The sequence below is a fragment of the Haloarcula sp. CGMCC 1.2071 genome, from assembly GCF_037078445.1.
GTDB lineage: Archaea > Halobacteriota > Halobacteria > Halobacteriales > Haloarculaceae > Haloarcula > Haloarcula amylolytica.
Window position 1 is genome coordinate 390285 of sequence record NZ_JAYMGY010000003.1, and the last position, 54031, is coordinate 444315.

Sequence of the window (54031 nt, forward strand, 5' to 3'; positions counted from 1 at the left end):
TATCCAGTTCCCGGGCGCGCTCGTCATCGAGACAGAATCCGGTACAGAAGTCGTTTCAGCGGGAGATTGCGAACATCTCCGTCCGGTTACGGAGTGAGGGCGACGACAGGAGACACGTCACTGTGGGACGCCGGTAGGCTGTTCGTCCTCCGAGATATCTTGCAGCGTTGTCTCCACCGGAACGGTAACGACCGGGACGTGGGCCGACCGGACGACCCGTTCGGCGACGCTCCCCAGCAGCAGGCGGTCGATGCCGCCACGCCCGTGGGTTCCCATCACGATGAGGTCACAACCGTGCTGGTTCGCGTAGTCGACGATTTCCTGGCTCGGGCTTCCCTCGGCTGTGGCTCGCGTGACAGTCACGTCGTCGGCGACGAGACGCTCCACCATGTCCAGGGCCATCTCGCCCTCGCGGTGGAGCGAGTCGGTGACGCTCTCCCACGTCGGTTCGTGCGGGAGCGTCGAGAACCGGCCGGTGTCGACGACGTACAGCGCGTGAATCTCGCTGTCGTGGGTCGTCGCGAGTGTTTCAGCGTGTGTGAGTACCGCTTCCGACCCCGGCGAGCCGTCTGTCGGCACCAGTATCCTGTCGTACATGCCGTACTATTGTCTGGCTGAGGTGATATAGTTTGGTAACAGACAACATACAACAACCGAGCAGGATAGAGCTCAGTTCAGCTCTCGGTCCCGTTCGTACTCTGTTGCCCCGGAGCCATCCAGCGCCGGTTCGTCGAGGGCCTGTTCGAGCCGGCGTTCCAGTTCGGTTTCGGTTATCTCCCCGTTAGCGTAGCGTTCGGAGAGTCGTTCGACGGAGTCTGTCTCGTCGGCGCTGGTCACACCTGCCGTGTCGGTAGCCCGCGTCTCTGACACATCGGTGGTCGACGGCGTCGCCTCGTCCTGACCGGTGATGCTCGAAGCGAGCCAGTACACGGCGTAGCCGATAGCCGCCAGGACGCCGATGGTGGCAGCCAGAGCAACGATACCGAACAGGAGCCCGATAAGGCCCCACAGCAGTTCGAACACGAAACTCACGACGGTGAGGACGACGATCAGCGAGACGACGCCGAGCAGGCCGTACAGGAGTATCTTCGCCGGTGTGCTCAGGGCGCGGTCGGTGGTGGAGGGCATCGTCCAAGGATACTATTCCCGCAGTGATAAGAATTATTCAGTCTTGGGGTGGACGACCCGCCGAACGTCGGCCGTCTCCGCCCGGCGAACGACAGCCCGGACGGGATTTTGCGCCCCGGTGAGGTTATCCGAGTCACCGTCGAGAACGAGCAGGCGTGCTGGCTGCCCGGGCTTGACCAGACCGCCGCCAAGCCCAGCGATTTCGGCCCCATTGACCGTGGCCATCCGTAACACCTCTCGGGCGGAAATGTCGTACAGCTTCGCGGTGAACTCCATCTCGCGGAACATCGACGGGCTGTTGAGCATGACATTGTCCGTCCCGAGCGCGACTGTCGTCCGGTCGGCCAGTTCTTCGACCGGCGGACGGCCAACGTCGGTGACGATATTCGACCGGGGACAGACGACGACGGGGATCTCGCTGTCGGCGACCCGTTCGAGATGCAGCGACTCGGCGTGAACCATGTGGACGAGGAAGTCCGGGTCCAGATCGAGCGCGGGGTTGATGTCGGAGCTGTCGACCTCGCCCGCGTGGATGCCGAACAGCTTCCCGGCCTCCTGGGTCGTGCGCCGCTCCGCCCCGAACTCGCCGTCGTTGGCCCCGCTCGCGCCGAACCCGTCGGCCAGTTCCATCGCATCCGTCGTCTCGCGCCCGAGAATTACGCTGTCAAGGTCTGAACCCGCCAGCGCGTCCTGTATCGCGCGGACGCCCTCGACGCCGCCCTCCCGGAACTCGATGAACGCGCCAGTCCCGGACTGCTCCATGAACGACAGCGTCCGTGCCATCGCGGCCACCAGTTCGTCCCGGCTGGCATCGCGAAGCAACCGGTGTTTCAGACCGTCCGGCGGCGCGACCAGTTCTTCCAGCGAGAGTCCCTCCCCAGCCTCCTTGGCGATTGAATCGCCGATGTGGGTGTGAGCGTTGACGAACGACGGGACCACGATGTCGTCGCTGTCGACCGCGGTCTCCTCGACGGCGGCTATCTCCCCGTCTTCGACCACGACACGGCCCTCAACAGCCTCGAACGACCGTCCCGTCAGAATCGTCCCTTCGAGAATCATACTCTCCGTTCGCCTGTTCTCTCAGTTAAACTCATCGAGGGTGGCATGGATGCCCGTCCGCACGTCCCGGACTCTGGCCCCGTCGAGATCGAGTCCGAGTTCGCGGATCGCCGCCGCACCGACCCGCTCGCTCTCGTCCGCCGGCGCGTAGACGCCGAGCCGCCACTGGTCGCGCTGGGCGGCGCGGATGGCGTTGACCAGTGTCGACTGCTCGCCGAGCCGGCGGACGTCGCCGTTGACGAGGACGCGGCTGCTCGACTCGGTCATCGACGGTTCGGGCGGGATATCGAGCACAACAGCGTCGCTGTCGACGTTCGCTTCGTCGGCGATAGCCTGCTCCATCGCGCCGACCGCTTCGTGGTCGGCCGCCAGAACCTCGTCGGGCACGGCCCCCCACTCCGCCCAGACGGCGCGCTTGTACAGGTCCCGCTGGGTCAGCCGCCGCGCGTACGCCGCCGTCGCGTCACACTGCCGGAGCGCCACGAGCAGGTCGCTGTCGTCCCACCGGCGCAGCGTCTCGGCCGTCGCGTCCGTCGCGGCGAGCAGTTCCTCCGTCCCCCGGCGCAGCATCGACTTGGCGATTCGGGCGACGTGGTGCTGGTAGACGGTGGGGTTCATCAGCGCCCGCGCGAGCAGGAGCGACTCGGCTGTCTGGACGTTCCCCTCGTCCAGGACGAGTTCGCCGTCGACGAAACACAGCTCCCGGACCAGCCGCTCGTGGTCGATCGTCCCGTAGGGCACGCCCGTGTGGTGGGCGTCACGGACAAGGTAGTCCATTCGGTCGACGTCCAGTTCGCCGGAGACGAGCTGGCCGAGTTCGCCCTCGCCGGCGACCAGACCGGCCACGCGGTCGGGGTTGAGGCCGTGCTCCGAGAGAACCCGCGCGACCGGACCGTCGCCCAGCAGTTCGTCCACGTCGTCGTGGTACTTGCCTGTCCGACGGTGGATAAGCGCCTCGACGTTGTGGCTGTACGGCGAATGTCCCACGTCGTGGAGGAGCGCCGCCGCGCGGACCCGTTCGGCCTGCTGGCCCTCGATTCCGAGATGCGACAGCGCCCGGTCCGCGAGGTGGTACACCCCAAGCGAGTGCTCGAATCTGGTGTGGTTCGCCGAGGGGTAGACGAGCGTCACCGTGCCGAGCTGTGAGATATGCCGGAGCCGCTGGACCGGCGGCGTGTCGAGCAACGCCGCCGCGACGCCCTGAACCTCGATGTGGTCGTGGACGCTGTCCTTGATTGTGGTCATTGCCGTGGCCTACGACGGCGGCCGGCAAAATCGTTCGCCACCGAACGCGTGTAGTGTTTATTAAGCAAATCAGTGTGTGGACAGTCAGAAAGCCCCGGCTGGCTTCGGTCGAGGGCCTCGCTGTGCTCCTCACTGCGTTGCGGTGCTTACTTCGGCCGTCTTCCCGAAGCCAGCCGCCCCTTTCAGTCCCACCCGTAGCCGGTTGGTCAGCCGGTATGGGTAGGGTTGAAAGGGGGTCTTCTGGCTCTTTGCGTCCAGTCCTGCTAAACGAAACACAACTCGAACACGCGCCACGACTCCTGTTGCTACCGGGGAACCCAGCCGTAGATGTGGTTCAGCATGACGTAGGTGACGAGCCCGAGAAAGAGGCTCAGCCCCCAGGCGGAGACGGCGATGCGGCCCACGCGGGCGTGGACCGTCTCCCTGAGTTCCGCAGGGGAGTGTGTCAGCCCGAGGACGACGGCGTGAACGACGACGGGCACGGACACCGCGGACAGCAGGATATGGATGGCGAGCATCACGATGTACGCCGTCCAGACGAACCCTTCGGCGACGATTTCCTTCTCGAAGCCGCCGCCGACCTTGAGGATGTACAGGGCCAGAAACACCATGATGAGGGTGAAGGCGGTTAGCATCGCCGCGCGGTGTTTCTGTACTTGGTCGTTCTTGATGAAGTAGACGCCGGCGACGATTGCGAGCAAGGCGATACTGTTGACGACGGCGATTGCGTCACCCAGCAGGATGACGGTGTCGTTCGAGAACTCGGGGAGGGGTAATACGCCACCGAACGCGCCGAACACGAGCGCGTAGCCAACGACCGAGACGACAGCGGTGACGAGCCGCGGACGAGCGCGGGCACGCGACTGGAGTGTGTCTGCGACGGCCATAGCAACAGTTCAGGACCGGAGTGGTAACTGTGTTCTGAAACGGACGAGAACGACAGCGCGATTGCGGGCCGGAGCAGTGGCTGCTAACTCGGAAAACAGAAAAGAACTGCAATAGAAGCGTGGCCGAATCAGGCGAAGGTCCGGGAGACGTCCTCGTCGTCGGTCTCCTCCTGCTGGATCTTCTCCCAGGCGTTGTGGAAGTCCGCCATCGTGACCTCAGTGCGGTCGTCGCGGATGGCGAACATCCCGGCCTCGGTACAGATGGCCTTCACGTCAGCACCGGAGGCGTCCGTTATCTCCTCGGCCAGCGCCTCGAAGTCTACGTCGTCGGCGACGTTCATGCTTCGGGTGTGGATCTTGAAGATCTGCTCGCGGCCCTCGACGTCGGGGTTCGGGACTTCGATGAGGCGGTCGAAGCGGCCGGGGCGGAGGATGGCGCGGTCGAGCATATCGAAGCGGTTCGTCGCCGCGATGATGCGGATGTCGCCGCGGTCGTCGAAGCCGTCCATCTCCGAGAGCAGCTGCATCATCGTCCGCTGGACCTCGGCGTCGCCGGAGGTCTTTGACTCCGTTCGCTTGGCTGCGATGGCGTCGATTTCGTCGATGAAGACGACGGCGGGCTCCTCCTGACGGGCCAGTTCGAACAGGTCGCGGACGAGCTTCGCGCCCTCGCCGATGAACTTGTGTACCAGCTCGGAGCCGGCCATCTTGATGAACGTCGCGTCGGTCTCGTTGGCGACGGCCTTCGCCAGCATCGTCTTCCCGGTGCCGGGCGGGCCGTGCAGCAGGACGCCGCTCGGCGGGTCGATGCCGACGTCTTCGAACATCTCGGGGCTCTTCAGCGGCATCTCGACGGTCTCGCGGACCTCTTCCATCTGCTCTTCGATGCCGCCGATGTCGGCGAAGGTGACGTCCGGCGACTGGTCGACCTGCATGACGCGAGCGCGGACATCGGTCTCGTCGTCGAGCTGTTTGACGATAGAGAGGGAGTTGTTGACGGCGACGCGGTCGTCGGGTTCGAGGTCCTCGCGCATCTCGTCGGTGACCTCTGTCAGGGCCTCCTGATTGTTGCCGTGCTGTTTGATGATCACGCCGTCACTGGAGAGCTCCTGCACGGTCGCCACAAATAGCGGTGACTGCTTGAGCTTCTTGTTCTCGTGCGTGAGCCGTTCGAGCTTCTGCTGGTACTTGTTGTTCTCCGCGTTCGCGTCCAGCAGCTTGTCGCGCATCTCCTCGTTCTGGGATTCAAGCACCTCAAGCCGCTCCTGCAGCGCCTCGATCTTCTGTTGCTGAGACGCGTCATCGTCGTACGGCATATCGACCTCGTCGACGGTGTCGGTCATTACGACGCCTTTAGTGGGTGTATCGTTATGAGGCTTCGGGTAGTCTCAGAAACTGTATCGCCCGGCGTGTGCCCTGAGGAGACCGCTACTGGCCGCTTTCTGTCTATAGGTCTCAAACCGGCACGTTTGTTGGCCCCCACTGGGAACATCTGTCCATGCCAACCGACCGCGAAGAGGTCATCATCGTGGGCGGGGGCGTCGCCGGGCTCTCGGCGGCGATCTACACCGCTCGCGCCGACCTGTCGACTCGGATCATCTCGACCGGTGAGTCGATACTGAACCGCAATGCTCACCTGGAGAACTACCCCGGATTCCCGGCGGGAATCAACCCTCGGCTCCTGCTCGAACTCATGCGGGCACAGGCGCGTCGGGCCGGCGTCTGGTTCATCGACGGCGAGGCCGAGCAAGTGGCGGAAACCGAGGGGGGCTTCGAGGTGACCTGTGCCGACGGTGAGTCCTACGACGCGACGTACCTCATCGCCGCGTCCTGGTCGGACCCCTCGTATCTGGACGGACTGGAAATCGGGCTCATCGACCGCGGGTCGAAGCAGTTCATCTCAACCGACGACCAGGGGCGGACCGACATCGAGGGGCTGTACGCGGCCGGTCGGCTGGCCGAGCAGCACCACCAGACCATCGTCGCCGCGGGCCACGGCGCACAGGTCGGGCTCACGCTGCTGGAGGACGCAGACATCGACTTCTACCACGACTGGACCGCGCCGGAGGGGTATTTCACCGGCCGCGACCGCCCGGTTCCGCCGGGCTGTGAGGAGATCGACGAGGCAGAGCGCAAGCAACGCGAACAGGAGTCACTGGAGGTCATGCGGCGGTACTTCGAGGAGCCGATGCCGGGCGAGCCGACGATGCACCCGAGCGTCGACCAGGACGAGCTATCAGACTGACGCCGGAGAGACAGGGGCTTTTACCCCAGCACTGCGAACCGGCTGGTATGCTGACCGGAGTCAACGTCGTTCTGGGGGTGTCGGGCTCTATCGCGGCCGTCAAGACGGTGGAACTCGCACACGAACTCCGACGGCAGGGCGCGTCCGTCCGGGCGGTGATGACCGACAGCGCGACGGGCATCATCCACCCGTGGGCACTTGCGTTCGCGACGGACAACGACGTGGTGACGGAAATCACGGGCAGCGTCGAGCACGTCGACCTCTGCGGGCGCTCGGGCTGGGGGGACGTGCTCCTGCTCGCGCCGGCGACGGCAAACACCGTCGGGAAGGTCGCCGCCGCAATCGACGACACGCCGGTGACGACGTGTGCGACGACCGCCCTCGGCGCGGACGTGCCGGTTGTCGTCGCGCCGGCGATGCACGAGCCGATGTACGACCACCCCGGCGTACTGGACGCCATCGACCGCGTCGAGTCCTGGGGCGTCGAGTTCGTGGACCCGCGAATCGAGGAGGGGAAGGCCAAGATCGCGACTGAGGCGGCCATCGTCACGGCGACCGCACGGGCCGCGGATGACCGGCCGCTGGCGGGCGAACATGTTATTGTGACAGCGGGCGCAACTACGGAATCAGTCGACCCCGTGCGGACGCTCTCGAACCGCTCTTCAGGCCAGACCGGGCGTGCGGTCGCGCGGGCCTGCTACGTCTGTGGGGCCGACGTGACGCTGGTCCACGACGGGCCGGACGTGCCCTACGCGGCCGTCGAGCAGGTCGAATCCGCCACGGAGATGACCGAGGCCGTGTGTCAGGTCGCCGACTCGGCCGACGCGCTTGTTTCGGCAGCGGCTATCTCGGATTACACCGTCGAGCAGGCTCCCGAGAAGATCAAGAGCGGGCAGGAAGGGCTAACGCTGACGCTTTCGCCGACGCCGAAGCTCATCGACACCGTCCGGTCGGCCCACCCCGACCTCCCTATCGTCGGGTTCAAAGTCGAAACCGAGGGCGACGACGAGACGCTGATCGAGCGCGCCCGCGAGATACGCGAGCGGGCCGGGCTGACTTTCGTGGTCGCCAACGACGCGAGCGTGATGGGGGCCGACGAGACGCGCGCCCTGCTCGTCGACGCGGACACGGCCACGGAGTACGTCGGAGAAAAGGAAGGGCTGGGCGCTCGTGTCGCCGACGAACTCGGTGACCATCTGTCCAGTCGTGGCTGACCGCGTAACCGATTACGAAATAGTTTTGCGTGTTCCGTTGCTCCGGTCCGATAACGACAGTACTGCCCGACGAACCGCTATTCGGAGTTTCTAAACAGATACTGTGACTGTACCACCACCCCGTCGCCTGCTCGTGCCAGTAGCCGATTCGGTGACGGTCCGTAACACCGTCGCCTACGCCATTGAACAGGCCGAATCGGCGGCCAGTGAGGGACAGCAACAGGTATCCCTGCACCTCGTCGCCGTCGCAAGCACGCGCGCCGTCGACCCCGACGCCCAGACGGAACTCGGCCAGGCCAAAGACCTGCTCGACCGAATCGAGGTCTGGCTCGACGAAGATCTGGGTGCTGACCCGCCGTCGAACCTCGACGTGGAACTGGGCGTCATCGGTGCCGACCGCTACCTGTTCAGCCCCGGCGATTACGCCGACGTGATACTGGCCTACGCCGACGAACACAGCATCGAACGGGTCGTCCTCGATCCGGAGTTCAACCCGGGCGGCACGACGCCGATGCTCCGGCCGCTCGAAGTCGAACTCGTCCGGGGCGATATCGACGTCGAGACCGCACCCGTCGAGCGGCCGGCACGGTCGACCGCGCTCGCTCGCGCCGCGACACTCCCGAAGTATCTCACCATTTTCGGGGCGTCCTACCTGTTTTATCTGCTGTTGAGTTCGTACAAACCGCTGGATTTCCTCACTGGCGCGATAACGGCGACTATCGTCACTGCATTGCTTGCGCCGATCGCGTTCAGTCGCCAGCCGTCGCTGACACGGGTTCCGGGGCAGTTCGCCCGGATGGCCCTCTACATCCCGTACCTCCTCAAAGAGATCGCGGTTGCGAACCTCGAAATCGCCTACGTCGTCTTGCACCCGTCGCTGCCAATCGACCCCGAGATGGTCGAACTGGAGGCGGCCATCTGGGGAGACGGACCGGTGACGACGCTGGCAAACAGCATCACGCTGACGCCCGGGACGCTCACCGTCAGCGTCTCCGAACAGGCGTTCGATATCCACTCGCTCACAGGGAGTGCGCGCGAAGACCTGTTCGACGGCGGCCTCGAACGGGCCGTCCGGTTCGTCTTCTACGGCCGGGAGGCCGCAGCGATTCCCTCGCCGCGCGAACGGGGGCAGGGGGACGGCGACGGCACAATCGAGAGCGACATCGACGACCCGGAGGTGGCAGACGATGATTGAGTTCGAGGCGGCGCTGCTGGCGATCGCCAGCGCGTTCGTCCTGTTCGCTATCGTGTCGCTGTACCGCGTGTTCGCGGGGCCGACGGACCACGACAGAGTCATCGCGGTCAACGTGATGGGGACGAACACCGTCATCGCTATCGCGCTCGTCTCCGGCGCGCTCGATAAGCCGCTGTTCCTCGATATCGCGCTCGTGTACGCCCTGTTGAACTTCCTGCTCTCGATAGCGTTCTCGAAGTTCAACGTCGAACACGGGGGTGTGCTATGACGCCGCTGGAGTGGGGGATCGTTGTACTCGCACTGGTCGGTGCGTTCTTCGGTGGCGTCGCCTCGGTCGGCATCGTCAGACTGCCGGACGTGTACACTCGGACGCACGCGGCATCGAAGAGCGATACGCTGGGTGCCGTCCTCGCTATCGGGGCCGCCGCGCTCGCGATTCAGACCGACCTCGCGACGATCAAAGCCGTCTTCCTGCTGGTGTTTATGTTTCTGACGAACCCCACCGCCGCCCACGCCGTCGCCCGGGCGGCACAGGACCAGGGTATCGAGCCGTGGACTGCCGGCGATGAGGAGGGCGAGTCATGACGCTCTCACTTATCGAGGGAGTGTTACTGGTGTTCGTGCTGTGCTGTGCTATCGGCGCGGCCGTACTCCGTGACGTGCTGGCGTCGCTGATGGCGTTTGCCGCCTACAGCCTCGGCATCTCCATTATCTGGGTGATGCTCGAGGCCCCTGACGTGGGGCTGACCGAAGCGGCTGTCGGGGCCGGCATCATGACGATCCTGTTCATCCTGGCGCTGGCAAACACCGTTCGGCCACAGGAGAACGGCCTGTTCGAGTCGATCAGCGTCCCGACCGTCGTCCTGGTCGGTGCGTTCGTCGTCGTCATGATCGCGACGGTCCCGTCGCTGCCCGCCGTCGGGGCGGACGGCGCGGCAAACCCCGTCGTCAGCGGCGAAGTAACGCAGTACTACATAGACAACGCGTACGCGGATACGGAAGTCAAAAACGGTGTGACGGCCGTGCTCGCGGCCTACCGTGGATTCGACACGCTGGGTGAGGCGGTCGTAGTCTTTTCCGCCGGCGTGGCGGCACTGACCGTCCTCAGACAGGAGGTGTTCGCATGAGTAGCGACGAGCGAACCGGACTGTACGTCGAGAGCACGATCATCATGACGACGGTCCGCGTGGTGTCGCCGTTCGTCCTCACCTTCGCCCTGTTCGTGATGTTCCACGGCGCGAACTCCCCCGGCGGGGGATTCCAGGGCGGGGTCATCGCCGGGTCGGTTGTGATGATGCTCGCCTTCGCCTACGGCATCGACGCGGCCCGGGACTGGCTCGACGTCCGCGTCGTCGCCGCGCTCGCGTCCGGCGGCGTGCTCACGTTCGCGGCAATCGGCCTGGGAACGATGCTCCTGGGCGGGAACTTCCTCGAATACCACCTGTACGAACAGTTCATCTCGCATGTGGTCGCCTACGCCATCGAGCTCGTCGAACTGGCCATCGGTGGTATCGTCGCCAGCGTTGCCATCGGCCTCTTTTTCCTGCTCGCGGCCGGGTTCGGCCACGCCGTCGACTCACCGGAGGATGAGAGCTAATGTTTGAACTGCTGAACTCACACTACAACTACTTCGCGGTGATGCTCCTGCTGGGTATCGGCCTCTATATGCTCATCGAGTCCCAGAACCTCGTCAAGAAGGTCATCGGGATGAACATCTTCCAGACGGGCATCTTCCTGTTTTTCATCACGCTCGCGTTCCGGGCCGGCGGGAACCCCCCGATAATCAAGGAGGGCGGCGGCCCCTACGTGAGTCCGCTGCCACACGTCCTCATCCTGACCGCTATCGTCGTCGGGGTGAGCCTGACCGCCGTGGCGCTGGCGCTTATCATCCGCATCTACACCGAGTACGGAACGCTTGACGAAGACAAACTCAAACAGCTCTACTATGATTGAACAGCTCCCTGTGTTGCTGGTCGTCCTGCCGATCGTCGGCGGTTCGATACCGCTCGTCGCCAGCCTCGTCAGCGACCGGGCAGGGTGGCCAGTCGCGACGCTGACGCTCGTCGGCCAGGCCGGTCTGGCCGGGCTGCTCGCGTGGACTGTCAGCGCGAGCGGAACTGTTTCCTACGCGGTCGGTGGTTTCGCCGCCCCGTACGGCATCGAACTCGTCGTCGACGGGCTCTCGGGGGCCGTCGCCCTGCTCGTGGCCGTCGTGTCACTGGGCGTGCTCGCGTACGCTCGACAGGCCGGCCCGCACTCGAACGCCTTCTACGGCCTGTACCTGCTGCTGGTCGCCGGCCTGACGGGGATGACCGTCACCGGCGACGTGTTCAACCTCTACGTGTTCCTCGAAATCACGGGGCTCGCGGCGTACGGCCTCGTAGCCAGTGGCCGGGACGCCAGCGCCGCCGTCGCGGCGTTGAAGTACCTCATCATCGGGACCGTCGGGGCCTCGCTGTATCTGCTCGGCGTTGGCTACCTGCTCGCGGCGACAGGGACGCTCAACATGGCTGACCTGGCGAGCAAACTCGGGGAGATGGCGGCCTACGACTCGACGCTCGTCCTGACTGCGTTCGGGCTGATGATCGGCGGGCTGACGGTGAAAGTCGCCCTGTTCCCGCTGCACACCTGGCAGCCAGACGCGTACGCGAACGCGCCGGACACCGTGAGCGCGTTCATCTCGGCGCTCGTCTCGACGGTGTCGGCGTACGCGCTCGCCCGACTGCTGTTTTCCGTGTTCACCGTGGAGTTCCTGGCGGCCGTGCCCGTCGCTCGCTGGGCGCTGGTCGGACTGGCTTGCGTGAGTATTATCGCCGGGAGCGCGCTCGCCGTCTCGCAGGACAGCGTCCAGCGGATGCTCGCGTACTCCTCGGTGTCGCAGTTCGGCCTCGTCATCGCCGGATTCGCCATCGCGACCCCGCTGGCCGTCGTCGGCGCGACCGTCCACCTGCTCGGCCACGCAGTGATGAAAGGCGGGCTGTTCGCCGCGACGGGGGTCATCGAGCGTAAGACGGGCGCGACGACTGTGAACGGCTACGCCGGGATGGGAAGCCGCGTCCCGCTCTCGGCGTTTTCGTTCGCCGTGCTCTCGCTGGCGATGGTCGGCGTTCCGCCGGCGGTCGGGTTCGTCGGCAAGTGGTACATCGTCCTCGGCGCGGTCAACGCCGAGAACTGGCCCGTGGTGGCCGTGCTGCTCGCGAGTACCCTGTTGACGCTCGCGTACTTCGCCCGCCTCGTCGAGCGGCTCTACTTCGCCGAGGCGACCATCCATTCGGAGGAGACACCTGCCGAGGCTCCCGTGACGGACGGGAGCGGACAGGCGGTCTCGTTCGGAATGATCGCCGTCGTCGTCGTCGCGGCCGCGCTCGCGGTCGCGCTGACCGCAGCCGTACCGGCGTTCGAACAGGTGCTTCGAGACACGCTTCTACCCATTCTAAACCAATGACTGAATTACGACCCATCCTGGCAATACTCGTCTCGGCGGTGGCCATCCCTGCGATTCTCTCGCTCAAAGGCCGGCCGAACGTCCGGGAGGGAGTGACCCTGGCCGTCGCGTTCGCGAAGTTCGGGATCATTGCGAGTATGGTTCCCGGCGTTCTGAGCGGGACACGATACGGTTTCTCCTTCGGAGAGTTCGCAACCGGTATCGAACTGGCGTTCACCGTCGACCCGCTCGGGTTGCTGTTTGGCCTGCTCGCGAGCCTACTGTGGATCGTCACGAGCTTCTACAGCATCGGCTACATGCGCGGACTCGACGAACACGCACAGACGCGGTATTTCGCCTCCTTCGCCGCCAGCCTCGCGTCGGCAGTCGGCGTCGCGTTCGCCTCGAACTTGCTGACGCTGTTCGTCTGTTACGAACTGCTGACGGTGTCGACGTACCCGCTCGTCACCCACGACGAGACCGACGAGGCCCGCGCCGCCGGCCGGAAGTACCTCGCGTACACCTTCGGCGGTGGCGTCGCCGTGCTGGGTGGAACGGTGCTGGTGTTCGTCCTCGCTGGGACGACCGCATTCACGCCCGGTGGCCTCGAAGGCCTCACGACGGCCGACCCGACGCTGGCGCGGGCGGCCTTCGTCCTGCTTGCGGCCGGTTTCGGCGTCAAGGCCGCACTGATGCCGATGCACTCCTGGCTCCCGGACGCGATGGTCGCGCCGACGCCGGTGTCGGGCCTACTCCACGCCGTCGCCGTCGTCAAGAGCGGTGTGTTCGGTATCGCTCGGGTCGTCCTCGACGTGTACGGAACCGGGACGATGGAGCAACTCGGCGTCGGCCTCCCGCTCGCCGCGATTGCGGCCTTTACCCTCCTGACCGCGAGTATCATCGCGCTCAGACAGGACAACCTCAAGCGTCGGCTGGCGTACTCGACGATCAGCCAACTGTCCTATATCGTGCTCGGGTTGGGACTGCTCCACGGGCAAGCGCTGACCGGCGGCCTGCTCCACATCCCCGCCCACGCGTTCATGAAGCTCACCCTGTTCTTCTGTGCCGGCGCAATCCACGTCGAAACCCACACCGACGACATCAGCGACATGGCCGGCATCGGGAAGCGGATGCCGCTGACGATGGCCGCCTTCGCCGTCGCCGCGGCGGGGATGGCCGGGATTCCGCTGGTCGCCGGGTTCGTCAGCAAGTGGTACCTCGTCATCGGCGCGCTGAGCCTCGATGGCGGGCTCATCTTCGCCGCCGCGTTGCTGGTCTCCGGCGTGCTCAACATCGCGTACTTCTGGCCAATTGTTTATCAGGCGTACTTCGAGTCGCCGGAGGACCACGACGAGAAGCCCCTCATCGGGGGACCACTTGGCGGGCGAGACAAGGTTCGGGCCGACGGCGGTGAGGACCACGAATCGGGCGCTGCCGACGGTCACTCCGACGAGGGCGAGGTACCGAAGCCAGAACACGTCGACCACCTCGGGAAACACGACGAGGAACACGAACACCACGGCGGCCCGCCCGCAGGCGGCTGGGACGACCGCGGCTGGCGCGGCGGCGAGAGTACGTGGTTTATGCTCGGGCCGATACTCACCGCAGCCACGCTGTCGCTCCTGCTCGGGACGGTGCCACACACGGCCGTCTTCCTGCAAATCGTCGATGCTATCGTCGAGAACCTCCCGGGGGTGGTTGTCTAATGTCGATGCTGACGACGGTTCCGCCGGTGGTCATACTGCTCGCGCTGGCAATCGTCGTCTCCCGGCTCCCGCGGCGGGCCGGACACGCCATCGGTGCGCTCGTCCCGGCGCTGGCGGTGCCGTGGGCAGTCATGGTGCCCGAAGGCGCACACCTCCGGACCCAGTTCCTCGGGTTCGAAGCCGTCCTCCTGAACGTCGACCCGTTCTCACGGTTGATGGGTATCATCTTCGGGCTCATCGCCACCGTGGCTGTGCTCTACTCCTACGCCAGCGAGGCTGACACCACACAGACGGCGTTCGCGCTTTCGTATGTTGCGACGAGCTTCGGGGCCGTGTTCGCCGGCGACTGGCTCACACTCATCTTCTTCTGGGAGCTGATGGCCGTCACCAGCACGCTGCTGGTGTGGCACTACGGCGGCAAGGCGGTCCGGGCAGGCTTCCGGTACGCCCTGCTGCACGGCCTAGGCGGCACGCTGTTGATGGCCGCCATCCTCCGGCACTACGTCGAGGTGGAGACGTTCCTGTTCGCATCAGTACCGGGTGGCCCGGAGACGGCCGGTATTTCGTCCGGGCTGGCCGCCGCGCTGGCAGCTATCGGTATCGGCGTCAACGTCGGCTTCATCGGCCTGCATGCATGGCTACCCGACACCTATCCGCGCCCGCACATCGCCGCCAGCGTCTTCCTCTGCGTGTTCACGACCAAGACCGGCGTCTACGGTATGTACCGCGCGTTCCCCAACGGCCACGAAGCCATCGCCTATATGGGCGGTGCGATGGCGATTTTCGGCGCGCTGTTCGCGCTGTTCCAGAACGACATGCGTCGGCTCCTCTCCTATCACATCCAATCCCAGGTCGGGTACATGGTCGCCGGCGTCGGTATCGGCTCGCCGCTCGCTCAGGCCGGCGCGTTCGCGCACGTATTCAACCACATCCTCTACAAGGGCCTGCTGTTCATGACCGCCGGTGTCGTCATCTACCGGACCGGCACGGAGAGCCTGAAGAAACTCGGCGGCCTCTGGCGAGAGATGCCCATCACCGCTGGGGCGTTCTCCGTCGCTGCGCTGTCTATCGCCGGCTTCCCCGGCTTCAACGGCTTCGTCAGCAAGGGCATCATCATCTCTGGAAGCCACTACACCTTCGGAAAGGGACCGCTCCCGCTCGGTGAGTTCTATACGCTCGAGTGGATGCTGCTGCTGGGCGGCGTCGGCACGTTCATGTCGTTCATCAAGTTCGGCTACTACGCGTTCTTCCACGGCGAGTACGACGGGAGCGTGCCGGACGCGAACCGTCTCCAGAGCGTCGCCATGGTGTCCGTAGCCGCGCTCTGTATCATCTACGGTGTGTACGATACAGCCCTGTTCACCATCCTTCCGTTCGACGTGACGAGCGGGGCCGTCGTCGACCACGTCTACGAGACCTACACCATCCCCCATCTCATCGAAGGAGTCGTGCTCGCTGTCCTCGGGCTGATCGGCTTCGCGGTGACAAAGAAGCCCCTCTCGAAGCTCGGCCGCGTCCCGGATATTGATAAACTGTACAACCCCGCCGTCTTCTATGGCTCCCGCGGCCTCGTCGTCGGCGTGACCGAACTGTACGCCGCCGTGGACCGCACAGTGGTTCAGGCGACGACCGTCGTTACGCGAACAGTGACTTCCCCGAACGACGTGATTGCCCGATTACGCGACGACGACAGCCTCGTACATCCGATGCGGGCCGGTATCGGACTCAGCATCCTCATCCTCGCGGTCTTCGTTACGGTGGCACTGCTGGCCCTTTCATGATGTTCTAAAAACATCTTCTGTGATAATTGAGGGCACAGTCAGGGATATTTGGGTTCAAACACCTCAGAATAGGTGTTAACAGATGAGGTAATTACAGGCTCTGATAATACAGGTGCAGACTTATATATCTCCATAGCCACGATTCGATAAGCACGGCATAACAGGGGGACCTGTTGATGCGTGCGGACACAACAATGGAACTCAAACGATTCTTCAACGACGACGATGCTGTGTCGCCGGTCATCGGGGTCATCCTGATGGTCGCAATCACGGTCATCCTCGCGGCCGTTATCGCAACATTCGTCCTCGGTCTGGGCGATCAGGTCAGCAACACGGCTCCGCAAGCCAGCTTTAGTACGGACTACGATAGCACTGGTGGTGCGGGAAGCTCAGGTGAGGTAGACATTACTCACGACGGCGGTGATTCAATTAAAGGAAGTAACCTCTATGTTCGTGGGTCAGATCTTACCACCACAGGCGAGTGGATCAGTGACATCGGTGGTGCTACGAGCGGAGATAACAGTAAAGTAGTTGCTGGTGACCGGGCAACAGTTGGCGTTAGTTCACAGTCCTTCGAGCTCAGAGTGGTCTTCCAATCCGCAAATGGCGACAGCTCCGCAACGCTCGCCTCTGCAACCGGACCGAGCGCATAAGCTCGCGACATATCGTTTTTTCCGGCAGTGAAATCCGTGAGTTTATAACTGATGCACACTCTGAGTTTGGCTGTATTCCCTGCGATGGGTGGTGGGGAACTGGAGAATATGATATGAGTAAGCAGGTAGAACGGTCGGACTCCACGACGGACGAGGACCTTTCCAAAGGCGAGATATTCGACGTCCTGCAGAACGAACGGCGTCGCTACACGTTGCAGTATCTACGGGCACACGACGGGCCAGTACAGCTCGGCGACCTCGCGTCACACGTCGCCGCACAGGAGTACGACTGCCCGAACACCGAAGTCACGAGCGCGCAACGGAAGCGCGTCTACACCACGTTACAGCAGTCTCATCTCCCGCGGATGGACGAGACGGGTATCATCGACTACGACGATGAAAACGGGACGATCTCCAAGACTGCACACACGGAGGAACTCACCGTCTATCTCGAAATCGTACCGGGAAGCGAGTTCCCCTGGCGCGAGTACTACCTCTCGCTCGGCGCGGTCAGTCTGGCAATCGTGACGATCCTCTGGGTCGGCGTCTATCCTTTCACGGTCATTCCGCCGCTGGTCTGGACCACACTGATTGCGGTTGTACTCAGCGTCTCCGCGGGCTATCACACGTACGCCGGTCGTGAGATGACACTGACCGAGTATGTGGCACAGGAAGCCGAATCGGACGACTGACACACCCAGTTTGTTTCACGGCTTGCGCTGTTTCGTTTGTCTCAGTTACCGCTGAACTATCCACGCACCGCCATATCGAATTTCGGCGGTACAGCCAGCCTTGAAGGTCTTCAAGGCGACGTTGAACGGCTAAAACGTGTTGTGAGTATAAGTGGGCACATCTCATGTGGTTGAGTCAGCACACCCCGCGAGCCGGTAAGGAAATCCTTCGATGTATAGGGGGTTCCTACTCGGGTCACACTCGCGGTGTGCGTCGAACAAACCATGGATATCAAACAACTCATCCACGACGACGACGCAGTGTCGCCGGTCATCGGGGTCATCCTGATGGTCGCAATCACGGTCATTCTGGCCGCAGTAATCGCCTCCTTCGTGCTTGGTCTCGGTGACCAGGCGCAGCAGGCCACGCCGCAGGCTAGCTTCTCTTGGGAGTATGATGCAGGCCCCGGAAACAATACTGAGGGAGTCACCAAAATAACTCATGACGGTGGCGATACTGTTTCCGCAAATGAAATTTACGTTCGAGGAGATGGATTGACTGACGAGACAGAAGACAATACAGGGTTATCTGCAGGAGACTTCGAACTTGGAAAGAGTGGGGATAATGATTGGAATACCGCTACCGGTGCTACCGAAATAACTGCTGGAAACAGTGTAGACGTCGCTGTGCGGAGTGACTACGACCTCCGTGTCGTATACGAGACTGCCGAAGGCGATACGTCTGCGACGCTCTCACAGGACTCTGGACCAGACGCATAATCCGCTTCCAATTTCTTGTTTTTCACCCAGTGAGCAGCAGCGTCGTCTCCGCTGTCATTACACAGATATGAAACTCCGAAACCTTGGGCCATCACGACTCGCCACGCACCAACCACTCTGATTACCCCAGTAGTCACGTCATCCCGAATAGCTGGCACCTCCCCGTTTTTAATTCCACACGGTGTGGATTGAACAGTCCGCTGTAAGGATGCCCCACCTATCAAAACCGTTAATCCAGAATCAAACCCGAGAAACCGTCACGATACTTTTATTGCCAGATATCTAGTGACTGGTAACAATGCAAAAAACGCGGGCTGTTGTCACCAGTGTAATCGCCATTATACTCGGCGTCACACTGCTCTCCGGCCCGCTGGTCCCCGGCGTCACACTGGCATCCGAGCCAGAACCAGTGACACTCGAATCGGGCAACGTCACGGTTTCCACAGTTGAAATGCCGGATGAAGTAACGCTTGAGAAAGGGTCTTACGGTGCGGCGAGCTACTACCTTGACGCGCCACCGGTCCGCATACAGTTCGCGAATCGGACCGGTCGGCCGACACTCGTCTACGAACTCACAATCGAGGAACTGGGGTACACGCGGACGACGAATCACTTCCTGGACGACTCGGCCGGTGACACGTACGACCTGACGCTGGCGTCGGACACGTTCACCGACGGGGAGGTAAAGCACGAACAGTACAACGGAACAGTGACGGTGAGCAAGCGCGACGGGGCGGGCCACGGCGTAGTGGCGACGCACAACGTCACGATATCGGTGGTCGAATGACGGCGACGGAGTTCGTCGGGCGTCTCCGACAGCGGACGACCGCGCTGTCGAACACCCGCGAGACGGCATACTCGGTGTTGTTCGGTGACCGGCTCGGCCTGACTGTGTTTCTCGCGACGGTCGTGCTGTTCGGGCTGCTGTGGCGGACGGCGTTCCTGATAAACGATTCCTACACGCTGGCAAATGGGTTGTACAGCCTCTCGAACGGACAGCTAGCGATGACCGAGGCGACCTACGGACCCGGGCTCGATACACCGGGAGCGAGCAGGTACGGCGGCCAGTGGTACGCGCGCAACTACGGTGTTGTTGTCCTCTCGTTGCCGGCCGTATTCGTGCTCGACCTGCTCACCGCCGTCGTTGAACTCCGCATCGCGCTGGTCGCGCTCTGGTCGCTCGCGCTGCTGGCACTGGTGGTCCAGTGCAGTCACTACACCGACGGCGACTGGGTCCTCTACGGCGGTACCGTTGCCGTGCTGGGACTGTTCGGGCTGAACGTCGCGCTGGCACAGCCACTCGACGCCGACCGAACCCATCTGTACGCGCTGCAACTGACGCATCTCCTCATCGCGGCGTTTACGCCGGTGGTTTTCTATCGGCTTCTCAGTCGGATGCACACACGCCGGCTGGGGCTCCTGAGCGCCGTGGTGCTCACAGCCGGGACACCGCTGGCCTTCTGGGCGACGGTGCCAAAGCGCCACGCTGTCACCGGGACGGTGGTCGTCTGCATCGCGTACTGCCTCTATCGGAGCCGCAAGCCAGCGGATGGGCCAGTTATCACGCAGCGGCGAACCTTCCGCGCGCTCGCATATGCGCTGGTGGGATTGTACGCGTGGGTACACGCTCCGGAAGCGCTCCTGCTCTGTGTCGCCCTGGCACTGGTCGATATCCCGACAGCCCCGGACAATCGCCCGCAAACGCTCGCGCGTATCGGCATCGTCTTTGCACTCTCCCTGCTGCCGTTCTTCATCACGAACATCGCCATCTCCGGGTCCCCGATTAAACCGCCGAGGTTGATCTCCGGTGGCGGCTCCCTCGGTGGCGATGCCGCGAACAGTGCCGGCGGGAGTGGGAGCAATGGTGGAGGAGGCGGGTCCGGTGGATTGCTCACCCCGCTGGCACCCCTGCTCGGGACCCTCGAAAGCGGGATGCGGCCACTGCTGCTGCTTGGCGGCGAACTCGTTTCGGGACTCAAAACACTCCAGCAGCAACCAGATGACGTGTATCACGCGTTCGTGCGGTCGGGAAGCGCGGGCAGTGCGCTCGATAACACCGGTGAGGAATCCGTCAATCTCTCGCTGCTCGAATCCGCACCGGTGCTCGTTGCTATGCTCGGCGCGCTTCCAGTCGTCCGACGGCTGCGTTTGCCCTCGTCGATGGCCGACCGGACGCTCAGCGCCGACCGTGTCGTGGACGCGTTCGCCATAACGGCGTTCGTCGGCGTCGTCCTGCTGTACAACAGCCGCTTGCCGCTGCACGCGCAGGTGACCGCCCGGTATCTGTTCCCGCTCTATCCGCTCGGCGTGTATCTGTTCGTGCGGCTCCCAGCGGTACGCGGGAGCCTCGCGGACCACTGGGACGTGTTCCTCTGGACAGTTGCGGGGACCGTGTTGATCGGCGGGCAAGTGACTGTGGTGTTCGTCGCGCTGACGGTGAACGGCATCGGCGAAGCGTTCCAGTTGCACGCGCTGCTCGCGCTTGGAATCGCTATTCCACTCGGGGTCTGGGCGCTGTGTGGTCGCTCCGAAGACCGAGCCGGGCAGGCCGGTGCAGTGCTTCTCGGTGCCGCAACGGGCGTTGCGACCGTATTTCTACTCCTAACCACCGTCGAGTACTACGCACTGGGTGATGCGCACCTCCTGCCGATGATGCGAGCGCTCGGTGAGTTGCTGGCGCTCTACTGAGTCGGTGACGGAGAATTTTAGTACGGGCTTGTAGTACCGCCAGCATGGACCGACTCAAGAAGTCCCTACTCGAAGCGCCAATTATCGAGAAGGAAGGCTATCACTACTTCGTCCACCCCATCAGCGACGGGGTCCCGATGCTTCGACCGGAACTTCTGCGCGAGATCGTCATCAAGATCATCCGGAAGGCAGAACTCGACGACGTCGACAAAATCGTCACACCGGCGGCGATGGGTATCCACATCTCCACAGCCGTCTCGCTGATGACCGATATCCCGCTCGTCGTCGTCCGCAAGCGCCAGTACGGACTCGACGGCGAGGTATCGCTGTCTCAGGTGACCGGCTACTCCGAGAGCGAGATGTACGTCAACGACGTGTACGAGGGCGACCAAGTGCTCGTGCTCGACGACGTGCTCTCGACCGGTGGGACGCTGGCCGGACTCACGGGCGCGCTCGAAGACATCGGTGCAGACATCCGCGATATCGTCTGTGTGATCAAGAAAGCCGACGGGACGAACAAGCTCGACGAGGCGGGGTACGACGCCAAGACGCTGATCAACGTCCAGGTCATCGACGGCGAAGTCACTATCGTCGACGAGCACGGCGACGACTAGAGCGGCTGTTGATACGGTTCCTGTAGCGAGTCGAGAGCGAGCCGCCAGTAGTCACCAGTAGGCTTACAAAAATCTGAGCCGATACCGGCTGTTGTGTCCCCCTCCATTCGGTCCCGCACAAAGGATTTCGCCGCACTGTTTAGTTCACTTGCTTTGCTTGGGCCACTGACGCTCGGGCTACTCGTCCTCGCAGGCAGAATTATCGCCGATATAATAGGAGTCGCGGTTCCGGACCCGCTTGGAACCATCGGCTTCAGCGTGGCCGCACTGCTGGCACTCTGGCTGGCGCTGGAGGGGGCGATGGTACAGCGATACGGGCTCGCTACGCTGGACCGCGGCGGTTCATTTCAGCGTGCTGCCCGGTATCTGTTAGTCACCGTCACGACACTCGCCGGACTTATCGTCTCTATCGGGTTTTTAGCGCTGTCGCTCCCGTGGGCATTCGAGACGCAGAATACGGCTGCACAGGTCCTTGGCGTGCTGCTCGTCGTTGCGTTAGTCGCCGCACTGTACCGAACACTCACAGCGGCCAGAGAAGGGTACCTCCACAGCAGTGAGCAATAGCGGTGAACAGGCTGAAAGCAGTCTGCAGCGCGAAAACATTGCGGGAGGTAGATTTGAACCACGTTCACGTCGCTCCCTTTGGTCGCTCGTGACCTACTTCAAATCTACTGGACTATTCCAGTCGTTCACGGATTTGTGAGCGACAGAATATAGCGGGAGGTAGATTTGAACTACCGATCTGCGGGTTATGAGCCCGCCGGAATCTCCTGGCTATCCCATCCCGCTACCTTCTCGTAGTCCGGTCCCCTCATTAAGGGTTGTGATTCGAGTGCCGTCCGTGAGTTAGTAACGCGCTATTCTCACTCGTCCGCGTGGACCTGCCAGGTGAAGATACTCTCGGCGACGTAATTGACCAGCATCGCGACTCCAATCGCGAGCGGGCTCGCAGCGATGAACCACAGATCAGTTCCGGCGACGACGAGTTCAACCGTCAGCCACTGCGTAAGCAGCCAGTAGACGGCGAGCTGTACCGCGACGCCGCCGGACCGGACCAGATGGGATTTCCCGAGCCGTTTGGCGAACGAACGGCGGCCGGTGTCACCCTGGCCGGCGAACGTCCAGTGTTCGTTGACCAGAAACATCACGAGGATCGCCGTCTCGACGCCGGCGGCTTTGGCCCACATATCGCTGACGCCGAACGCCAGGCCGAGTACGGCGAGGACCGTGTTGTCGCTGATCGCGCCGACGACACCGACGGAGACGAACTGGCCGAACCGGACGCCCGACACGAGTGACTCGAACCGGTCGGGAACGACGCGGCGAACCTGCTGTTCGATGTCCATCATCGGTCTTTCTCGACAAGGGCGGTTGGTTCGTCGAGGTGATCGGCCAGAGCCGTGTGGAAGCGATCATCGCGCAGTTGCTTCGACCGGTGACGGGCCGTCAGCAGTGCCTCGAGCAGGTCTATCGACGTCCGTATCGGCGACACCGTCGAGCCTGGCTTGTCCTCCCACTCAATGGGGACTTCTTCGATAGACAGGTCCAGCGCCGCGGTGATAGCTATCAGTTCGACGTCCCACGCGAACCCGGGTTCGTACAGATGGTCGCGTACACGCTCCCAGGCGGCCGCATCGATGGCTTTCGCACCACACTGATAGTCGTACAGCCGCGCGTCGAGCAACTGGCCGGCGAGCCACGCGAAGCCGTCGCCGAGGAACCGCCGGGCGAACGTCTGATGGGTGGCGACCGTCGCGTCCGGGTGACGTCGGGAGCCAACAGCGAGGTCCGTTCGGCCGTCGGTGACCGGGCCCAGTATCCGTTCGAGCGAGCGGACCGGTGTCGACCCATCGGCGTCGACGAAGGCCAGCACGTCCGTCTCCAACCGCTCGAATCCGGCGGTGATCGCTGCGCCCTTCCCGCGACGGTAGGGCACAGTGTGGACCGTTGCCGGGAGCGACCGGAGCTGTGCAGGGACGCCGTCTCGTGGCGCATCGAGTTCGACGACAATAGTCCGCGGATCGAGGGCATCGTCGATAGCGGCGATATAGGTCCCGAGCTGGTCCATGTCGGGACGGTAGGCTGGGAGGACAACCCCAACGGTCGGCGACATTGCCGAGTAATCGGACAGGCGGAAGTAAAAACAGTTCGAAGCTACCGGTCCCTAATCAGTCGATAAGTCCGGGAGCAACGAAAAAGCGTATAGGCCAGCGAACCGGTCCCTTCACTGATGGAATACGGGCTCCTCGCCTCCTGGCTCGCCCTCTACCTCCTGTTACTGTACGCTGGCGGGACCGTCGCTGGACTGCTGTTCCCTCGCTTCGCCGACCGCGGGCTCGCCTTCGGCGTCCCGGTCGCCGTCTCGATACTGTGGCTGGTCACCTACTTCGCCGGTCGCCTCTCGCTGACAGTCGGTGTCTGGCTCGGCGTCGGCGTTCTCGCTGTGAGTACGCTAGCTGTCTGGTGGATTGATGGCGGACCGAACGCTCGAACCTATGCCGAGACGGCCGGCGTCTTCACAGTCGCGTTTCTGTTCGTCGTCGGCATCCGCGCGCTTGACCCCGGGATCGTCCCCATTGGCGGCGAGAAGTTCCTCGATTTCGGACTGTTGCAGTCGCTCGTGCGGGCCGACAGCCTCCCGCTAGAGGACATGTGGTTCGCCGGCGAACCGGTCGCGTACTACTACGGCGGGCACCTCGTCGCGGCGATCCTCACCAGAATAACGGGAACCGCGGGACAGTTCGCGTACAATCTCGCGCTGGCGGGCTTCTACGCGACGCTTGTCACGGCGGCGTACGGACTGGCGGGCGCTGTCGCGAGCGAACGCGGTCTCCCACGACGACTGGCAGCCGGCCTCACGGCGTTCTGTGTGGGCATCGCGAGCAATCTGTCGACACCCGCCAAGTTCGTCATCTGGCTTCTGCCCGATGGATTGAGCCAGACAGTCGTCGAGCGGGGCGGTTACGAACTGGACGGCCTCGCATCGGGTCCGGACTCGTTTAGCTACTGGGACGCGAGCCGCGTCATCGAAGATAGCGCGGCCGATTTCGGAACATACGAGCCCGGCGCTGCGCTGGTCATCGACGAGTTCCCGCTGTTCGCCTGGCTCAACGGCGATATGCACGCACACATGATGAGCACGGGCTTTCTGTTGCTGGCCGCCGCGCTCTGTTTCAGCTACTACCAGACGCCGGCCGCCGAACGCCGCCGACGGGTCGCACTGCTGTTCGGCGCGCTCCCGGCCGTCGCCGGCATCATGGCCGTGACGAACACCTGGTCGTTCCCGTCGATGGGCGGGCTGGCCCTGCTGACGGTCACCGTCGCGCCGGCCGACCCGACGACGCTCCTGCCGAAGCATGTCGGACAGCGACTCCGGCTGAACGGGCCGGGCCAGGAGGGCGTCCGAGTCGGGATGGGGCTGGCCGTCGCTGGTGGCGTCCTCGCGCTGGGACTGCTCTGGTCGCTCCCGTTCTGGCTCGGCCCGGCGAGCGGACGCGAGATAGCGGTCCTGCCCGACCGAACCTCGCTGCTGGAGCTCCTGGCCGTCCACGGCCTGTTCGTCGCCCCGTTCTGGCTGTACCTGTACGCCCAGACCGGGCGTGCCGTCGGGCGGAGTACGGCCCGAATCGTCGGGCTCGTGACCGTGGGCACGGCGGCGCTCGCGGCCACGCTCGACGTCGCGGCGGTCGGCCTGCTCGCCCCCCTGCTGGTCGGCGCGTGGCTGTTCGCGCGCTCGCCGACGCTCGACCGAACCGTCGATGCGGTCCCGGCGCTGGCTGACGGCGGCGACCGACCCGTCGGCTTCGAAGCCGTGCTGATTCTCGCCGGTGCGGGCCTCGTTCTCCTCGTCGAGTTCGTCTTCGTCAGGGAGAACATCGGCCGGATGAACACCGTCTTCAAGACGTACATGCAGGTGTGGGTGCTCTGGGGCGTCGCCGCCGGCCCCGTGCTAGCGTGGCTGCTCACCCGCTGGCGGCCGACCGACGACCGCGCACGAGCGTGGGCAAGCATCGGCGTCCGTGCGTTCGTCGCCTTGCTCGTCTGTTCAGCGTCGCTGTACGGCGTGTTCGCGCTCTCGAACCACGTCGACACTGCGGACGACCCAACGCTTGACGGGCTGGCCTATCTCGACAAGGACCACCCCGAGGAAGCCGAGGCGATACGGTGGCTCGATGAGACGACGACTGGACGGCCGACTATCGTCACAGCTGCACCCGCAGGCTACGAGTGGGACGCCGAGGACGGTGAGGGCGCGAGCGCCCCGTCGAGCCTGACCGGACTTCCGACCGTCGCCGGCTGGACCCACGAGGCCCAGTACCGCAACGACACGGTGTACGACCGCCGGATCGACGACGTAGAGACGATCTACACCGGGGACGCGACCGAGCAGCGCCGTCTCCTAAAAGCGTACGACGTGCGCTACGTCTACGTCGGCCCCGCCGAGCGGGCCCGCTACGGCGACGTGACTGTCGACCAGCTACAGGGCGTGACCGTGGCGAAGCGAACTAACGGCGTCGTCATCTATCAGGTCCGACCGGAGTACTTCTGAAAAAGAAGCGGAGTACTGTGGGCGAAGGACGATTTTTCAGGGAGCGTTGCGGGCCGGTCAGGACTCGGCGTTCGGCGGTGCGCGCTCGCGGAGGACGGTGACGGCCTCGGCCTCGATGTCGTCCGTGTCCAGATGCATCGGGATGTACTCCTGCCGTTTGAACGTCTCTTCCTCGTCCTCCGAGCCGATGGTACACCAGAGCTGTGGTCGGTCCGGGCCGTGCCAGTCGCCCTGCCGCGAGACCGAGAACACCTCGTACTCCTCGTCTTCGTACTCGATGCGGCCGCCCTTTCGCAGCCCCGGGTCGCCGTGGATAATGAGCTTCTTCATGCCCGTTCCTTTGCCAACAGCGTACTTAGTGACTTCGAAGGCGATTGCGACACGACGCACTAGCCGACAGCGGGCGACAGGTGAACTACCTGTGACTAGAATGACCTTATACTCTTGCCGATAGTGTTTAGATGGTAAACATCCTGATAGCGGATATTTATATATCCGGAATAGCGACAGTCGTGTATGTTGAAACAACAGCAGCGGTCGTGCGAGCGGGCCTCAGTCGTCGTCAGCCCGATAGACGACGACGGACGGATGGAACTCCGGGACGTCGAAGCCGACGAAGTCTACGAGGTCGTGGACTACATCGACGAGGAACTGGCGATGAAGCTGGGGTCGCTCTCTGCTGGCGAAGCGGTGAATCTCGAACTGGTGGCCGGGGCAGACACGTCAGACGTGTTCGGCGCGGTCCGAATCGAGTCGACCGGTCCCTCCGCGCGGTTCCGGTAACGGTGTGGGATAGCTGTCGTAGCGCCGGTCACTCAGTCACAGCAGCGGGGAATCGAGCGCCGCACAACAGGTGCGAACCAAACGGGTTTTAAGCGGCCACGTCAAATCGCTCGGTAAGGCCGATATCTATGCAGATGCCACGACGATTCAATACGTACTGTCCGCACTGTAACGAGCACCAGGAACACGAGGTCGAGAAAGTCCGTAGCGGCCGTCAGACCGGCATGAAGTGGATCGACCGCCAGCGCGAGCGTAACTCCGGTATCGGGAACGACGGCAAGTTCTCGAAGGTCCCGGGTGGCGACAAGCCCACCAAGAAGACGGACCTCAAGTACCGCTGTGGCGAGTGTGGGAAGGCCCACCTCCGCGAGGGATGGCGCGCTGGCCGACTGGAGTTCCAGGAGTAACGATGGCAGGAAGCTTCATCACCGTCGAATGCCCCGACTGCGAGAACGAACAGACCCTCTTCGAGAAGGCCGCGAGCGAAGTTTCGTGTGCCGTCTGTGGCCACACCATCGCCCGCCCGACGGGCGGCAAGGCCGACATCGAAGGCGAAGTGACCGCCGTCGTCGAGGCCCGATAGGATGAAATACAGCGGCTGGCCCGAACCGGGCGAACTCGTCGTCGGCAAGATCGACGAGATCGAGGACTTCGGCGTGTTCGTCGACCTCGACGAGTACGAAGGCAAGCGCGGCCTCTGTCACATCTCCGAGGTCGCCAGCGGATGGATCAAGAACGTCCGCGACCACGTCAACGAAGGGCAGACAGTCGTTGCCAAAGTGCTTGACGTCGACGAGAGCGCCCAGCAGATCGACCTCTCGATCAAGGACGTCAACGACCACCAGCGAAAAGAGAAGATTCAGGAGTGGAAAAACGAGCAGAAGGCCGACAACTGGATGGAACTGGCCTTCGGCGAGGACCTGGACGACGAGACCTACGCCGCCATCGCCAACGAACTGCTGGCGGAGTTCGGCTCGATGTACGACGGGTTCGAGTCGGCGGCGATCCACGGCAACGACGCCCTCGAAGACGTCGACCTCTCCGAGGAGGAGATCGACGCCATCGTCCAGACGGCCCGGAACAACGTCTCCGTGCCGTACGTGCAGGTCACCGGCTACGTCGACCTCTCCTGTCCCGAAAGCGACGGCGTCGACGTGATCAAGGAGGCGCTCCAGGCCGCGGAGGGCAACGGCGAGGTCCCCGACGAGATCGAGCTCGAAGTGACCTACGTCGGCTCGCCCGAGTACCGCATCCAGGTGCAAGCGCCCGACTACAAGACCGCCGAGGACGCGCTCGAAGAGAGCGCTGACCGCGCCGCGAAGGTCGTCGAGCAACACGGTGGTTCGGGGCAGTTCCACCGCGAACGCAGCGAAGACGACGAGTAAGCCGGTTGTCGCGCCAGTGATTCACCATCGATGAAATCGGATATCCGCGTCTGTGCCGCCTGGGAATCCGAACACGACCGGCCGGTGTACACGCTGGGTGACACCTGTCCGGAGTGCGGACACGAGGCGGTCAACAGCGCACCCGCGCCGTTCTCGCCCGAGGACAGCTACGGCGAGTATCGACGTTCTCTTAAGCGCCGCAGCCGCGAATAAGCCGTATGGACGAATTCGACATCGAGCGCGTAGCGGACCCCGACCTCGACGAGCCGGTACTGGTCGAGGGGTTGCCCGGCGTCGGCCACGTCGGCAAACTCGCCGCAGAACACCTGCTGGAGGAGCTCGAAAGCGAGCTCGTCCGTCGCGTCTACTCGACGCATTTCCCGCCGCAGGTCAGCATCGATGACGGCCAGGCACAACTCGCCTGCGCCGAGTTCCACGCTGTCACCCCCGACGAGGGCCAGGACCTGCTCGTCCTCTCCGGGGACCATCAGGCGCAGGACAACCAGGGCCACTACGGCCTGACCGACACGTTCCTCGACATCGCCGACGAGTTCGGCGTCCAGCGGGTGTTCGCCCTCGGCGGCGTCCCGACCGGTGAACTCATCGAGGAGTACGACGTACTCGGCGCGACGACGACCGAGGAGTTCAAGGAAACGCTGGAGGACGCTGGCGTGGCCTTCCGCGAGGACGAACCGGCCGGCGGCATCGTCGGCGTCTCCGGCCTGCTGCTGGGCCTGAGCAAGCGCCGGGACGTACCGGCCAGTTGTCTCATGGGCGAAACATCGGGCTATCTGGTCGATCCCAAGAGCGCGCAGGCCGTCCTCGAAATCCTTCAGGACGTCATCGGGTTCGAGGTCGACTACAGTTCGCTTGAGGACCGCGCCGACGAGATGGAGGAGGTCGTCCGGAAGATTCAGGAAATGGAACAGCAGAACTCCCCGTCGCCCGCCGACGAGGACCTCAGGTACATCGGCTGAGTCGGATTGCCGTTCCCGTGTCTCGGTATTGGTGACCGCGGAGTCGGTGCTACCGGAGAGCGGGAATTTCTTTACCACTGGAGCCTAACGGGGGGGCGTGCAGACAGAACCGGGCGTCCTACCGGAGTGGCTGCTCCTCGGGCTCGTCCTCGGTGTCGCCGGAACCCTCGTCGTCGCCGGGCTGTTCGTCCTCGCCAATCGTGTGTTTCCGGCCGAGCGGCCGAACCGACAGGCGACCGACGGCGGAGAGATGCGACGCCGCGCGGAGCTGCGGGAGTACCTCACCGCCATCGACGAGCAGTTCGCCGAGAACCACTTCGTCGAGGGGCAACACGTCGCCTTCTACCTGCCGAAACGGGACGTGGCGATCACGTTCGACGCCCGGGCGTACTACCGCATCGAGCGGTCGCCGACCGTTCCCGTACTGGTCGAACACGAGATGCCGGGGGTCTATCTCGGCGCACGCCTTCCCTTCGAGACACCTGAAGTCAACCTCGGCCCGGACCCGGAGGAGGAACCACACCCGACAGTGCAGGCGTTCAGCGAACTGGGACTGACACAGAATGCATCACTGGACGACGTGAAATCGGCCTACCGTGAGCGCGTCAAGGAGGTCCACCCGGATCACGGCGGCAACGAGGACGAGTTCAAGCGCGTCAGAGAGGCGTACACGACTGCGAAACAGCACGCGTCCGGCGCGTCGAGACAGCGGGCATCGTAGGATATCAGACAGCGGTTCTCGAACGCGTTGTTCACCCGAGAATCGGTCGATAATCCAGCGGGTATCGCCAGGCGATGACTGACCGGAGGGCGCTACCCGACAAGCGTGTCACTGCATCGGGACACAACAGACCGGTACAGCCGCATTACGGACAACGGTCTCAGTGACGCTTCCGGTCAGATATCGCGTGAGGCCGGATCGACCGTGTGTTCCCATCGCGATGAGGTCGATATCGTGTTCCTCGCTGTAGGAGAGGATAGTGCGTGCAGCCGGGCCGCTTGCGATATTACCCGCGACACTGACGCCTGCATCCCTGGCACGCTCATGGACCGTCTCGAGTGCCTCCTGGCCGGTCTGCTCAAGCGCGTCGTGAATCTCGGCTGCCCCCTCAACGCCGCCGAAGCGACTCGTATCGACGGAATACATCGTGTGTATCGTCGCGTCAAACACCTCAGCTAGCGTGATTCCCCACTCGATCGCGAGTTCTGCGCCCTCGCTGCCGTCAGTCGGGAGCAGAACGTTGTCGTACCGCTGGTCGCCGATTTCGACGATGTCCCCGTCCGGCGTTACCGTGACAATCGGGACATCTGCGGTCCGGAGCGTCTTTTCTGCGACACTCCCGAGGACAACCCGTTCGAACCCTGTCCGCCCCTGTGTCCCCATACCGATGAGATCAATGTCGTGGGTATCGACGTAGTCGTTGATCACCTGAAACGGGATGCCCGACTCGACAGCGGTCGTGATTTGCCTAGAGAGATGTGCCCGGGCGAGTCTGGCGATGGAATCTACCGCTCGTTCTGCCTCCGCTTCGAGGAGACGCTCCCGGTCAGTCTGCCCGTCAGAATTCAGATCCGGTTCGATGTCACGGGAGTCAACCGCTGACAGTACGTGGAGGTCGGCACCGATTGTGGCAGCGAGATCGATACCTCGCCGGGCACCGATCCGTGCGCCGTCACTGCCGTCGGTCGGCACGAGAATCGAGTCGATCGTTCGGCTCATGGACACAGTTTGACAGGCTATTGATTTAACACTACGTTCGATTCTCACCACGAAGTAGCGTCGTTCATTCGAGAATCATCTTATGCCGCGTACGCGTGCTGCATCTCGCACGCCTCGTTCAACCGACACAGTACCCGACAAAAGCCGTAGCGAGATAGAAGATCACCACAGTAGTAATACGTCGCTTATCCTGATACCGTCGGCTGTAAGTCTGTGAAGAATTTCGCCACCTCAAGGTAGCGAATATCTTGAAATAGTTACAGCCAACAGTATGAGACAAGCGCACCACCGTTTTATCAGCCACCTGACCGTAGTCGGGATATGATCTCACAGATTCTCGTTCCGATGGACGACTCGGAGATGGCCCAGCGGGCGCTCGAGTACGCCCTTGAGAACCACCCTGGGGCGGAGATTACTGTCTTACACGTCGTGGGCGGACCGTCACCGTTGGGGGGAGCGGCCACGGCACTGGCTCTTTCGGAAGACGTCGAAGCGGCCGCGGAGGAGCGTTCGGAGGCGGTATTCGACGACGCTCGGGAGATCGCTGCCGAGTACGATGTCGAAATCACCACCGAGGTACAACTGGGACATCCGGCTCGGGCGATTCTGAATAGAGCCGACGACTTCGATGCGGTCGTACTCGGAAGTCACGGCGGCGCGTTGGCCGATCGACTGGTCGTCGGGAACGTCGCCCAGACAGTGTTCCGTAACTCACCCGTTCCAGTCATCGTCGCTCGGTGAGTGGCGGCGGCTGAGGGATAGACTGACGGCCTCACATTTGCCCCGTTTCCACCGGAATCGGTCCGGAGAAACACCGTCCCGGGTCGCGGGGGTGACTACGGCGTCACGACGAACTTCCCGACGCCATCGCGGTCCTGCATCGCCGCAAACGCCGCACCGGTCTCCTCCAGCGAGTACGTCTCGTCGATTTCCGGGGTGAGGTTGCCGTCGGCGACGAGCCCGACGAGTCGCTCCAGGTCGCCCTGCGTCCCCATCGTACTCCCGATGACTCGTTTGTGACCGAGGAACAGGTCGGGAATATCGATCTCGGATGTGCCACCGGCCGTCCGTCCACAGACCGCCATCCGGCCGCCGCGTCGGAGAACGTCCAGACCGAGCTGCGTGTACTCGCCACCGAGATGATTGAGCACGCCGTCGACGGTTCCGATGTCGGTGACCGCCGCTCGAATCTCGTCCGGGTCGGTGCTCTCGATGGCGTAGTCCAGGCCGAGCGATTCGACCCGGTTCAGTTTCGCCTGTGAGGACGAGGTCCCGACGCTGTGAGCACCGAGAACGGACGCGAGTTGCACGCCTGCGACGCCGACACCGCCGGTCACGCCCGGGATGAACACCAGATCCCCCGGACCGGCCTCAATCCGGCGGAGCATATGGAAGGCCGTCATGTAGGCTGTCGGGAGGGCAGCCGCGTCGACCGTCTCCACGCCGTCGGGGAGCCTGACGAGGCGATCGGCCTGCACGCGGGCCGCCTCGGCGAGGCCGCCGTGGTACAGCGAGAAGTTCTCACAGAGGTTCTCCGGCCCCTCGCGGCAGTAGCGACACGTCCCGCAGGTCTCGTTCGGGCAGAGGACCACACGGTCCCCGGGTTCGACGGCAGTAACGCCCTCGCCCACAGTATCGACGGTGCCGGCGACATCAAGGCCGCTGACGAACGGCAGGTCGTCCGTGTCGACCATCGCGGAGTCTCCCTCGAGAACCCAGAGGTCGTGGCGGTTGATGGCACACGCCTCCACGGAGACCACCGCTTCACCGCGTCCGGGTTCGGGGGTCGGTTGGTTAATAATCGAGACGCCGTCCGGCCCAGTGAGTTCACGGAACGCTGCAGTGCGCATCGGGCCTGTGTTGTGCCACGACGGGCTAAACAACACCGAATCGTGGGATGTTGTAACACCCCCGCATTTCGGCCGGTTGCTCAGATACCTTGGCTCATGAGGTGGCTGCGCAGCAGGTCCGCCTCCTTGCTCCCGGCGACGGGATTCACGAGGACCACGACATCGTTATCGTCGAAGGCCCCATCGTTGGCCAACGCTCGCGCGCCGGCGATGGCTGTCCCACCGGTCGCGCCGGTTTCCGGCCCCATCTCACAGCCATCGACCGCGCCGGCCAGGATGTTCTTGTCCGAGACGGCGACACCGCCGCCGCCCGAGCGGTCGAGCGAGTCGAGTGCCGCCGCGCCAGCAGCGGGGTCGGGGACCTCCAGCGGGCCGACGATGGTGTCGGGGTGCTCGATGGTCGCGGGTTCGTCGTCGCCCGCGCTCGCGGCGTCAGCGATGGCGGCCGTCGAGTCCGGCTGTGCGGCGTAGATTCGTGGGACTGAGTCCGTGAGGCCGCTGTCGGCAGCCGCCCGGAACCCACGTTCGAGGCCAACGAGAGTCTCACCGTGGCCGGTGGGGTGGACCACCGCGTCTGGGGCCGTCCAGTCGAGGTCGTCGGCCGTCTCGAAGGCGACGGATTTGGCTCCCTCGATGCGGAAGGGGTGGCCGGGCGCGACCGGGACCCACCCGTCGGATTCCTCGGCCAGTTCCTCGTCGAACGCCGAGACGGCGTCGTCGTACCGGCCCTCGACGACGCGCATATCGCCGCCGTGGACGTTCACCATCGCCTTATTGAGGAACGGGCAGCGCGAGGGGACGAATCCCTTCGATTCGATGCCCGCGCGGGCCGCGTAGGCGGCGTTGGCCTGTGCGCCGTTGCCCGTCGAGGGCGTCACGACGCGCTCAGCCCCGCGCTGCGCGGCGGCGGTGACCGAAAGCGAGAGCCTGCGGTCGCCCAGCGAGGCCGTGGGATTGCGCCCCTCGTCTTTGACGTACACCGAGTCGACGCCGAGTTCCTCGGCCAGGTCCGGAACCGGGACCAGCGGCGTCGCCCCCTCGCCGAGCGTCACCGTCGCGTCCTGCGGGAAGGGCCGAAGGGACTCGTACCGGCCCGGTCCCGTCGTGTCGGGCAGCGCTTCGGGCGTCAGGTCAGGAACGTCGTAGTCGCCGACGAGAACGCCGCCGCAGTCGGGACAGCGGTCGCTCGTGCTGTCGGTTTCCGCGCCACACGCCGTGCAGATGAGGCCGCGAAACGCCGCAGTCGTCTCCATGGTTCTCTCTGTGGACGGGACGACCAAGTGTGGTCCGGTCCCGCTTCAGCACGCTCTTGTCCCGGGCGGTCGAACTGGGAGGTATGACAGATGTCGTCGTCGCCGGCGGGGGGCTCTCCGGGCTAGTCGCCGCCAGGCACCTGGCTGCGTCGGGCCGAGACGTGACCGTCTTCGAGCAGCGCTCGGACGTTGGCGGTCGCGTCCGGACGACCCACGAGGACGGCTACACGTTCGACCGCGGGTTCCAGGTCATGTTCACCGCCTACCCCGCGGCGAAGCGCGAACTCGACATCGAGGCGCTGGCTCCGCGGACGTTCACGCCGGGCGCGACCATCGCCAGCCCGAACCACCGCTCAGTGCTGTCGGACCCCCTGCGGAACCCCTCGGCTGCGCCACAGACGGTGCTCAACACCGACGTTCGCACGGCCGACAAGCTCCGGCTGTTCCGGCTCCAGCGCGAGCTGGCCAACGTCGAGCCAGTCGAACTGCTCTCCCGGGGCGGAAAGACAATCCGGGAGTACCTCGCCGACTACGGCTTCTCACAGCGGTTCGTCGAGCGGTTCGCCGCGCCCTTTTACGGCGGCATCACACTTGACCGCTCGCTGGGAACGGACAGCAGCATCTTCGAGTACACCTACAAGATGCTGAGCGAGGGGGAGATATTCGTCCCAGCCGACGGGATGCAGGCGATGCCGCGACAGCTCGCCGACCGCGCACGCTCAGCGGGCGCGACCATCGAAACCGACGCGGCCGTGACGGACCTGGAAACCCACGAAGGCGAGGTCACTGCCGAAGTGGGCAACGAGACGGTGACGGCCGAGAGCGCCGTCGTTGCGACGGACCCGCGAACCGCGGCGGAGTTGACGGACATCGACGCCATTCCGACCGAGCCGGTCGGCTGTGTCACCCAGTACTTCGCGCTCCCGACGAATCGCGCACCGACGACCGGACAGCGCATCATCCTCAACGCGGCGGACGACCGGCCGAACACCGTCGCGCCGCTGTCGGCGGTCGCCAGCGAGTACGCCCCCGCCGGCATGGAATTATACAGTGCCACGTTCCTCGGGACGCCGGCGGAAGACGACGCGGAACTGGCCGCAGCGGTCCGGGATGCGCTTCGGTCGTGGTATCCGAACGCGAGCTTCGAGGCGCTGGAACTGCTCCGGACCGACCGCGTCCCGTTCGCGCAGTTCGCCCAGCCGCCGGGGTATCGGGACTCGCTTCCGGACCCGACAGCGCCGGACGGGAACGCCGTCTTGGCCGGCGATTACACCCGCTGGTCGTCGATACAGGGCGCGCTGGAAAGCGGTAAGGTCGCCGCTGATCTGCTTCGATAAGGAAAACGCCGATACGACTGCAGGAAGGGAACGGCGGCCTATGCGGCCGGACCGCCGCTATTCGTGTTTCCCTCGTGGTCGTGTCCCTCCCCTTCGAGGACTTCCGAGACGTACTTTATCGTCGCGAAGTACAGCAGCAGTAGCGAAAGCAGCGTAATCGCGATGAGACCCAGCGCGATTTCTGTCTGAACCATGTTCCAGCGTCCACCGTCGCAGGCCAAATATTTACCGTTATAACATTCGACGGAACTCACCCAGCGGCGGGAACGACAGGGTCTCCCGCCCGCTCTCGTCCCAGACGACCGGCTCAAGTCGGTCGGCGTCGGTGACGAGTGGAGACTGGAAGTCGCCGGCACGCATCTCGTTGACCTCGACGCCGGCGTTCAGCCTGTTGAACGACGGGAGCATCACCACGTCGCTGCCGCGGTACTGGCCGCTCCCGGCGAGATAGCAGGGCCGGCGCTGGCCCTCGATGGAGATGGTCGGGTGGTCGTGCCCGACGACGTAGCGCTCTGCGTCAACTTCGGGAGCCTCGTGACCGTGACAGACCACGGTATCGCCGACCCAGTACTCCGTCTCGGTCGGGCCGTCCCAGACACTGTCGAGCATCGTGTCGTGGTTGCCCGGCGTCACGACCAACCGCGCGCCGACTTCCTGACAGGCGCTCTTGAGCCCCGCCACGGTGCTCTCGACCGACCGAGGAACGGTCTGGAACGAGTGGAGGAGGTCGCCGGCGACGACGACCTCCTCGGGGCCGTGGCGCTCGACGAGCGACTGGAACCGCTGGACCATGTCCGAACCGGACCCGACCGGCAGTTCGAGATTCCCACCAGTACCCCGGCCGACGTGGAGATCCGCGACGACGAGCGTCTCCCCGAGCAGGAGCGCCCGGTCGTCGTAACTGGCTGTCATCGCCGTCCAGTCGGCGCTGGTGACGGTTATATTGTCGGTCACGGCGACGGGCCCCATCGCAGGCGGCCGGACCGCGGCCGAATGTCTCGGCCTGACAGTGTCGGTGGTATTTTTACCTGCGACTCCCGTGACTTCTGTATGGTCGACGTCCTGGAGAACAAGCGGGCCGCGACGCGGTTTCGGGTCCTCGTGGAGATCGCCGAGCGCCAGCCCGCGGTGAGTCAGGGCGAAATCGCCGACGCCGTCGGCGTGACGAGCCAGGCCGTCAGCGAGTACATCCGTGAACTCGTCGACGACGGCCTCGTCGAGAAGGAAGGGCGGTCGCGCTACCGCGTCACCAAGGAGGGCGTCGACTGGGTGTTCCAGTCCGCCACCGACGTGCGCCGGTTCGCCGACCACGTCACCGACGACGTGCTTGGCAGCGTGCAGGAGGACGCCGCCATCGCCACGGCGGACCTGGCTGAGGGCGAGACGGTCACGCTCTCGCTGTCGGACGGCCTGTTGCACGCCGACCCCGGCGGTGGCGACGCAACGGGCGTGACGACGACCAGCGCCGCGGAAGGCGAGGTCGTCGGGGTCACCGGCTTCGAGGGCGTCATCGACCTCGACCCCGGCCACGTCAGCGTGATACAGGTTCCGCCGGTCCGGTCGGGGCCGGTCGAGAACGTCGACGACATCGCCGCGGCCTGTGCGGACGTCCCCATCGTCACCGCCGCAGGCGTCGAGGCCGTCGTCGCGCTCCGCGATGCCGACATCGAACCGACGACGCACTTCGCGGCGGGCGAGGTGGCCGCCGACGCCGCATCTCGGGGACTCGATGCCGTCGTCGTCGCGACACAGGACACCGTCGGTCGTGTGACCGACGCCCTCCGCGACGCGAGCGTCGACTACGATGTGACGCAGTAACCAGCAAGTAGCGGGACTTTTCCGGTCGGCTACCGTCGGGACAGCCATGAGCGACCACGAGATGCACGAAGCCGTCGAAGCGTTTCTGAGCGAAGCCGACAACGCATACGACGAGTACGAGCAGGGCTACACCGACGCTGATGCGACGCTCCGGCGACTGGAGACGGCTATCGAGGAACTGCGGACGGCAACCGAGGATTGACCTCCTCCCACGCCTTCAGGCGCGGGATTCCCGCGGCACCGCACCGCTAGGTTGGGAGTTTCAGGTTTGTAGCCAGGTCGGCATGACCGGACTCCTGGCGGGGCCAAGCCGCCGTTACTCCTATCCCCGGTATGGGGATTCAGAGTTACCGTGTGTCGGAATCCACAGCCAGCGGCCCGAAAGGGATTCTTTTGGACGTAGCGTGGCCCGAATCCCGATATTATCCGTTTATCTGGGCGGCTGATCCGCCTCGGTGTGGTCATGCATACAGTGTCACCGGTTATAAAACTCCGGCTGAGTGAGGCTACAGGCGAAGCTGCCGGGTTGTCGGCTTCATCCACTCCCCTGAAGGGGTGGGCTTTCGCCTTGCTCCCGCTGTAAGACGCCGTCCATCGTCGGGCGAACAGTATTGTAGGATCAGGTTCATGTAGGCCGTATGACGGATGTGGTTCTGGTAGACGGCGCACGCACCGCACACGGTGAACTGCTGGGAGGGCTCGCAGAGCGAAGCGCGACAGAGCTCGGTACTGCAGCCGTCGAGGGACTGCTCGACCGAACCGGCGTCGACGAAGACAGCGTCGACTGGGTCGGCCTCGGAAACGCGGTGCAGGCGGGCGTCGGCCAGGTCCCGGCCAGACAGGTCGTCGTCGAGTCACCGCTACCTGACGATGTCGCCGCGACGACGCTGAACGAGGCCTCGGGGTCGGGACTGCGGGCGATCATGACCGCCGCCGACCGCATCGAGGCCGGTCGGGCGTCGGTGTGTCTCGCCGGCGGCATGGAGTCGATGTCGAACGCGCCGTATCTCGTGCCGGACATGCGCGGCGGCCGCCGGCACGGGAACAGCGAACTCGTCGACGCGATGATCTGGGACTCGCTGTGGGACAAGCACTACGACGCGCACATGGGCATGCTGACGGAGGAAATCGCCGCCGAGCACGACATCAGCCGCGAGGCACAGGACGAGTACGCTCGACGGAGCAACCACCGGGCCGTCGAGGCCATCCAGTCGGGGAAGTTCGCGGATGAGTTGGTACCCGTCGAAACGACGAACGGCCTCGTAACGGAGGACGAGGGACCGCGGCCGGACACGACAGTGGACCAGCTGGCGGCGCTCCCGCCGGCCTTCGAGGACGGCGGCACGATCACCGCCGGCAACGCCTCGAAGCTCTCCGACGGCGCGGGAGCGGTGGTGCTGGCCGACGCCGAGACGGTAGAGCGCGAGGGGCTGGGGCCGATGGCTCATGTCGAGGACTACGCCGTTTCCTACCGCGACCCGGCAGAGTTCTCCATCGCGGTTCGGGACGTCGTCGCAAAGCTCTTGGAGCGCAACGACCTCACCGTCGCCGACGTGGACCACTTCGAACTCAACGAAGCCTTCGCCGCCCAGATGGTGTACGTCGCCGACGAACTCGACATCCCCGCCGAGAAGCACAACCCGCTCGGCGGCGCGGTGGCGCTCGGGCACCCTATCGGAGCCAGCGGCGGTATTCTCACGACCACGATGCTGTACGCGATGGAGCGAGCGGATCATCACCGCGGTATCGTGGGGATGAGCGTCGGTGGCGGTGGCGCAATTGCGATGTCTGTGGTTCGCTAATGAACCGCCGCCATCGAAGTGAGTGAGCGTCGGCGGTGGCGGCGCGATTGCGATGTCAAAGCAGCGTGAAATCCCGCTGAACTGAAAGTGGAAGAGCGAGAGGGGCGCTACGCACTCAGTCGAAACGAGAGAACGGCAATTAAATTACGAGCCTGTTTTTCCGATTTCCTCCAGTGTAAGCGTGTAGTCTCCGCTTCCGCTGTAGACATACACGAGTATGCCGATCTCGCTGACCTGTGAGAAGTCGTCGATGATTATCTGTTCGCTACTGTCCTGCGTATAGGACGCGCGGTCGTAGTCGTTCGGGGTGGGTGTGCGACCGTCGAAGGAGACATAGAGGTCGAAGTCGGCGTCAGATGGGCCATCGAGGCTGAGGATCAGCTGCATGGGCGACTCCGTCTTGAGGGAGTACGTCTGCTTGTCGTAGTCAAGCATCCCATCGAGTGACCCGGACAACTCTTCGGTGAGACGGTCTTTCGATTCATCGGTGACGGAGACGCTGACTGACGTGGTTGCCTCGGCACCGTCGTTGTCAGTCGCAGTGACAGTAACGGTGTATTCGCCAGTATTGGCGTACGTGTGGCTGACCTCTGTTGCGTCCGCTCCCTCGACGGGGTCAGATCCGTCGCCGAACTCCCAGCGATAGTTCGTTATCGAACCATCAGGGTCACGGGAACCGCTGGCGTTGAATATAACCTCCTCGTTGACGGAAACAGTTCGCGAATCGTCCTTGAGTGTCACGATCGGCGGTTCGTTTTCGGTTCCGCCACCGGCGGTTACGAAGTTGTATGCATCCGCGAGGCCGAAACCGACGAACTGGCCGTCTGCATCCAGTGGCTGGGCGGTGTCGAGAAGGTTCTGTCGGGCCTGGCTGACGGACCAATCATGTCTGTCGAGCCCGAGCGCAGCGACGCCGGCGACAGCAGGACTCGCCATCGACGTCCCGGGGAACTGCGCGTAGTCTCCCCCCGGAACGGATGAGAGTATGTCATTGCCCGGTGCCGCAATGTCGACCTTCTCGCCGTAGTTCGAGAACTCGGTCGGACTCTTGTTGCTATCGACGGCACCAACGGCGACGCATTCTTCGTAGGCCGCTGGGTACGACACGTCCTGCTGGCTTGGTGGATCACTGTCCTTATGATTCCCGGCTGCACAGATGAGGAGAACACCCTGATCCCACGCGTTTGAGACCGCGTTTTTCATTGTCTGGTTGTAGCCGCCGCCACCGAGAGACATATTGATAATGTCCGCCCCCTGCTCAGTCGCCCACTGGACGGCGTTAGCGATATCGGCGGTTCGGCCCCCGTTCGGGCCGAGTGCACGGCAACTCAGGAGCCGAGAGTTACTGACGCCCGCAATACCGGTTTCGTCGTTCGTTTCGCCGGCAGCGATACCGGAGACGTGTGTCCCGTGCTGAGCGGATTGTGGGGCGGGATCGTCGTCGTTGTCGACGAAGTCACGTCCTTTCTGGCTCCCGAACTGCCCGTCGAGGTCGGGATGGGTGTAATCTGTACCGGTGTCTATGACGGCGATGGTGACGTCTTCGCTTCCGAACGTAATGTCCCATGATTTCGGGGCATTGACCAGCTGTGGCGCGTACTGGCTGTCGAACTTCGGATCGTTCGGAACCGTGGCGATCGGCTCGCGAACGTGGTTGAATTCCGTATATTTGACCCCGTCAATTCCTTCGACTGTCGGAAGGATTTCGCCCTTGAATTTCTGCGGGACTGCTGAGCGAAGATACGAAAGTGACTCGTTCACGTCGATGATATCGAGCTGTTCGAGGTCAGACCGTTCTTTTATTTTGTCATGAACATCTGAAGCATTCCTATCATTTGATACACCAATCAGATATTCTTCTGTGTCAGCTTCCTGTGATGCGCTGACTTCTCCACCAAAAGCTGCGACGGTTACAGCGGAGCCGAGTGCCTTGATAACTGATCTTCTGGACGGTTTCGGCAGGGTATGTCGGGACATCCGACTCCCAATAAATATGGGTGGGTTATAAAATTAATATATAATTCCTCATGCAACCCGGTGTCTAATAAACAAAATTATATATGCTACTTTATAAATACGTGTTTATTTTGCTTTCTGATATATAAAGGAATAGTTATAAACGTTATAGTAGTTTATACCGGTCGGCAATAGCAACAGAACAGACGGACGCCGCTAATGCTACCGAAGCACAAGGAAGAATTATCGGGCCGGCCGCCCCCAAACAGAATATGACTGGATTCTCCCGACGGGTAGAGCAGGTATCGATCTCTGGCATCCGCGAAGTGTTCGAGGCGGCGGGCGAGGACGCCATCAACCTCGGCCTCGGCCAGCCGGACTTCCCGACGCCGGAGCACGCCCGCCAGGCGGCTGTCGAGGCCATTCAGGCAGGGGAAGTCGACGCCTACACGTCGAACAAGGGAACCGAGGAACTCCGGGAAGCAATCGCCGCCAAGCACAAACGGGACAACGACCTCGATGTCGACCCCGGAGACATCATCGCCACGTCGGGCGGGAGCGAGGCGCTGCACATCGCACTGGAAGCCCACGTCGATGAGGGTCAGGAGGTCATCTTCCCGGACCCGGGGTTCGTCTCCTACGACGCGCTGACCCACCTCGCGGGCGGGACGCCGCGGCCGGTCCCGCTGCGTGAGGACCTCACGATGGCCCCCGAAACGGTCGAGGAGGCCATCACCGACAACACGGCGGCGTTCGTCGTGAACTCGCCCGCGAATCCAACCGGAGCGGTCCAGTCCCCCGAGGATATGCGGGAATTCGCCCGCATCGCCGACGAGCACGACGTGCTGTGTATCTCCGACGAGGTGTACGAACACCAGGTGTTCGAGGGCGAGCACCGCTCGCCGGCGGAGTTCACCGACACGGGCAACGTCGTCGTCGTCAACGCCTGCTCGAAGGCGTACTCGATGACCGGCTGGCGGCTGGGCTGGGTCACCGGCGCGACCGACCGTATCGAGCGGATGCTGCGGGTCCACCAGTACGCCCAGGCCTGTGCGTCGGCCCCGGCCCAGTACGCCGCCGAAGCGGCACTGTCCGGCCCACAGGACCAGGTGTCGGAGATGCGCGAGGCTTTCCAGGAGCGCCGGGACGTGCTGCTGGACGGCCTCGACGAGATGGGGCTCGACTGTCCGACGCCCAAGGGCGCGTTCTACGCGATGCCGAAGGTCCCCGAGGGCTGGGTGGACGAGGTCATCGACCGCGGGGTCGTCGTCGTCCCCGGCGACGCCTTCGGCGAGCACGGCGCGGGCTACGCCCGAATCTCCTACGCGACGGACATGGCGACGCTAAAGGAGGCCATCGACATCATGGCCGACGCGACGGCGGCGGTTCGCTGAGCGCTCACGGGGAAGCCGGAACCGCGCCGGACAGTTATCCCGAAATTGGAACAGTCTCGGAAGAGAGTGCGAAGAAACGCTTTATTTGCCGCCTGTCTTGACCCTCGTATCCCATCGTGGCACATGCATCCGAGTCCAGCGCGCTGTTCGACGGGGAGAGACAGGACTATAGGACGGGCAGACACAGTTCCCGGGAGGACAGTGGGATGGAGAAAGCGCTCTGGTATCTGCTGACGGCGACGCGCGGCGGCGCCAACCGGGCGCGCATCATCGACGCTCTCTCGGACCGACCGATGAACGCCAACGAACTCGCCGACGAACTCGACGTGGGCTACAAGACGGTCAGGCACCACATGGAACAGCTAGAGGACCACGACGTGGTCGAATCCGGCGACGAGGAGTACGCCAAACTCTACTTCCTAACGGATCGGTTCGACAACTACCGCGACACCTTCGAAGAGATCGTGGAGAAGATGGACGAATGACGGGGACAGATATAGAGAGGTGTCGCTGATGGCGATGGGACCGCTCATCACCGCCGCGGCGGCGCTCGCGGGGCTCAACGTCCTGCTGTTGCTCCCGCTGCTTGGCGTCTGGGTCCGTAACTACGCGACGTTCCGGACGGGGCTCGTCGCCGGCCTCATCGCTTTCGCCGTCGCGATGCTCGCCGAGAACGCCATCGCCGTCTACTTCTTCTTCTCGATGCAGAGCTTCTACGCCGGCGACCCACACGTCCAGCAGGCCGTGCTGGTCCTGCGCTCGCTGCAGTTCGTCGCGATTGCCGGACTGAGCTACACCACGCTGCGGTAGCGCGATACCGGGAGCACCACAGTGGTATTGGCGATCCGTTCGGGCTCGTACCACGGGGTACTGTCCCGCCATGGAGTCGAACACGTTCGGGACAATAGCCTGACTGGCGGGGACCGTCGTCGGACGTATGAGCACAGATCACCAGGAGTCGGTACAGGAACTCGACGTTCGGGACGTCGACGGAGAACCGTTCGAACAGATCATGAACGCCCTCGACTCCGTGGGCGAGAGCGAGGCGCTCCGGTTGGTGAACAGTTTCGAGCCGGTGCCGCTGTACGACGTCCTCACGAGAAAAGGATACCAGTACGACACGGAACAGGTCGCCGACGAGGAGTGGCACGTCACGATCCGACCGGAGTGAGATGCGTCCCGAGCGCGTCTCGCGGTGGTTCGTCACCGCCAGCGCGCTGTTTTTCGTCGGCTTCCACGCCGCAATGGCGGTCGCCGCGCCCCGCCGCGTCGTCGTCACGCTCGGCCTCTACGGGTTCGTCCTGCACGTCCTGTTCGGGAAGGCCTACGCGCTCGTACCGTCGTACTTCGACCGGGACCTCGCGTGGGATCGGGGGCCGGCCGTGCAGTTCCCGCTGTCGGTCCTCGGCACAACAGGGCTAGCGCTCGCGCCGCTCGGTCCACCGTGGCTCCAGCCCGTCGGAACCATGCTCTGGGCAGGCGGCGTCGCTGTCTTTCTCAGCACGCTGGGGTGGACGATTCGCGGCAACGTCACCGGCGCGGCGACGGGGACCGGCGGTCCGAACGCCCATCGGAAGCCGGTCGACAGAACCGCCAACGTCGCCGTCCCAATAGCGCTCGGCTACCTCGCACTTGCCGCAGGTGGCACGCTCACGACCGCTGTCGGCTTCGGATCGACGCTCCCCCAGCAACTGTCGCACTTGCTCGCTGCGGGGACGGCAGCGTTGTTCGTCTTCGGTGTCGGCTTCCGTCTGTTTCCCCGGTTTCTGGTCGCTGAAGCGCCGCGACCGGTCGTTACGGTTGTCATCGTTGCCGGCGCTGTCGGTCCCGCGCTGCTGGGCTTCGGTCTGTTCGACCGTAGACTCCTCCTCATCGGTGGCGTCGTGGAGGCGACCGCGGTCGTGGGCTTTGCGCTGTCGTATATCGTTCTCTTCCTGCGGTCGGAGCGCCGCCGCGTCGGGTTCTACGCGGTGCTGGTGGCAGTTGTGGCCGGTGTCGTCGGTATCGGGCTCGGGCTGACTCTCGCCGTAACCGGGCGGAGCCCGGCGCTGGTGAGCGCACACTATCGGGCGATGCTGGCGGGCTTTCTCGGACTCACCGTGGTCGGGGCGGCGTTCCAGTTCTACCCGCCGGCGGTCGGCGTCTGGCCCTACGCGAACGACCGGACGGCGCTGGTGACGATTGGACTGCTCGGTGGTGGGCTCGGCGTTCAGCTACTCGGTCTTATCGGTCGGTTCGGCTGGATAATATCGGTCGGCACAGCGGCTGGAGCTCTCGGTGCACTTCTCTATACGTATCTCCTGTTAGCGGCGTTCGCTCGCCGATGGCAGTAGTAGCGACGCGCTGTGGGCCTACTCCGCGATGATGCTGTCGAGCAGCTTCGTCTGGGCGGCGGCGAGGTGTTCCGCGAACGTCGAGACGGAGATGTCCAGTTCCGACGCCACGTCACCGGCGTTGGCCCCTTTCGGATACTCGAAGTAGCCCATCTCGACGGCGGTTTCGAGTACCTCCTGTTGCCGGTCGGTGAGTTTACTTCGGTCGACGAGGATCGAGTCCACCGGGTCAACGTCGCCGTTCCGACGCATCGACCGGAGCGAGACGCCGTCGTACAGTTCCTTCAGCCGTGTCACGATAGCGCGCACCCGGTCGACATCGGGAGCGTGGAAGGTCAGGTGGAGCTGTCCGCCCTCGGCACGGATATCAGCGACCGGACAGTCGTATGTTTCGACCGCCTCGCAGACGCACTCAGTTCGCGACCGGGAGAACTGGTAGCGGGAGCCGTTGCCCGTCGCGAACACTTTGTCCATGTCCTCCCGGGCCTCGATTGCCCCTTCGTCAGTGCCCGTCGCGGTGAACTCTTCGATGACTTGCCCGTCTGCATCTGGGCTGCTTCGGGCGACGTCGGTCACGGCCGCACCCGCCTCGTCCGAGACGCTCGCCACCGGACAGGCCCCAGGGGTGTCGACCGACAGCTCCACTCTAATGCCGGAGTCGCTCATATGAGTTACTGTGACACCACATTACAAAACGGGCGAGGCGCGTTCCCACGGAGTGAAAAACCCCCTCAATCTGCCGGGTGCTGGTCGGGAACCGACCCCTCGAACCCATCCGGCTGATAGTCACAGAGGGGGTCCGCCGCCAGCGGGTCCCCCGTCGTCGCGTACGCTCGCGACCGACTGCCGCCACAGACCGTCCGGTATCGACAGGCCCCGCATTTGCCCGTCAACGCGTCGTCGTCCCTGAGTTGCCGGAACAGCGACGACTCCCGGTAGATGTCCACGACGCTCTCCTCCCGAACGCTACCTGCCGATTTCGGCAGGAACCCGGAGGGGAACACCTCGCCGGTGTGGCTCACGAAGGCGAACCCTTTGCCGGCGCGTATACCCATCCGGCGTTTGAGCCCGCCCGCGCCCTCGTCCTGGTTCTGGATCGCGACGCGCCGGTAATGGGGCGCTTCGGTCGTCTTGAGGCCGAACGATGCCTCCTCGCTGACCTCGTGGAGCCACGACAGCACGCGCTCCGCTCGCTCGGGATCAATCGGCGTCAGCACCCGCCCGCGGCCGACCGGAACGAGGAAGAACACCGACCACAGCACCGCATCGAGGTCCGCGACGAGGTCCCGGATCACCGGTAGCTGTTCGACCGTCTCCGCGCAGACGGTGGTGTTTATCTGCAGCGGGATATCGAGGTCACGGGCCGCCTCGGCCGCCGCCATCGTCGCCTCGAAGCTCCCGGATTCGCCCCGGAAGGTATCGTGTGATTCGCTGTCGCCGCCGTCGATGGACAGGGCCAGCCGCCGGAGTCCGGCGTCGTCGAGTTCGGCCAGTCGGTCCTGCGTGATCGAGTTCGTCCCGCTGGGCGTCAGCGTCATCCGGAGGCCCTGCTCGGTGCCGTAGTCGACGAGTTCCGGGAGGTCCTCGCGGGCGAGCGGGTCCCCGCCCGAGAGGACGACCAGCTGGCCGTCGCCGAAGTCGCGGGCCTGGTCCAGCAGCGCCTTCCCCTCCGCCGTCGATAGCTCGTCGGGGTGACGGCGTGGCTGGGCATCAGCACGGCAGTGCTTGCACGCCAGTTCGCAGGCCTGGGTCACCTCCCAGATCAGCACGAGCGGCTGCTGGTCGAGATCGAGTTTCCCGCGCATCTATGCCTCCCGGTGGACGCGGGTGACATGGCCCCCACAGCCACACTGCTGGACGTACTCCACTGAGATGGTCTCGCCGAACGCCTCCGCCAGCGCGTCGAACAGGTAGGTTTCCGGATGGCCGTGGTCGGCGTGGCTCACCAGATTGACGTGGTTCCCAGCCGTCGTCATCTCGACGGCGTCGATGGCCTGTTCGACGACCACGTCGGGGTCTTCGGCGTGTGCGGGCGTCTCCAGGTTCGCCGACCAAGAGTTGTCGTGAACCTCGGTTGTAACCGGAGGCACGTCCTCGTGGGAATGGCTCATATGTACTGGTAATCCGTGGGTATCCCTCGGTCCTCTCCCGAAGATGTTCGGGTTGTTATACACAACGGATTGCAGAGAATAATTCGTCTGAGCGGCTTTATCACACGTAGTACTACGAGACCTGTTCGACCAGCCAGTCGAACTGCTTGTTCAGTTCCTTCTTGCGCTGTCGCGAGATAACGGTCGAATCGATCATCTCGCCGAGCACCGGGAGGTCGAGCGCGCTGTACTCCGTCGTCGCCGTGACTTCGGTCCCGCCGTCGACGGCCTCGACCGTGTATTCTGTCATCATCGACTCGAAGATTCCCTGCCGCTGCTCGTACCGCAACACTGCGTCAGTTTCGACGATTTCGAGGTCCAGTTCGATTTCGAAGAGTCCGACGCGATTCGTGATGCCGAGGTTGTCCCCGTCGAGTGTCACCTCGTCGAACCCTGCCGCAAGCATAAACGGCTCCACGTCAGTTATCAGGTCGGTGACTGTCTCTGGGTCGGCTGGGACCGTCCGAGTCAGCGAGACGCGCTCCATACCAGACGGCCAGCGGCCGGCGGAATAAGCGTTCGCCATACCCGGAGATGTTCGGCGTTCTGGTTTTGCGCGACCTGATCTCGTGTTGATAGTGTGTGACACCACTCCCCAAGTTTCTTATTCCTATCGCAACTGTACGAACATGTTCGGGATTACGGACGCGGGGGTCGGGCGAATATATTCGGATACACCAATGCCACACGCTGAACTCACGCTCACGATTCCGGATGAGATCTGGATCGGCGACATCTCGCGAGCGTACGACGACGCGACGTTTCGCATCCTGTCTGCGCTCCCCGGCGAGGACTCCGGTGTCGGGCTAGCGGAGATCACATCAGACGACCTCCCAGCGGTTCTCCGTGATATCGAGAACCGGGAGTCGGTCACGACCCTTGAGATACTTTCACACCGGGACGACAGCGCGCTGATTCAGTTCGAGACGTCGATGCCGCTCCTGCTCTTCCCAGTCCAGGGCTCGGGCGTCCCGCTTGAGATGCCGTTCACCCTGTCCAACGGCGAGGCCGTCTGGGAGATATCAGCGCCACAGGAGCGACTCTCCGAACTCGGCGAGCAACTGGAGGAGTTCGGTATCTCCTTCAGCGTCGACCGCATCCAGCAACACCTCGAAACCGAGCAGGTGCTCACCGAGAGCCAACTGGAACTGGTACAGGAGGCCATCGACGCGGGCTATTACGACACGCCGCGGGAGTGCTCGCTAACGGAACTGGCGGACCGCGTCGGTATCGCGAAGTCGACCTGCAGTGAAACCCTCCACCGCGCGGAGGAGCAGATCCTGAAACAGTTCGTCTCGGACCTCCCCGCGCGGTGAGGGGAAGTCGAAGCGCGTAATACGCGCCTCTGTGAGAGGTACGACATATGAGTTCCGACGCGGTCGACGAGACGCACGAAAACGCCCGACAGGAGGTCATCGCGGTGGACGCCGACGACAACGAGGAGGGGCTGGTCAATCGGCTCGACGCCCACACCGGCGAGGGGGTTCGCCACCGCGCGTTCACTGCCCTGCTGTTCGACGAGAACGACCGGATTCTGCTCGCCCAGCGCGCGGCGAACAAACGCCTCTGGGACACCCACTGGGACGGCACCGTCGCCTCCCACCCAGTCGAGGGCCAGACACAGGTCGAAGCCACCGAGGAGCGACTCGAAGAGGAACTGGGCATCGACCCCTCGCAGTACCAGAACCTCCGCGTGACCGACCGGTTCGAGTACAAGCGCTACTACGAGAACGCTGGCCTCGAATGGGAAGTCTGTGCGGTCCTGCAGGCCACACTCCACGACACCTCGCTGGAACCGAACCCCGAGGAGGTCGACGGCCTCATGTGGGTTCCCTACGAGCGACTGCGTGAACACCCCGAGTACTACCGCCAGCTCCGCCTCTGTCCCTGGTTCGAGATCGCGATGCGCCGGGACGAGGAACGGTAACGCCGACGGTCAGCATCAGCGCGGGCGGCAGGCATCGCAGTGACGCCGCCCCGACCCGTTTCCTTTTCGGCCCGGCCACCCAACCCCGGGTATGGACGTTCCGCTGTACGACTCTCTCGACGGCCAGGTCGTACTCGTCACCGGAGCCACGCGGGGCATCGGGAAGGCAATCACCGACGGACTGGTCGACCTCGACGCGACAGTGTACGCCGGCGCTCGCGATACCGGCGACATCGCGGCTACGGACCGCCATGCCATCGAACTCGACGTGACCGACGACGACGGGATGGTCGCCGCGGTCGACCGCATCGAGCGTGAGCAGGGACGGCTCGACGTGCTGGTCAACAACGCCGGCGTGATGGACTCACGGGAACCGCTGGACGAGATGCCGACCGACGTAATCGACCACACCCTCGAGACGAACCTCCGGGGGGCGGTCCTCATGACGAAGTACGCGCTCCCGCTGTTGCTGGCTGACGGTGGCGGCCGCGTCATCAGCATGTCCTCCGGGCTGGGGGCCATCACCGAGAGCCAGTCGGGCGGCACGCCGGCCTACCGCATCTCGAAGACCGGCGTCAACGGGCTGACGAAGTACCTCGACGGCGAGTACGCGGCCGACGGCCTCATCGCCAACTCGGTCTGTCCGGGCTACGTCCAGACGGACATGACCGAGGGGAGCGCTCCACGGACGCCCGAGGAGGGGGCCGAGACGCCGGTGTGGCTCGCTCGCTTCCGACCAGAGGCACCGAGCGGGCGGTTCTGGCGCGATAGGGCCGAAATCGAGTGGTAGACAGCCGCGATCAGTCAGCGTTCTCGCTTCGGGCCGTCGCTGGCTCGTCTGTCGCGTGGGCGGGCTCAGCCGCCGGCAGTTGCAGTTCCACAGTCGTTCCCGGCTCGGCCGTATCGGGGAACGACATCCGGCCGCCGAGGTTTCGGACGATCCAGTTGACGAGCCAGAGCCCGACGCCGGAGCCGTGTTTGAGCGGCGTTTCGGTTCCCGAGCGGATGACCTCGCGCTCGTGGTCAGTGATACCGGGACCGTTGTCGTGAACGGCCACACGGACGCCCGGCGTTCCGTCGGTCCGCGTCGCCGTAATCTCGACTTCGACAGGACCCCCATCGGTCGCCTGATGTTCGACGGCGTTCTCGACCAGTTCCTCTAGTGCGATGAGGATCGACGGACCGCCCTGTATCCAGAGATCATCCTCGCAGGTGAGCGTGATCGCCACGTCGGGGCGGCGATCCCGAGCATCGCTCACGACCGATTCCAGCAGCGTCTGAAGCGCTGTCGGGCTGTGCTGTTCGGTCTCCAGGGCCTCGGTGACTCGGCCGATCTTGTTACTGCGGTCGACGATGTCGTCGACTGTGCTGATAATACGGTCGAGTCGCTCGCGTTCGTCGGCGTCGGCCGTGTCCCGGAGCAGGTCCGCGTTCCCTTTGACGACGTTCATCTCGTTCCGGATATCGTGACGGAGCAAGCGGTTGAGTACGTCCAGTCGCTGTTCCCGTTGTCGCTGCTCCGTGATATCTCGGAGGCTGATGAGGTGGCCCGAGACAACGCCGTACGCGCGGTACAGCGGTATCACGCGCACGTCGTAGTACCGGACGCTGCCCTCGTGTTCGAGGGTCGTCTCGGTCTGCGTTCGCTCACCGGGGCCGGGGACCGTCTCGGCGAGTGCCGGTACTGTATGCGGTAGCGAACGGCCCAGCTGCGTGTTCTGGTCGCCGTCGAACAGCACCGTGGCTGTCGCGTTGATATCGACGATGCGGCGCTCGTCGTCGACGATGATAACCATATCGTCCATTTCGGTGAAGATCGCTTCCCGGCCCAGTTCCCGGGTCACCGGTGCCACGTCGAGCAGTTGCCCGCGGAGGATGGCGACTGAGAGGACCGCCCCCGAGGCGACGTACCCGAGACTCGTCGGGTTGAACGGAGTCGGTAGCGCACCGAGCACGAACAGCGACTGGACGACCGTCGGGACGGCGATGGCGAGCAACAGTGCGATCCCCTGGCCCTGAAACACCTGGTTCGACCGGAACAGCATCCGCAACAGGAGGACACCGCCGGCGAGGATCAACAGTAGTATGTAGGACATGTGCCCCCAGTACAGGACTTCGTACGCGGGAGCGAGCGCTACCGACGATGCGGAGACGGATTGTGTCCCATGACCGGCCCAGATGAGTCTGTGAGCGTGATTCGACCAGACAAGTGTGACGAACACCGCGGGTTCGACGAGCAACAGCGCTGTTCGGCGTTGCGTGAGCCAGTGTGGGTGTCCCGTGTACTCGATAATCGTCACGAGCCACGCGACAGGGATGATTACTGAGAGCGTCAACTGTACCTGGACGAGTCGCTCCATGGTAGACAGCCCCGGCACAGCGAGCTCGATACCGTACGTCACGGCCCAGAGGCTCGCCGCAACGACGAACACTGCCAGCGGTCCCGCTCCCGGCCGGTCCCGGTGGAGCCACACCAGAAAGGCGACGCCCATACCGACGACACCCGACAATAAAACGACAGTAAGCGGCGACAGGACCATTCAGTAGCGTAGTAATGGCGTCCCTGATATAACTATTCTCGGTCACTACGACTGCGAACGAACCGCGGACCACACGGCGAGGGCACCAAGTACGAACGCCGGAACGAGCGGGAGTGTGAGATATGCGTCCCGGAGCGTGAGCCCGAAACTGCTGATAACGCCCTGTGCGGACGGCAAGAGCAAGATTGCGCCGGGGACGAGCAGGAACGCCACGCCGATCATCCCGACCAGAATCCAGCCGCTCGTCCCGAACTCGGGACCGTCGGTGGCTTCCATACCCGTCTCACTGTCCGCAGATGGGGCGTCTGCGGACTGTGGCTCCGTGTCGGGACGGTGGACGTAGCCGGACTCGTCGTCAGCCATCGGCACACACCCCGTCGCGTCCGCTCGAACGGTGCGTTACGATGGGACCACCCCCAGGAATACCGACGAAACAACGTGGCTGCATGTCTCGGCATCAGGCAAGCGAGCGCAAAACGCTAACGGTCCCGCTACTGCGACAGACCAGGTGCTTCCTGGCTCGAGATGTCACGCAGGCTCATCCGATGGCCGCTGGATGAAGCGTGTGCGTCCCGCTGGCCCTCCGCAACCGACGAGTCTTCGTACAGTCCCTCGAACGCACACTCATGGCAGACGACGTGGTAGCTCCCAGCCATACATTTTGTTTCATATTGCTATATTTTAAGCCTATCGTTTTCAGATATTATATACATTACAGTCCCGCAAACGGTCGTCAGGGTATTTATCCACCGCGACCGATGGAGTAGTATGGTGGATTTCCAGTCCCGTGACACACGCCGGGGTCCGACTGACGGGGAAGACGACGAGACAGACGAGGGCGAGACGGGGGACGACGAGGAATCCGCGGCGGTCGATACTGACTCCGAGGCCACCACTTCAGAGCCAACCGATGCAGCGGACACAGCGCCGGGAAGCGACGACACAGCAGCAAGTGGGGGTGACGGAACAGAGACTTCGGCGGTGGACGACAAAACGGAGGACGGTGACGGTTCCACGTCGGAGCCTGAAGCCGACAGCGCCGTCGTAGAACGAATCGACGAGGCGGTAGAGCAAAGCAGCCATCCAGCGGCCGAAACACAGGACGCTGAAGGGACCGGCGGGGCGACCGAGCGACCCGACGAGGGACCCCACGAAGACCCCCTTTCTGAGACACAGGCAGGCGACCCAGCGGAAAACACATCGCAGGCTGAGACGCCGCCGACAGCGGATGAACCACCAGCGCAGACAGTATCCCAGGACGACGCGGCCCAGGAGCGGCAGGTGGCCGCCGCCGTCGTCACGGTCGGAACGGCAACAGAGGAGAGCGACCCGACAGGCGAGGCGGTAGAGACAGCACTCGAAGCGACCAGACAGACGGTCACCGCCCGCGAGCGCCTGCGAGGGGACTACGACGGCATTCAGGGTGCCGTCGACAGACTAGTCGGGCGCGACGACGTGGAGATCGTCGTCACCGCGGGGGGCCTCGGCGTCGCCCCGTCGGCGCAGACGCTCGAAGCAGTCCACCCACTGTTCGAAAAGGCCCTGCCGGGGTTCGAGGAAGTGTACCGGAGCCTCCTCTTCGAACAGCAGGGAACCGGTGTCATCGCCGTCCGTGCGACTGCCGGGATCGCTGGAGAGACGCCGGTGTTCTGCCTGCCCGCGGACCCAGCGGCGGCCCGTGTCGCTATCGACGAGATCATCGCGGCGGAAGCCCCGGCCCTCGTCGCTGAACTGTCCTGAGCCGACTCGGCGGACTCGCGGTATCAGTCTTGTGTCCGTTTAGCCGGCTTAACGTGATATTTGCCGATTCGTCTCGGGTCGCCGATTTTCCCCAATCCCAACCGGCTGTTCTCCCGAATATCTGCCGTTTAAACGTTTCAATCGCGGTGAAACGTCGTTAACCGCGGCCCCCATTGAAGTGGAGACAGTCCACAGGGTCGGATGTCATGTCCGATCGCAACGCGACACGACGCGGCGTGCTCACGGGTATCGGCGCGACAGCTGCAGCTGCACTGGGTGGGGCGGCCATCTCCGGGACGGTTGCGGCGGCCGGTCCCTGGGAGTCCGTCGAGTCCCCGACCGGGAACACCCTCCACGACGTCGAATACACGGCCACCGGCGCGTACGCGGTGGCGGGTGGCGGTATCGTCCTCGAACGGACCAGCAGGGGCTGGCAGAAGGTCGTCGGCGGTGGCCCGACCGGCAACGGGAACAGCCTCTACGGGGCCGACGTAACCGACGACGGCAAGGCCCTCTGGTTCGTCGGTGCCTCGGGCGCTATCGGCGAATACGACGTCGAGTCGGGCGTGCTCACCGACCACAGCGCCCCGATGGACGTGACCAACAACTTCAACGACGTGTCCGTGACCGGCACGGCCGGCGAGGCGAACGTCTACGTCGCCGGCGACTCCGGCAAGATGTACTACAGCTTCGAGAACGGCGCGAGCGAGACGTGGGACTACACCACGCCCGGCTCCGGGTCGGCGATCAACGCCGTCGACTTCCACGGCGTGCGCTCGGGCCACATCGTCGACGGGAACAAGAGCGTCTTCGCCACCGACGACGGCTCGACGTGGAACAAGGTCGGCCTCGCCGACGCCAACGTCAACTTCTACGGCGTCGACTCCGACGGTCCGGACGACGTGTGGGTGTCCGGCGGCGGTGGGATGATTTTCCACTGGAACGGCTCCGAATGGACGCCGACCGACACGGGCGACGCCGGCCTTCGAGATATCGAGGTCACTGACGACGACAGCGCCGGCTACACCGTCGGTGGCGGCAGCAAGGTGTACGCCCTCGGCGGTGGCGACTGGACCCAGGAGGAGACGCCCGCCGGCGAGAACCTGACGGCCGTCGTCCGCGGCGGCACGGATATCGCAGTCGGTTCGGGCGGGACCATTCTCGAAAAGTGACGACGACGCAGTAGCGCTGGCCGGCTTGGGACAGCGGCGCGTCGGAGCCACGACT

Annotated in this window: 64 protein-coding genes and 1 tRNA gene (1 of these 65 running past the window's edge); 42 read left to right on the top strand and 23 right to left on the bottom strand. The window is 63.9% G+C overall.

Annotated elements, in window-relative coordinates; all coding sequences use genetic code 11:
* A protein-coding gene (locus VI234_RS09355; RefSeq protein WP_336329826.1) for a biotin--[acetyl-CoA-carboxylase] ligase crosses the window boundary here: on the top strand, positions 1-97 show its end. It extends 851 nt beyond the left edge of the window; 97 of the gene's 948 nt are visible here — the last part of the coding sequence; its start codon lies beyond the left edge, outside the window; it ends in the stop codon at positions 95-97.
* 20 nt (positions 98-117) lie between these two features.
* Here VI234_RS09355 and VI234_RS09360 read toward each other — a convergent pair whose 3' ends face one another.
* The 6 genes from VI234_RS09360 to pan1 all read right to left on the bottom strand — a co-directional run bounded on the left by VI234_RS09360 (position 118) and on the right by pan1 (position 5662).
* Complete coding sequence (locus VI234_RS09360; protein WP_008310464.1) at positions 118-597, bottom strand: universal stress protein; 480 nt, start codon at positions 595-597, stop codon at positions 118-120.
* Between the two features lie 72 nt (positions 598-669).
* Positions 670-1128: a hypothetical protein gene (locus tag VI234_RS09365; RefSeq protein WP_008310466.1), complete on the bottom strand. Its 459-nt coding sequence runs from the start codon at positions 1126-1128 to the stop codon at positions 670-672.
* A 33-nt stretch (positions 1129-1161) separates the two neighbouring features.
* The gene (locus VI234_RS09370; RefSeq protein ID WP_336329827.1) at positions 1162-2187 is read right to left on the bottom strand and encodes an amidohydrolase family protein; all 1026 of its coding nucleotides are present in this window, start codon (positions 2185-2187) and stop codon (positions 1162-1164) included.
* Positions 2188-2208: 21 nt separating this feature from the next.
* Positions 2209-3432: an HD domain-containing protein gene (locus tag VI234_RS09375; protein ID WP_008310470.1), complete on the bottom strand. Its 1224-nt coding sequence runs from the start codon at positions 3430-3432 to the stop codon at positions 2209-2211.
* A 305-nt stretch (positions 3433-3737) separates the two neighbouring features.
* The gene (locus VI234_RS09380; RefSeq protein WP_008310473.1) at positions 3738-4319 is read right to left on the bottom strand and encodes a DUF420 domain-containing protein; all 582 of its coding nucleotides are present in this window, start codon (positions 4317-4319) and stop codon (positions 3738-3740) included.
* Positions 4320-4447: 128 nt separating this feature from the next.
* Positions 4448-5662: a proteasome-activating nucleotidase Pan1 gene (gene pan1, locus VI234_RS09385; protein ID WP_336329828.1), complete on the bottom strand. Its 1215-nt coding sequence runs from the start codon at positions 5660-5662 to the stop codon at positions 4448-4450.
* 155 nt (positions 5663-5817) lie between these two features.
* Here pan1 and VI234_RS09390 point away from each other — a divergent pair, with 155 nt between their 5' ends.
* The 18 genes from VI234_RS09390 to VI234_RS09475 all read left to right on the top strand — a co-directional run bounded on the left by VI234_RS09390 (position 5818) and on the right by VI234_RS09475 (position 21854).
* Complete coding sequence (locus tag VI234_RS09390) at positions 5818-6564, top strand: NAD(P)/FAD-dependent oxidoreductase (RefSeq protein WP_336329829.1); 747 nt, start codon at positions 5818-5820, stop codon at positions 6562-6564.
* 47 nt (positions 6565-6611) lie between these two features.
* A complete protein-coding gene (gene coaBC / locus VI234_RS09395) occupies positions 6612-7778 on the top strand; it encodes a bifunctional phosphopantothenoylcysteine decarboxylase/phosphopantothenate--cysteine ligase CoaBC (protein WP_336329830.1) in 1167 nt (388 codons plus the stop codon).
* Between the two features lie 151 nt (positions 7779-7929).
* Complete coding sequence (locus VI234_RS09400; protein ID WP_008310498.1) at positions 7930-8973, top strand: monovalent cation/H+ antiporter subunit E; 1044 nt, start codon at positions 7930-7932, stop codon at positions 8971-8973.
* Positions 8966-9241: a cation:proton antiporter gene (locus tag VI234_RS09405; RefSeq protein WP_005535719.1), complete on the top strand. Its 276-nt coding sequence runs from the start codon at positions 8966-8968 to the stop codon at positions 9239-9241. Before VI234_RS09400 ends, VI234_RS09405 begins: the two co-directional genes overlap by 8 nt.
* On the top strand, positions 9238-9558 hold the full coding sequence (gene mnhG, locus VI234_RS09410) for a monovalent cation/H(+) antiporter subunit G (protein ID WP_008310505.1): 321 nt from the start codon (positions 9238-9240) through the stop codon (positions 9556-9558). Before VI234_RS09405 ends, mnhG begins: the two co-directional genes overlap by 4 nt.
* Positions 9555-10100 (top strand): DUF4040 domain-containing protein, encoded by a 546-nt coding sequence (locus VI234_RS09415; protein ID WP_008310506.1) that lies wholly within the window; start codon positions 9555-9557, stop codon positions 10098-10100. Before mnhG ends, VI234_RS09415 begins: the two co-directional genes overlap by 4 nt.
* Positions 10097-10570 (top strand): Na(+)/H(+) antiporter subunit B, encoded by a 474-nt coding sequence (locus VI234_RS09420; protein ID WP_008310507.1) that lies wholly within the window; start codon positions 10097-10099, stop codon positions 10568-10570. The genes VI234_RS09415 and VI234_RS09420 overlap by 4 nt, the downstream gene beginning before the upstream one ends.
* On the top strand, positions 10570-10926 hold the full coding sequence (locus tag VI234_RS09425; protein WP_008310508.1) for a cation:proton antiporter subunit C: 357 nt from the start codon (positions 10570-10572) through the stop codon (positions 10924-10926). Before VI234_RS09420 ends, VI234_RS09425 begins: the two co-directional genes overlap by 1 nt.
* Complete coding sequence (locus tag VI234_RS09430) at positions 10919-12418, top strand: monovalent cation/H+ antiporter subunit D family protein (protein WP_008310509.1); 1500 nt, start codon at positions 10919-10921, stop codon at positions 12416-12418. Before VI234_RS09425 ends, VI234_RS09430 begins: the two co-directional genes overlap by 8 nt.
* Entirely contained in the window at positions 12415-14103 is a 1689-nt protein-coding gene (locus VI234_RS09435; protein WP_336329831.1) for a cation:proton antiporter, read from the top strand. The genes VI234_RS09430 and VI234_RS09435 overlap by 4 nt, the downstream gene beginning before the upstream one ends.
* Entirely contained in the window at positions 14103-15884 is a 1782-nt protein-coding gene (locus VI234_RS09440) for a Na(+)/H(+) antiporter subunit D (protein WP_336329832.1), read from the top strand. The genes VI234_RS09435 and VI234_RS09440 overlap by 1 nt, the downstream gene beginning before the upstream one ends.
* Positions 15885-16078: 194 nt before the next feature.
* The gene (locus tag VI234_RS09445) at positions 16079-16537 is read left to right on the top strand and encodes a type IV pilin (RefSeq protein ID WP_008310513.1); all 459 of its coding nucleotides are present in this window, start codon (positions 16079-16081) and stop codon (positions 16535-16537) included.
* 113 nt (positions 16538-16650) lie between these two features.
* On the top strand, positions 16651-17229 hold the full coding sequence (locus VI234_RS09450; protein ID WP_336329833.1) for a DUF7344 domain-containing protein: 579 nt from the start codon (positions 16651-16653) through the stop codon (positions 17227-17229).
* Between the two features lie 264 nt (positions 17230-17493).
* Positions 17494-17988, top strand: coding sequence for a type IV pilin N-terminal domain-containing protein (locus tag VI234_RS09455; protein ID WP_336329834.1), 495 nt, complete (start codon positions 17494-17496; stop codon positions 17986-17988).
* Positions 17989-18286: 298 nt separating this feature from the next.
* Entirely contained in the window at positions 18287-18775 is a 489-nt protein-coding gene (locus tag VI234_RS09460) for a hypothetical protein (RefSeq protein ID WP_336329835.1), read from the top strand.
* Entirely contained in the window at positions 18772-20676 is a 1905-nt protein-coding gene (locus VI234_RS09465) for a hypothetical protein (RefSeq protein ID WP_336329836.1), read from the top strand. Before VI234_RS09460 ends, VI234_RS09465 begins: the two co-directional genes overlap by 4 nt.
* A 44-nt stretch (positions 20677-20720) precedes the next feature.
* Positions 20721-21290 carry a hypoxanthine/guanine phosphoribosyltransferase gene (gene hpt / locus VI234_RS09470; protein WP_004518711.1) on the top strand — a complete coding sequence of 190 codons (570 nt, stop codon included), beginning with the start codon at positions 20721-20723 and terminating at the stop codon, positions 21288-21290.
* Between the two features lie 153 nt (positions 21291-21443).
* Entirely contained in the window at positions 21444-21854 is a 411-nt protein-coding gene (locus VI234_RS09475; protein WP_336329837.1) for a hypothetical protein, read from the top strand.
* 150 nt (positions 21855-22004) lie between these two features.
* Here the strand turns inward: VI234_RS09475 and VI234_RS09480 are convergent.
* The 3 genes from VI234_RS09480 to VI234_RS09490 form a co-directional block, all read right to left on the bottom strand.
* A tRNA-Met gene (locus VI234_RS09480) sits at positions 22005-22079 on the bottom strand.
* A 74-nt stretch (positions 22080-22153) separates the two neighbouring features.
* Complete coding sequence (locus tag VI234_RS09485; protein ID WP_014039682.1) at positions 22154-22636, bottom strand: GtrA family protein; 483 nt, start codon at positions 22634-22636, stop codon at positions 22154-22156.
* A complete protein-coding gene (locus VI234_RS09490; RefSeq protein ID WP_336329838.1) occupies positions 22636-23403 on the bottom strand; it encodes a glycosyltransferase in 768 nt (255 codons plus the stop codon). The genes VI234_RS09485 and VI234_RS09490 overlap by 1 nt, the downstream gene beginning before the upstream one ends.
* Before the next feature lie 117 nt (positions 23404-23520).
* On the opposite strand from VI234_RS09490, the gene VI234_RS09495 reads away from it, so the two are divergent.
* Positions 23521-25839, top strand: a complete 2319-nt coding sequence (locus tag VI234_RS09495) for a DUF2298 domain-containing protein (protein ID WP_336329839.1) — start codon at positions 23521-23523, stop codon at positions 25837-25839.
* A gap of 57 nt (positions 25840-25896) precedes the next feature.
* On the opposite strand, the gene VI234_RS09500 is transcribed toward VI234_RS09495, so the two are convergent.
* Positions 25897-26169: an HAH_0734 family protein gene (locus tag VI234_RS09500; RefSeq protein WP_004593652.1), complete on the bottom strand. Its 273-nt coding sequence runs from the start codon at positions 26167-26169 to the stop codon at positions 25897-25899.
* Positions 26170-26355: 186 nt separating this feature from the next.
* Here VI234_RS09500 and VI234_RS09505 point away from each other — a divergent pair, with 186 nt between their 5' ends.
* The 7 genes from VI234_RS09505 (at position 26356) to VI234_RS09535 (ending at position 29705) form a co-directional block, all read left to right on the top strand.
* On the top strand, positions 26356-26622 hold the full coding sequence (locus VI234_RS09505) for a hypothetical protein (protein ID WP_336329840.1): 267 nt from the start codon (positions 26356-26358) through the stop codon (positions 26620-26622).
* 128 nt (positions 26623-26750) lie between these two features.
* Positions 26751-27029 carry a 50S ribosomal protein L44e gene (locus VI234_RS09510; RefSeq protein ID WP_004593654.1) on the top strand — a complete coding sequence of 93 codons (279 nt, stop codon included), beginning with the start codon at positions 26751-26753 and terminating at the stop codon, positions 27027-27029.
* Between the two features lie 2 nt (positions 27030-27031).
* Positions 27032-27205 carry a 30S ribosomal protein S27e gene (locus VI234_RS09515; protein ID WP_004518703.1) on the top strand — a complete coding sequence of 58 codons (174 nt, stop codon included), beginning with the start codon at positions 27032-27034 and terminating at the stop codon, positions 27203-27205.
* A 1-nt stretch (position 27206) separates the two neighbouring features.
* A complete protein-coding gene (locus tag VI234_RS09520; RefSeq protein ID WP_008310540.1) occupies positions 27207-28007 on the top strand; it encodes a translation initiation factor IF-2 subunit alpha in 801 nt (266 codons plus the stop codon).
* Between the two features lie 30 nt (positions 28008-28037).
* Positions 28038-28220, top strand: a complete 183-nt coding sequence (locus VI234_RS09525; RefSeq protein WP_336329841.1) for an RNA-protein complex protein Nop10 — start codon at positions 28038-28040, stop codon at positions 28218-28220.
* Between the two features lie 5 nt (positions 28221-28225).
* Positions 28226-28984: a proteasome assembly chaperone family protein gene (locus VI234_RS09530; protein ID WP_008310544.1), complete on the top strand. Its 759-nt coding sequence runs from the start codon at positions 28226-28228 to the stop codon at positions 28982-28984.
* 97 nt (positions 28985-29081) lie between these two features.
* Positions 29082-29705 carry a J domain-containing protein gene (locus tag VI234_RS09535; RefSeq protein WP_008310546.1) on the top strand — a complete coding sequence of 208 codons (624 nt, stop codon included), beginning with the start codon at positions 29082-29084 and terminating at the stop codon, positions 29703-29705.
* 108 nt (positions 29706-29813) lie between these two features.
* Here VI234_RS09535 and VI234_RS09540 read toward each other — a convergent pair whose 3' ends face one another.
* A complete protein-coding gene (locus tag VI234_RS09540; protein ID WP_336329842.1) occupies positions 29814-30704 on the bottom strand; it encodes a universal stress protein in 891 nt (296 codons plus the stop codon).
* Between the two features lie 321 nt (positions 30705-31025).
* On the opposite strand from VI234_RS09540, the gene VI234_RS09545 reads away from it, so the two are divergent.
* A complete protein-coding gene (locus VI234_RS09545) occupies positions 31026-31445 on the top strand; it encodes a universal stress protein (protein WP_336329843.1) in 420 nt (139 codons plus the stop codon).
* Between the two features lie 95 nt (positions 31446-31540).
* On the opposite strand, the gene VI234_RS09550 is transcribed toward VI234_RS09545, so the two are convergent.
* Positions 31541-32554: an alcohol dehydrogenase catalytic domain-containing protein gene (locus VI234_RS09550; protein ID WP_008310551.1), complete on the bottom strand. Its 1014-nt coding sequence runs from the start codon at positions 32552-32554 to the stop codon at positions 31541-31543.
* A gap of 80 nt (positions 32555-32634) precedes the next feature.
* Positions 32635-33807 carry a threonine synthase gene (locus tag VI234_RS09555; RefSeq protein ID WP_336329844.1) on the bottom strand — a complete coding sequence of 391 codons (1173 nt, stop codon included), beginning with the start codon at positions 33805-33807 and terminating at the stop codon, positions 32635-32637.
* 83 nt (positions 33808-33890) lie between these two features.
* On the opposite strand from VI234_RS09555, the gene VI234_RS09560 reads away from it, so the two are divergent.
* On the top strand, positions 33891-35144 hold the full coding sequence (locus VI234_RS09560; RefSeq protein ID WP_336329845.1) for an NAD(P)/FAD-dependent oxidoreductase: 1254 nt from the start codon (positions 33891-33893) through the stop codon (positions 35142-35144).
* 38 nt (positions 35145-35182) lie between these two features.
* Here VI234_RS09560 and VI234_RS09565 read toward each other — a convergent pair whose 3' ends face one another.
* The gene (locus VI234_RS09565) at positions 35183-35338 is read right to left on the bottom strand and encodes a hypothetical protein (RefSeq protein ID WP_008310556.1); all 156 of its coding nucleotides are present in this window, start codon (positions 35336-35338) and stop codon (positions 35183-35185) included.
* Between the two features lie 37 nt (positions 35339-35375).
* The gene (locus VI234_RS09570; protein WP_008310558.1) at positions 35376-36113 is read right to left on the bottom strand and encodes a metallophosphoesterase; all 738 of its coding nucleotides are present in this window, start codon (positions 36111-36113) and stop codon (positions 35376-35378) included.
* Between the two features lie 81 nt (positions 36114-36194).
* Here VI234_RS09570 and VI234_RS09575 point away from each other — a divergent pair, with 81 nt between their 5' ends.
* From VI234_RS09575 to VI234_RS09585, 3 genes are all read left to right on the top strand, one after another.
* Positions 36195-36962: a DUF7839 domain-containing protein gene (locus tag VI234_RS09575; protein WP_336329846.1), complete on the top strand. Its 768-nt coding sequence runs from the start codon at positions 36195-36197 to the stop codon at positions 36960-36962.
* Between the two features lie 46 nt (positions 36963-37008).
* Positions 37009-37164: a hypothetical protein gene (locus tag VI234_RS09580; RefSeq protein ID WP_008310562.1), complete on the top strand. Its 156-nt coding sequence runs from the start codon at positions 37009-37011 to the stop codon at positions 37162-37164.
* A gap of 436 nt (positions 37165-37600) precedes the next feature.
* Positions 37601-38764 carry a thiolase family protein gene (locus tag VI234_RS09585; RefSeq protein ID WP_336329847.1) on the top strand — a complete coding sequence of 388 codons (1164 nt, stop codon included), beginning with the start codon at positions 37601-37603 and terminating at the stop codon, positions 38762-38764.
* 144 nt (positions 38765-38908) lie between these two features.
* Here the strand turns inward: VI234_RS09585 and VI234_RS09590 are convergent, their stop codons facing one another.
* A complete protein-coding gene (locus VI234_RS09590; RefSeq protein ID WP_336329848.1) occupies positions 38909-40525 on the bottom strand; it encodes a S8 family serine peptidase in 1617 nt (538 codons plus the stop codon).
* A 467-nt stretch (positions 40526-40992) separates the two neighbouring features.
* Here VI234_RS09590 and VI234_RS09595 point away from each other — a divergent pair, with 467 nt between their 5' ends.
* The 5 genes from VI234_RS09595 (at position 40993) to VI234_RS09615 (ending at position 44447) form a co-directional block, all read left to right on the top strand.
* The gene (locus VI234_RS09595) at positions 40993-42114 is read left to right on the top strand and encodes a pyridoxal phosphate-dependent aminotransferase (protein WP_008310574.1); all 1122 of its coding nucleotides are present in this window, start codon (positions 40993-40995) and stop codon (positions 42112-42114) included.
* A gap of 206 nt (positions 42115-42320) precedes the next feature.
* Positions 42321-42599 (top strand): ArsR/SmtB family transcription factor, encoded by a 279-nt coding sequence (locus VI234_RS09600; protein WP_008310575.1) that lies wholly within the window; start codon positions 42321-42323, stop codon positions 42597-42599.
* 28 nt (positions 42600-42627) lie between these two features.
* Positions 42628-42924 (top strand): hypothetical protein, encoded by a 297-nt coding sequence (locus VI234_RS09605; RefSeq protein ID WP_008310576.1) that lies wholly within the window; start codon positions 42628-42630, stop codon positions 42922-42924.
* Positions 42925-43051: 127 nt separating this feature from the next.
* Positions 43052-43285: a DUF2249 domain-containing protein gene (locus VI234_RS09610; protein ID WP_008310578.1), complete on the top strand. Its 234-nt coding sequence runs from the start codon at positions 43052-43054 to the stop codon at positions 43283-43285.
* A 1-nt stretch (position 43286) separates the two neighbouring features.
* Positions 43287-44447: a hypothetical protein gene (locus VI234_RS09615; RefSeq protein WP_336329849.1), complete on the top strand. Its 1161-nt coding sequence runs from the start codon at positions 43287-43289 to the stop codon at positions 44445-44447.
* A gap of 18 nt (positions 44448-44465) precedes the next feature.
* On the opposite strand, the gene VI234_RS09620 is transcribed toward VI234_RS09615, so the two are convergent.
* From VI234_RS09620 to VI234_RS09635, 4 genes are all read right to left on the bottom strand, one after another.
* Positions 44466-45113: a helix-turn-helix domain-containing protein gene (locus tag VI234_RS09620; RefSeq protein ID WP_008310582.1), complete on the bottom strand. Its 648-nt coding sequence runs from the start codon at positions 45111-45113 to the stop codon at positions 44466-44468.
* A gap of 65 nt (positions 45114-45178) precedes the next feature.
* On the bottom strand, positions 45179-46252 hold the full coding sequence (locus VI234_RS09625) for a radical SAM protein (protein WP_336329850.1): 1074 nt from the start codon (positions 46250-46252) through the stop codon (positions 45179-45181).
* Positions 46253-46558 carry a CGCGG family putative rSAM-modified RiPP protein gene (locus VI234_RS09630; RefSeq protein ID WP_008310586.1) on the bottom strand — a complete coding sequence of 102 codons (306 nt, stop codon included), beginning with the start codon at positions 46556-46558 and terminating at the stop codon, positions 46253-46255.
* Between the two features lie 112 nt (positions 46559-46670).
* A complete protein-coding gene (locus tag VI234_RS09635; protein WP_008310587.1) occupies positions 46671-47084 on the bottom strand; it encodes an SRPBCC family protein in 414 nt (137 codons plus the stop codon).
* Between the two features lie 193 nt (positions 47085-47277).
* Between VI234_RS09635 and VI234_RS09640 the strand changes: the two genes are divergently transcribed.
* The 3 genes from VI234_RS09640 to VI234_RS09650 all read left to right on the top strand — a co-directional run bounded on the left by VI234_RS09640 (position 47278) and on the right by VI234_RS09650 (position 49314).
* On the top strand, positions 47278-47913 hold the full coding sequence (locus VI234_RS09640) for a helix-turn-helix domain-containing protein (RefSeq protein ID WP_008310589.1): 636 nt from the start codon (positions 47278-47280) through the stop codon (positions 47911-47913).
* A 47-nt stretch (positions 47914-47960) separates the two neighbouring features.
* Positions 47961-48524 carry an NUDIX hydrolase gene (locus tag VI234_RS09645; RefSeq protein ID WP_008310591.1) on the top strand — a complete coding sequence of 188 codons (564 nt, stop codon included), beginning with the start codon at positions 47961-47963 and terminating at the stop codon, positions 48522-48524.
* 91 nt (positions 48525-48615) lie between these two features.
* The gene (locus VI234_RS09650; protein WP_336329851.1) at positions 48616-49314 is read left to right on the top strand and encodes an SDR family NAD(P)-dependent oxidoreductase; all 699 of its coding nucleotides are present in this window, start codon (positions 48616-48618) and stop codon (positions 49312-49314) included.
* A 10-nt stretch (positions 49315-49324) separates the two neighbouring features.
* Here the strand turns inward: VI234_RS09650 and VI234_RS09655 are convergent, their stop codons facing one another.
* The 3 genes from VI234_RS09655 to VI234_RS09665 form a co-directional block, all read right to left on the bottom strand.
* On the bottom strand, positions 49325-51064 hold the full coding sequence (locus VI234_RS09655; RefSeq protein ID WP_336329852.1) for a histidine kinase N-terminal 7TM domain-containing protein: 1740 nt from the start codon (positions 51062-51064) through the stop codon (positions 49325-49327).
* Between the two features lie 45 nt (positions 51065-51109).
* On the bottom strand, positions 51110-51427 hold the full coding sequence (locus VI234_RS09660) for a hypothetical protein (protein WP_336329853.1): 318 nt from the start codon (positions 51425-51427) through the stop codon (positions 51110-51112).
* Between the two features lie 128 nt (positions 51428-51555).
* On the bottom strand, positions 51556-51720 hold the full coding sequence (locus tag VI234_RS09665; RefSeq protein ID WP_023843142.1) for a hypothetical protein: 165 nt from the start codon (positions 51718-51720) through the stop codon (positions 51556-51558).
* Positions 51721-51832: 112 nt separating this feature from the next.
* Here VI234_RS09665 and VI234_RS09670 point away from each other — a divergent pair, with 112 nt between their 5' ends.
* The gene (locus VI234_RS09670; protein WP_336329854.1) at positions 51833-52804 is read left to right on the top strand and encodes a molybdopterin-binding protein; all 972 of its coding nucleotides are present in this window, start codon (positions 51833-51835) and stop codon (positions 52802-52804) included.
* A 206-nt stretch (positions 52805-53010) separates the two neighbouring features.
* On the top strand, positions 53011-53976 hold the full coding sequence (locus VI234_RS09675; RefSeq protein ID WP_336329855.1) for a WD40/YVTN/BNR-like repeat-containing protein: 966 nt from the start codon (positions 53011-53013) through the stop codon (positions 53974-53976).
* Positions 53977-54031: the final 55 nt, after the last annotated feature.

Bases quoted from the DNA above. Each gene is read 5' to 3' on its own strand.
- VI234_RS09645 (WP_008310591.1), top strand. From the start codon at position 47,961: ATGAGTTCCGACGCGGTCGACGAGACGCACGAAAACGCCCGACAGGAG.
- VI234_RS09605 (WP_008310576.1), top strand. From the start codon at position 42,628: ATGGCGATGGGACCGCTCATCACCGCCGCGGCGGCGCTCGCGGGGCTC.
- VI234_RS09660 (WP_336329853.1), bottom strand. From the start codon at position 51,427: ATGGCTGACGACGAGTCCGGCTACGTCCACCGTCCCGACACGGAGCCA.
- VI234_RS09505 (WP_336329840.1), top strand. From the start codon at position 26,356: ATGTTGAAACAACAGCAGCGGTCGTGCGAGCGGGCCTCAGTCGTCGTC.
- VI234_RS09510 (WP_004593654.1), top strand. From the start codon at position 26,751: ATGCAGATGCCACGACGATTCAATACGTACTGTCCGCACTGTAACGAG.
- VI234_RS09405 (WP_005535719.1), top strand. From the start codon at position 8,966: ATGATTGAGTTCGAGGCGGCGCTGCTGGCGATCGCCAGCGCGTTCGTC.
- VI234_RS09615 (WP_336329849.1), top strand. From the start codon at position 43,287: ATGCGTCCCGAGCGCGTCTCGCGGTGGTTCGTCACCGCCAGCGCGCTG.
- VI234_RS09525 (WP_336329841.1), top strand. From the start codon at position 28,038: ATGAAATCGGATATCCGCGTCTGTGCCGCCTGGGAATCCGAACACGAC.
- VI234_RS09500 (WP_004593652.1), bottom strand. From the start codon at position 26,169: ATGAAGAAGCTCATTATCCACGGCGACCCGGGGCTGCGAAAGGGCGGC.
- VI234_RS09610 (WP_008310578.1), top strand. From the start codon at position 43,052: ATGAGCACAGATCACCAGGAGTCGGTACAGGAACTCGACGTTCGGGAC.
- VI234_RS09365 (WP_008310466.1), bottom strand. From the start codon at position 1,128: ATGCCCTCCACCACCGACCGCGCCCTGAGCACACCGGCGAAGATACTC.
- VI234_RS09495 (WP_336329839.1), top strand. From the start codon at position 23,521: ATGGAATACGGGCTCCTCGCCTCCTGGCTCGCCCTCTACCTCCTGTTA.
- VI234_RS09595 (WP_008310574.1), top strand. From the start codon at position 40,993: ATGACTGGATTCTCCCGACGGGTAGAGCAGGTATCGATCTCTGGCATC.
- VI234_RS09545 (WP_336329843.1), top strand. From the start codon at position 31,026: ATGATCTCACAGATTCTCGTTCCGATGGACGACTCGGAGATGGCCCAG.
- hpt (WP_004518711.1), top strand. From the start codon at position 20,721: ATGGACCGACTCAAGAAGTCCCTACTCGAAGCGCCAATTATCGAGAAG.
- VI234_RS09540 (WP_336329842.1), bottom strand. From the start codon at position 30,704: ATGAGCCGAACGATCGACTCGATTCTCGTGCCGACCGACGGCAGTGAC.
- VI234_RS09675 (WP_336329855.1), top strand. From the start codon at position 53,011: ATGTCCGATCGCAACGCGACACGACGCGGCGTGCTCACGGGTATCGGC.
- VI234_RS09515 (WP_004518703.1), top strand. From the start codon at position 27,032: ATGGCAGGAAGCTTCATCACCGTCGAATGCCCCGACTGCGAGAACGAA.
- VI234_RS09670 (WP_336329854.1), top strand. From the start codon at position 51,833: ATGGTGGATTTCCAGTCCCGTGACACACGCCGGGGTCCGACTGACGGG.
- VI234_RS09460 (WP_336329835.1), top strand. From the start codon at position 18,287: ATGCAAAAAACGCGGGCTGTTGTCACCAGTGTAATCGCCATTATACTC.
- VI234_RS09560 (WP_336329845.1), top strand. From the start codon at position 33,891: ATGACAGATGTCGTCGTCGCCGGCGGGGGGCTCTCCGGGCTAGTCGCC.
- VI234_RS09580 (WP_008310562.1), top strand. From the start codon at position 37,009: ATGAGCGACCACGAGATGCACGAAGCCGTCGAAGCGTTTCTGAGCGAA.
- VI234_RS09635 (WP_008310587.1), bottom strand. From the start codon at position 47,084: ATGGAGCGCGTCTCGCTGACTCGGACGGTCCCAGCCGACCCAGAGACA.
- VI234_RS09665 (WP_023843142.1), bottom strand. From the start codon at position 51,720: ATGGCTGGGAGCTACCACGTCGTCTGCCATGAGTGTGCGTTCGAGGGA.
- VI234_RS09375 (WP_008310470.1), bottom strand. From the start codon at position 3,432: ATGACCACAATCAAGGACAGCGTCCACGACCACATCGAGGTTCAGGGC.
- VI234_RS09430 (WP_008310509.1), top strand. From the start codon at position 10,919: ATGATTGAACAGCTCCCTGTGTTGCTGGTCGTCCTGCCGATCGTCGGC.
- VI234_RS09530 (WP_008310544.1), top strand. From the start codon at position 28,226: ATGGACGAATTCGACATCGAGCGCGTAGCGGACCCCGACCTCGACGAG.
- VI234_RS09520 (WP_008310540.1), top strand. From the start codon at position 27,207: ATGAAATACAGCGGCTGGCCCGAACCGGGCGAACTCGTCGTCGGCAAG.
- VI234_RS09585 (WP_336329847.1), top strand. From the start codon at position 37,601: ATGACGGATGTGGTTCTGGTAGACGGCGCACGCACCGCACACGGTGAA.
- VI234_RS09485 (WP_014039682.1), bottom strand. From the start codon at position 22,636: ATGGACATCGAACAGCAGGTTCGCCGCGTCGTTCCCGACCGGTTCGAG.
- VI234_RS09450 (WP_336329833.1), top strand. From the start codon at position 16,651: ATGAGTAAGCAGGTAGAACGGTCGGACTCCACGACGGACGAGGACCTT.
- VI234_RS09380 (WP_008310473.1), bottom strand. From the start codon at position 4,319: ATGGCCGTCGCAGACACACTCCAGTCGCGTGCCCGCGCTCGTCCGCGG.
- VI234_RS09420 (WP_008310507.1), top strand. From the start codon at position 10,097: ATGAGTAGCGACGAGCGAACCGGACTGTACGTCGAGAGCACGATCATC.
- VI234_RS09630 (WP_008310586.1), bottom strand. From the start codon at position 46,558: ATGAGCCATTCCCACGAGGACGTGCCTCCGGTTACAACCGAGGTTCAC.
- VI234_RS09490 (WP_336329838.1), bottom strand. From the start codon at position 23,403: ATGTCGCCGACCGTTGGGGTTGTCCTCCCAGCCTACCGTCCCGACATG.
- VI234_RS09600 (WP_008310575.1), top strand. From the start codon at position 42,321: ATGGAGAAAGCGCTCTGGTATCTGCTGACGGCGACGCGCGGCGGCGCC.
- VI234_RS09370 (WP_336329827.1), bottom strand. From the start codon at position 2,187: ATGATTCTCGAAGGGACGATTCTGACGGGACGGTCGTTCGAGGCTGTT.
- VI234_RS09650 (WP_336329851.1), top strand. From the start codon at position 48,616: ATGGACGTTCCGCTGTACGACTCTCTCGACGGCCAGGTCGTACTCGTC.
- VI234_RS09465 (WP_336329836.1), top strand. From the start codon at position 18,772: ATGACGGCGACGGAGTTCGTCGGGCGTCTCCGACAGCGGACGACCGCG.
- VI234_RS09625 (WP_336329850.1), bottom strand. From the start codon at position 46,252: ATGCGCGGGAAACTCGATCTCGACCAGCAGCCGCTCGTGCTGATCTGG.
- VI234_RS09415 (WP_008310506.1), top strand. From the start codon at position 9,555: ATGACGCTCTCACTTATCGAGGGAGTGTTACTGGTGTTCGTGCTGTGC.
- VI234_RS09425 (WP_008310508.1), top strand. From the start codon at position 10,570: ATGTTTGAACTGCTGAACTCACACTACAACTACTTCGCGGTGATGCTC.
- mnhG (WP_008310505.1), top strand. From the start codon at position 9,238: ATGACGCCGCTGGAGTGGGGGATCGTTGTACTCGCACTGGTCGGTGCG.
- coaBC (WP_336329830.1), top strand. From the start codon at position 6,612: ATGCTGACCGGAGTCAACGTCGTTCTGGGGGTGTCGGGCTCTATCGCG.
- VI234_RS09435 (WP_336329831.1), top strand. From the start codon at position 12,415: ATGACTGAATTACGACCCATCCTGGCAATACTCGTCTCGGCGGTGGCC.
- VI234_RS09565 (WP_008310556.1), bottom strand. From the start codon at position 35,338: ATGGTTCAGACAGAAATCGCGCTGGGTCTCATCGCGATTACGCTGCTT.
- VI234_RS09555 (WP_336329844.1), bottom strand. From the start codon at position 33,807: ATGGAGACGACTGCGGCGTTTCGCGGCCTCATCTGCACGGCGTGTGGC.
- VI234_RS09440 (WP_336329832.1), top strand. From the start codon at position 14,103: ATGTCGATGCTGACGACGGTTCCGCCGGTGGTCATACTGCTCGCGCTG.
- VI234_RS09550 (WP_008310551.1), bottom strand. From the start codon at position 32,554: ATGCGCACTGCAGCGTTCCGTGAACTCACTGGGCCGGACGGCGTCTCG.
- VI234_RS09445 (WP_008310513.1), top strand. From the start codon at position 16,079: ATGGAACTCAAACGATTCTTCAACGACGACGATGCTGTGTCGCCGGTC.
- VI234_RS09360 (WP_008310464.1), bottom strand. From the start codon at position 597: ATGTACGACAGGATACTGGTGCCGACAGACGGCTCGCCGGGGTCGGAA.
- VI234_RS09620 (WP_008310582.1), bottom strand. From the start codon at position 45,113: ATGAGCGACTCCGGCATTAGAGTGGAGCTGTCGGTCGACACCCCTGGG.
- VI234_RS09455 (WP_336329834.1), top strand. From the start codon at position 17,494: ATGGATATCAAACAACTCATCCACGACGACGACGCAGTGTCGCCGGTC.
- VI234_RS09570 (WP_008310558.1), bottom strand. From the start codon at position 36,113: ATGGGGCCCGTCGCCGTGACCGACAATATAACCGTCACCAGCGCCGAC.
- VI234_RS09575 (WP_336329846.1), top strand. From the start codon at position 36,195: ATGGTCGACGTCCTGGAGAACAAGCGGGCCGCGACGCGGTTTCGGGTC.
- pan1 (WP_336329828.1), bottom strand. From the start codon at position 5,662: ATGACCGACACCGTCGACGAGGTCGATATGCCGTACGACGATGACGCG.
- VI234_RS09655 (WP_336329852.1), bottom strand. From the start codon at position 51,064: ATGGTCCTGTCGCCGCTTACTGTCGTTTTATTGTCGGGTGTCGTCGGT.
- VI234_RS09390 (WP_336329829.1), top strand. From the start codon at position 5,818: ATGCCAACCGACCGCGAAGAGGTCATCATCGTGGGCGGGGGCGTCGCC.
- VI234_RS09640 (WP_008310589.1), top strand. From the start codon at position 47,278: ATGCCACACGCTGAACTCACGCTCACGATTCCGGATGAGATCTGGATC.